Source organism: Fulvivirga imtechensis AK7 (genome assembly GCF_000331535.1).
Classification (GTDB): domain Bacteria; phylum Bacteroidota; class Bacteroidia; order Cytophagales; family Cyclobacteriaceae; genus Fulvivirga; species Fulvivirga imtechensis.
Map to the genome: position 1 here is coordinate 1 of NZ_AMZN01000024.1, position 57,671 is coordinate 57,671.

50 protein-coding genes (1 of these 50 running past the window's edge) are annotated in these 57,671 nt (G+C 41.9%); 29 read left to right on the forward strand and 21 right to left on the reverse strand.

The window, feature by feature from the left end:
* Window positions 1-69 precede the first annotated feature (69 nt).
* The 3 genes from C900_RS07045 to C900_RS07055 are packed head-to-tail and all read right to left on the reverse strand — an operon-like array spanning window position 70 to window position 4,470.
* Entirely contained in the window at window positions 70-1,380 is a 1,311-nt protein-coding gene (locus C900_RS07045) for an amidohydrolase family protein (RefSeq protein ID WP_009579019.1), read from the reverse strand.
* Window positions 1,381-1,390: 10 nt separating this feature from the next.
* On the reverse strand, window positions 1,391-2,746 hold the full coding sequence (locus C900_RS07050) for an amidohydrolase (protein WP_009579020.1): 1,356 nt from the start codon (window positions 2,744-2,746) through the stop codon (window positions 1,391-1,393).
* 17 nt (window positions 2,747-2,763) lie between these two features.
* Entirely contained in the window at window positions 2,764-4,470 is a 1,707-nt protein-coding gene (locus C900_RS07055; RefSeq protein ID WP_051052797.1) for an amidohydrolase family protein, read from the reverse strand.
* A gap of 217 nt (window positions 4,471-4,687) precedes the next feature.
* On the opposite strand from C900_RS07055, the gene C900_RS07060 reads away from it, so the two are divergent.
* The 4 genes from C900_RS07060 to C900_RS07075 all read left to right on the forward strand — a co-directional run bounded on the left by C900_RS07060 (window position 4,688) and on the right by C900_RS07075 (window position 9,201).
* Window positions 4,688-6,181, forward strand: a complete 1,494-nt coding sequence (locus C900_RS07060) for a hypothetical protein (protein ID WP_009579023.1) — start codon at window positions 4,688-4,690, stop codon at window positions 6,179-6,181.
* Window positions 6,182-6,265: 84 nt separating this feature from the next.
* Window positions 6,266-7,354 (forward strand): sensor histidine kinase, encoded by a 1,089-nt coding sequence (locus C900_RS28190; RefSeq protein WP_009579024.1) that lies wholly within the window; start codon window positions 6,266-6,268, stop codon window positions 7,352-7,354.
* Window positions 7,355-7,357: 3 nt separating this feature from the next.
* Window positions 7,358-8,416 carry a histidine kinase gene (locus C900_RS07070; protein ID WP_009579025.1) on the forward strand — a complete coding sequence of 353 codons (1,059 nt, stop codon included), beginning with the start codon at window positions 7,358-7,360 and terminating at the stop codon, window positions 8,414-8,416.
* A gap of 14 nt (window positions 8,417-8,430) precedes the next feature.
* A complete protein-coding gene (locus tag C900_RS07075) occupies window positions 8,431-9,201 on the forward strand; it encodes a LytR/AlgR family response regulator transcription factor (protein ID WP_009579026.1) in 771 nt (256 codons plus the stop codon).
* Between the two features lie 132 nt (window positions 9,202-9,333).
* On the opposite strand, the gene C900_RS07080 is transcribed toward C900_RS07075, so the two are convergent.
* Window positions 9,334-10,581 carry a hypothetical protein gene (locus C900_RS07080; protein WP_157493929.1) on the reverse strand — a complete coding sequence of 416 codons (1,248 nt, stop codon included), beginning with the start codon at window positions 10,579-10,581 and terminating at the stop codon, window positions 9,334-9,336.
* Between C900_RS07080 and C900_RS07085 the strand changes: the two genes are divergently transcribed.
* Entirely contained in the window at window positions 10,571-10,807 is a 237-nt protein-coding gene (locus C900_RS07085; RefSeq protein WP_157493930.1) for a hypothetical protein, read from the forward strand. The two genes, C900_RS07080 and C900_RS07085, sit on opposite strands and share 11 nt — an antisense overlap.
* Window positions 10,808-10,903: 96 nt before the next feature.
* Here C900_RS07085 and C900_RS07090 read toward each other — a convergent pair whose 3' ends face one another.
* From C900_RS07090 to C900_RS07110, 5 genes are all read right to left on the reverse strand, one after another.
* Window positions 10,904-11,656 carry a LytR/AlgR family response regulator transcription factor gene (locus C900_RS07090; protein ID WP_009579029.1) on the reverse strand — a complete coding sequence of 251 codons (753 nt, stop codon included), beginning with the start codon at window positions 11,654-11,656 and terminating at the stop codon, window positions 10,904-10,906.
* A gap of 179 nt (window positions 11,657-11,835) precedes the next feature.
* Window positions 11,836-12,837 (reverse strand): sensor histidine kinase, encoded by a 1,002-nt coding sequence (locus C900_RS07095; protein ID WP_051052798.1) that lies wholly within the window; start codon window positions 12,835-12,837, stop codon window positions 11,836-11,838.
* Between the two features lie 39 nt (window positions 12,838-12,876).
* Window positions 12,877-14,124 carry a hypothetical protein gene (locus C900_RS07100; RefSeq protein ID WP_009579031.1) on the reverse strand — a complete coding sequence of 416 codons (1,248 nt, stop codon included), beginning with the start codon at window positions 14,122-14,124 and terminating at the stop codon, window positions 12,877-12,879.
* A gap of 166 nt (window positions 14,125-14,290) precedes the next feature.
* Window positions 14,291-14,641, reverse strand: coding sequence for a translation initiation factor (locus C900_RS07105; protein ID WP_009579032.1), 351 nt, complete (start codon window positions 14,639-14,641; stop codon window positions 14,291-14,293).
* Window positions 14,642-14,653: 12 nt separating this feature from the next.
* Window positions 14,654-15,700, reverse strand: a complete 1,047-nt coding sequence (locus C900_RS07110; protein ID WP_040496012.1) for a PorP/SprF family type IX secretion system membrane protein — start codon at window positions 15,698-15,700, stop codon at window positions 14,654-14,656.
* A gap of 213 nt (window positions 15,701-15,913) precedes the next feature.
* Between C900_RS07110 and C900_RS07115 the strand changes: the two genes are divergently transcribed.
* The 6 genes from C900_RS07115 to C900_RS07140 all read left to right on the forward strand — a co-directional run bounded on the left by C900_RS07115 (window position 15,914) and on the right by C900_RS07140 (window position 24,698).
* Complete coding sequence (locus tag C900_RS07115; protein WP_040496014.1) at window positions 15,914-20,332, forward strand: T9SS type B sorting domain-containing protein; 4,419 nt, start codon at window positions 15,914-15,916, stop codon at window positions 20,330-20,332.
* 75 nt (window positions 20,333-20,407) lie between these two features.
* A complete protein-coding gene (locus C900_RS07120; RefSeq protein ID WP_245558406.1) occupies window positions 20,408-20,764 on the forward strand; it encodes a carboxypeptidase regulatory-like domain-containing protein in 357 nt (118 codons plus the stop codon).
* Entirely contained in the window at window positions 20,765-21,304 is a 540-nt protein-coding gene (locus C900_RS07125; protein ID WP_009579036.1) for an NUDIX hydrolase, read from the forward strand.
* A gap of 637 nt (window positions 21,305-21,941) precedes the next feature.
* Window positions 21,942-22,898, forward strand: coding sequence for an L-threonylcarbamoyladenylate synthase (locus C900_RS07130; RefSeq protein ID WP_009579038.1), 957 nt, complete (start codon window positions 21,942-21,944; stop codon window positions 22,896-22,898).
* Window positions 22,899-23,106: 208 nt separating this feature from the next.
* Window positions 23,107-24,294, forward strand: coding sequence for a phosphoglycerate kinase (locus C900_RS07135; protein WP_009579039.1), 1,188 nt, complete (start codon window positions 23,107-23,109; stop codon window positions 24,292-24,294).
* The gene (locus tag C900_RS07140) at window positions 24,294-24,698 is read left to right on the forward strand and encodes a hypothetical protein (RefSeq protein ID WP_009579040.1); all 405 of its coding nucleotides are present in this window, start codon (window positions 24,294-24,296) and stop codon (window positions 24,696-24,698) included. Before C900_RS07135 ends, C900_RS07140 begins: the two co-directional genes overlap by 1 nt.
* A 63-nt stretch (window positions 24,699-24,761) precedes the next feature.
* Here the strand turns inward: C900_RS07140 and C900_RS07145 are convergent, their stop codons facing one another.
* The 6 genes from C900_RS07145 to miaA form a co-directional block, all read right to left on the reverse strand.
* On the reverse strand, window positions 24,762-26,675 hold the full coding sequence (locus C900_RS07145; protein ID WP_009579041.1) for a RecQ family ATP-dependent DNA helicase: 1,914 nt from the start codon (window positions 26,673-26,675) through the stop codon (window positions 24,762-24,764).
* Between the two features lie 158 nt (window positions 26,676-26,833).
* Complete coding sequence (locus tag C900_RS07150) at window positions 26,834-27,706, reverse strand: substrate-binding periplasmic protein (RefSeq protein WP_009579042.1); 873 nt, start codon at window positions 27,704-27,706, stop codon at window positions 26,834-26,836.
* A gap of 110 nt (window positions 27,707-27,816) precedes the next feature.
* Window positions 27,817-28,596: an enoyl-CoA hydratase/isomerase family protein gene (locus C900_RS07155; RefSeq protein WP_009579043.1), complete on the reverse strand. Its 780-nt coding sequence runs from the start codon at window positions 28,594-28,596 to the stop codon at window positions 27,817-27,819.
* Between the two features lie 16 nt (window positions 28,597-28,612).
* Complete coding sequence (locus C900_RS07160; RefSeq protein WP_040496017.1) at window positions 28,613-30,700, reverse strand: ComEC/Rec2 family competence protein; 2,088 nt, start codon at window positions 30,698-30,700, stop codon at window positions 28,613-28,615.
* 139 nt (window positions 30,701-30,839) lie between these two features.
* Window positions 30,840-31,415 carry a thioredoxin family protein gene (locus tag C900_RS07165; protein WP_009579045.1) on the reverse strand — a complete coding sequence of 192 codons (576 nt, stop codon included), beginning with the start codon at window positions 31,413-31,415 and terminating at the stop codon, window positions 30,840-30,842.
* A gap of 65 nt (window positions 31,416-31,480) precedes the next feature.
* On the reverse strand, window positions 31,481-32,383 hold the full coding sequence (gene miaA, locus C900_RS07170; RefSeq protein WP_009579046.1) for a tRNA (adenosine(37)-N6)-dimethylallyltransferase MiaA: 903 nt from the start codon (window positions 32,381-32,383) through the stop codon (window positions 31,481-31,483).
* Between the two features lie 173 nt (window positions 32,384-32,556).
* On the opposite strand from miaA, the gene C900_RS07175 reads away from it, so the two are divergent.
* The 5 genes from C900_RS07175 to C900_RS07195 are packed head-to-tail and all read left to right on the forward strand — an operon-like array spanning window position 32,557 to window position 37,883.
* On the forward strand, window positions 32,557-34,920 hold the full coding sequence (locus C900_RS07175) for a response regulator (RefSeq protein ID WP_009579047.1): 2,364 nt from the start codon (window positions 32,557-32,559) through the stop codon (window positions 34,918-34,920).
* A 2-nt stretch (window positions 34,921-34,922) separates the two neighbouring features.
* The gene (locus C900_RS07180) at window positions 34,923-35,294 is read left to right on the forward strand and encodes a response regulator (protein ID WP_009579048.1); all 372 of its coding nucleotides are present in this window, start codon (window positions 34,923-34,925) and stop codon (window positions 35,292-35,294) included.
* On the forward strand, window positions 35,295-35,570 hold the full coding sequence (locus C900_RS07185) for a hypothetical protein (RefSeq protein WP_009579049.1): 276 nt from the start codon (window positions 35,295-35,297) through the stop codon (window positions 35,568-35,570).
* Window positions 35,567-36,328: an MBL fold metallo-hydrolase gene (locus tag C900_RS07190; RefSeq protein ID WP_009579050.1), complete on the forward strand. Its 762-nt coding sequence runs from the start codon at window positions 35,567-35,569 to the stop codon at window positions 36,326-36,328. Before C900_RS07185 ends, C900_RS07190 begins: the two co-directional genes overlap by 4 nt.
* A gap of 1 nt (window position 36,329) precedes the next feature.
* Window positions 36,330-37,883: an NFACT RNA binding domain-containing protein gene (locus C900_RS07195; protein WP_009579051.1), complete on the forward strand. Its 1,554-nt coding sequence runs from the start codon at window positions 36,330-36,332 to the stop codon at window positions 37,881-37,883.
* A 15-nt stretch (window positions 37,884-37,898) separates the two neighbouring features.
* Here the strand turns inward: C900_RS07195 and C900_RS07200 are convergent, their stop codons facing one another.
* Genes C900_RS07200 through C900_RS07210 form a run of 3 tightly spaced genes read right to left on the reverse strand, consistent with a single transcriptional unit; the run spans window position 37,899 to window position 40,031 of the window.
* Entirely contained in the window at window positions 37,899-38,153 is a 255-nt protein-coding gene (locus tag C900_RS07200; protein ID WP_040496019.1) for a hypothetical protein, read from the reverse strand.
* Between the two features lie 25 nt (window positions 38,154-38,178).
* Window positions 38,179-39,609, reverse strand: coding sequence for a pyruvate kinase (gene pyk / locus C900_RS07205; RefSeq protein ID WP_009579052.1), 1,431 nt, complete (start codon window positions 39,607-39,609; stop codon window positions 38,179-38,181).
* 2 nt (window positions 39,610-39,611) lie between these two features.
* Window positions 39,612-40,031, reverse strand: coding sequence for an IPExxxVDY family protein (locus tag C900_RS07210; RefSeq protein ID WP_009579053.1), 420 nt, complete (start codon window positions 40,029-40,031; stop codon window positions 39,612-39,614).
* Between the two features lie 151 nt (window positions 40,032-40,182).
* Between C900_RS07210 and C900_RS07215 the strand changes: the two genes are divergently transcribed.
* The 11 genes from C900_RS07215 to C900_RS07265 all read left to right on the forward strand — a co-directional run bounded on the left by C900_RS07215 (window position 40,183) and on the right by C900_RS07265 (window position 51,935).
* Window positions 40,183-40,422 (forward strand): acyl carrier protein, encoded by a 240-nt coding sequence (locus tag C900_RS07215; protein ID WP_009579054.1) that lies wholly within the window; start codon window positions 40,183-40,185, stop codon window positions 40,420-40,422.
* A 39-nt stretch (window positions 40,423-40,461) separates the two neighbouring features.
* Entirely contained in the window at window positions 40,462-41,709 is a 1,248-nt protein-coding gene (gene fabF / locus C900_RS07220; RefSeq protein WP_009579055.1) for a beta-ketoacyl-ACP synthase II, read from the forward strand.
* 6 nt (window positions 41,710-41,715) lie between these two features.
* Window positions 41,716-42,459: a ribonuclease III gene (gene rnc / locus C900_RS07225; RefSeq protein ID WP_009579056.1), complete on the forward strand. Its 744-nt coding sequence runs from the start codon at window positions 41,716-41,718 to the stop codon at window positions 42,457-42,459.
* Window positions 42,460-42,513: 54 nt separating this feature from the next.
* Window positions 42,514-44,403, forward strand: coding sequence for an NAD(+) synthase (gene nadE / locus C900_RS07230; protein ID WP_040496021.1), 1,890 nt, complete (start codon window positions 42,514-42,516; stop codon window positions 44,401-44,403).
* A gap of 60 nt (window positions 44,404-44,463) precedes the next feature.
* A complete protein-coding gene (locus tag C900_RS07235) occupies window positions 44,464-44,679 on the forward strand; it encodes a hypothetical protein (protein ID WP_009579058.1) in 216 nt (71 codons plus the stop codon).
* Complete coding sequence (locus C900_RS07240; protein WP_009579059.1) at window positions 44,663-44,989, forward strand: putative toxin-antitoxin system toxin component, PIN family; 327 nt, start codon at window positions 44,663-44,665, stop codon at window positions 44,987-44,989. Before C900_RS07235 ends, C900_RS07240 begins: the two co-directional genes overlap by 17 nt.
* Window positions 44,990-45,152: 163 nt before the next feature.
* Window positions 45,153-46,337, forward strand: coding sequence for a prolipoprotein diacylglyceryl transferase (locus tag C900_RS07245; protein WP_040496023.1), 1,185 nt, complete (start codon window positions 45,153-45,155; stop codon window positions 46,335-46,337).
* Between the two features lie 128 nt (window positions 46,338-46,465).
* Window positions 46,466-47,911, forward strand: a complete 1,446-nt coding sequence (locus C900_RS07250) for a POTRA domain-containing protein (protein WP_009579062.1) — start codon at window positions 46,466-46,468, stop codon at window positions 47,909-47,911.
* A gap of 336 nt (window positions 47,912-48,247) precedes the next feature.
* A complete protein-coding gene (locus tag C900_RS07255; protein ID WP_157493931.1) occupies window positions 48,248-49,087 on the forward strand; it encodes a PorV/PorQ family protein in 840 nt (279 codons plus the stop codon).
* The gene (locus C900_RS07260; RefSeq protein ID WP_009579065.1) at window positions 49,084-51,156 is read left to right on the forward strand and encodes a ComEA family DNA-binding protein; all 2,073 of its coding nucleotides are present in this window, start codon (window positions 49,084-49,086) and stop codon (window positions 51,154-51,156) included. The genes C900_RS07255 and C900_RS07260 overlap by 4 nt, the downstream gene beginning before the upstream one ends.
* 401 nt (window positions 51,157-51,557) lie before the next feature.
* Window positions 51,558-51,935, forward strand: a complete 378-nt coding sequence (locus tag C900_RS07265; protein ID WP_009579066.1) for a DUF3127 domain-containing protein — start codon at window positions 51,558-51,560, stop codon at window positions 51,933-51,935.
* Window positions 51,936-52,003: 68 nt separating this feature from the next.
* On the opposite strand, the gene C900_RS07270 is transcribed toward C900_RS07265, so the two are convergent.
* Window positions 52,004-52,480: an Lrp/AsnC family transcriptional regulator gene (locus C900_RS07270; RefSeq protein ID WP_009579067.1), complete on the reverse strand. Its 477-nt coding sequence runs from the start codon at window positions 52,478-52,480 to the stop codon at window positions 52,004-52,006.
* A 137-nt stretch (window positions 52,481-52,617) separates the two neighbouring features.
* Between C900_RS07270 and C900_RS07275 the strand changes: the two genes are divergently transcribed.
* On the forward strand, window positions 52,618-53,880 hold the full coding sequence (locus C900_RS07275; RefSeq protein ID WP_009579068.1) for a cystathionine gamma-synthase family protein: 1,263 nt from the start codon (window positions 52,618-52,620) through the stop codon (window positions 53,878-53,880).
* A 235-nt stretch (window positions 53,881-54,115) separates the two neighbouring features.
* Window positions 54,116-54,559, forward strand: coding sequence for a hypothetical protein (locus C900_RS07280; RefSeq protein ID WP_009579069.1), 444 nt, complete (start codon window positions 54,116-54,118; stop codon window positions 54,557-54,559).
* A 204-nt stretch (window positions 54,560-54,763) separates the two neighbouring features.
* On the opposite strand, the gene C900_RS07285 is transcribed toward C900_RS07280, so the two are convergent.
* Window positions 54,764-56,011 carry a metallophosphoesterase gene (locus C900_RS07285; RefSeq protein WP_009579070.1) on the reverse strand — a complete coding sequence of 416 codons (1,248 nt, stop codon included), beginning with the start codon at window positions 56,009-56,011 and terminating at the stop codon, window positions 54,764-54,766.
* Between the two features lie 65 nt (window positions 56,012-56,076).
* Window positions 56,077-57,671: the 3' portion of an efflux RND transporter permease subunit gene (locus C900_RS07290; protein WP_009579071.1), read on the reverse strand. It continues 1,831 nt past the right edge of the window; the window shows 1,595 of its 3,426 coding nt (coding positions 1,832-3,426); its start codon lies beyond the right edge, outside the window; it ends in the stop codon at window positions 56,077-56,079.

Genomic DNA, 57,671 nt, shown 5'->3' on the forward strand with positions numbered 1-57,671 from the left:
GTCAGAATGACTGTTAAATTAAATTTTTGACTTTTGAGACACCTCCTTTTACAATTCTTAGCTTTGCAACTACTTCTTAAGCCCAGGCTGTCTTTCCAGAAATTCATCATAGAGTCTGGTCTGACGGCTTATCAAAGGAATTTTCCAGCCTTCAATAAATACATGCTTCACCTGAGTTTTTGTTTCAAAAGGATCACCGTCAGCCACAAACAAAGTAGCGCTTTTACCCACCTCCAATGAGCCTAATTGATCTGCAACCCCAAATATTTCGGCCGGAATAATAGTAATAGCTCTGAGCGCTTGCTCTTTATCCATTCCATAAGCAGCAGCGAAGCCTGCATTGTAAGGCAGGTTTCTTACATTTTCTGCATCGGCAGTACGTATGGCTACTTTAACACCGGCTTTCTGCATGACAACAGGATTTGTATATGCACGATCATAGCGGTCGTAATCTCTGTTGGGGATATTAAGTACCGGCCCAGTAATTACCGGGATCTTAGCCTCAGCCAGCTCCTCCGCCATTCTCCATCCTTCAGAAACACCACTAAAGATCACCTTCAGGTTTTTATCTTTTACCCATTCAATGGCTGCCTTAATGTCATTAGCCGCATTCACCTCTACGAGCAGGGCTCGTTCACCTCTTACAACGGGCAGTAAAGCCTCCATTTCAGGGTAGTACTCCAGTTTCTTATCAGATTTTGTAGCATTAATAGCAGAATCCAGTTTATAGTAAGAAACAGCTTTTCTCCATACATCATTGAGTTGTTTCAATGCTTTTTCAGCATCCTTTTTGATCTCCTCATCAGATCTGCTATCCCATCGGCTTCTTTTGCCGGTTGTAGGGAAATTGAGCACAACGGCCTGAAAACCTGCATACATCTGTTCTGGGGTATAACCATGCAAATTGATCAAAGCGGCTGTTCCGGGCAACAGACCTCCTGTAGGCATGGCCAGTGAGGTAGTAACTCCGCTTACTCTGGTAACGGGTATCAAAACTGAATTAGGATTAACCGCAGTCAACGCCTGCATTTGCGGGATTACATCTCCTATTTCGTTGTAGTCACGCGTACGGGCATCCGACCCTACTTCTGTGAGTCCAAGCCGCGCTCCTCCTTCTATCATTCCGGGATAGATGTACAAGCCGTTGCAATCAACCACCTCGGCTCCTTCCGGTATAGCTACTGTGTTTCCTAATGCCGCTATTTTTCCTTCTTGAATGATCAACATTCCTTTTTCAATGGTTCCGTTGGTTACTGTAACGAGTGTAGCATTGGTTAGTGCAAATGTGCCTTCCTTTCCTTTTGCTGACTGACTTATAGCTGAACTAGCGGCGGCCAAAAGCAAAAAGAGGCAGTTAAATATATTCTTAATATTCTTCATGGTTCATGTATTAATCTCTAAACAAAAATTCGGTATTCTGCATACATCTGTCTTCACTATGGCTTACTGTCGAATGTAGCGTAACATCGATGGTCTCCCTGGCATCAGCATAGATCCTCATATCATCTTCATCCGTTTGGCGGTCAAATTCCACTACCCCATCTACTATTGTATACATGGGTATGGTATAGATGGATAAGGGATGGTTTTTAAAGATAGCTATATCTCCATCCTTGCCTTCCTCGATCGATCCTACCCTTTTTTCTATACCTAGTTGCTTTGCCGGATTAATGGTGATCATCGCCAGTGCCTGGTCATCTGAAAGTCCACCATATTTTTGTGTCTTGCCCGCTTCATGGTAGAGGTGGCGGATCAGCTCCCCGGAATCAGAGTTGATAGATGTGACCACACCGTTTTCAGTAAGTATAGCTGCATTATATGCCGTAGAATAATACACCTCAAATTTATATGCCCACCAGTCGGAAAATACTGAGGCCATTGCTCCGAACTCAGCCAGTTCCGGGGCAACTTTAAATCCTTCGTTCACATGCTGAAAGACCAGGCGTTTGATACCAAAGTCGCGGCACACCTGCATTAGCATATATATCTCATCAGCACGATAAGAGTGACAGTGAATAATGATCTCTCCGCGCAGAATGTCGGCAAGGGTTTCAAGCCGTAGGTCATACTCAGGCGCAACGCCTTTGAAGCCCTTCTTATCCTTGTTGGCCTTATATACTTCCCATGCCTTCATGTATTCCTGTGCCTCTGAGAATGAATTTCTGAAAACTGCCTCCACTCCCATCCTCGTCCTTGGTAAAATCCTGTTGCCTCCACCGTGCACCCTTGTAGGGTTTTCACCAAGTGCAAATTTAATAGTACGTGGAGCGCCCTGCATGCGTATCACGTCAGGGTCTACTGTACCATATCGGTGCTTTATTGTTTCACACTGTCCGCCAATCGCATTGGCCGAGCCATGCATGGCATGAGAAATGGTGACTCCCCCTGCCAATGCCCGGTAGATGGATACATCCATTGGATTAAGAGCATCTCCCGTCCACACTTCTGCCGTCACCGGAGAGGTGGCTTCATTTACCGCATCCAGGGCTATATGAGAGTGGGCATCGATAATGCCCGGCATCACAAACATACCGGAAGCATCAATAGTTTTACTTCCTTTGGGAGCGCTAAGGCCTTTGCCGATTTTTGATATGACACCGTCTTTTATCAGCACATCCGTATTCTCCAGTGTGCCGTTGGTGATGGTTAGTACCGTACCGTTCTTAACAAGGATTGTGCCCTTCTGCTGCGCGTTTACCGCCACAGCAAAAAGAAATAATAAGAAACCAATTGTATATTTTTTCATTTTTATTGCTGTTTAGGTTATTTATTTGGCAACCTTTCACCCTCAATAGGAAAGCTGCCATGTACACCGGCTGTCATTGATCCTTCAAAGGTATTGCCATCTACTGTTACAGAAACATCTATATTTAAAGTGTCACCCCCTACATTCATGGAAAAAGAGAATGACAACTCTTTACCATCAACAGTGATGTTGGTCAGGACATTTTCATCTCCTGAAAAGCTGCCAGTAATAGTTCCCGAATAGTTTCCTGGCTCACCGGTTATCACAATATTGCCTGTGCCAGCACCCTGAGGTGTTTCCGTGGTATAGCTCCACGTGCCTGAAACCTCTACATCTTCCTCGTCAGAGTGCTTCTTTTTTGGTTTATCCTCTAATTCGAACTTCCGGCCATCTACAAACACATACTTCACTTTAGACTCTTTATTAAAATAGGGTTTATCGCTTATCACAAGGTTGGCCAGCTTTCCATTATCGATGCTACCCATAGTAGCTGAAAGGCCCAGCAACTGAGCAGGTGAAGTAGTAAGGGCGGCAAGCGCTGCATCTTCGCTCAAGCCATTTTCGACCAACTTTGAAAGGTGGTTTTTAATATCCTTGCTCTTAGCTTCCAGCGTAGAAAACCCATGGATAATGCCTTCACTTGCAAATAAGGCTGGTTGTGTATAAAACTTTCGGATCATTTCCTCTTTTCTCAGCTCCAGCCTCTCCCTTTCGAGGTCTACTTCGGTTTTTCTCTTTTCTTTCTCCTCTACTTTTCCACTATCAGCCTTAGCTTTTTTCTCTTCTTTCAGCTCTGGCAGATCGAGTGATAGAAATACTTTAGCTCCTGAAGTTTTGATCTTATCGGTTATGTCCCACCCCTCTTTAACTTCACCGAGAATAAGGTTGAAGCCCAATTCATTTTTCAGGCTAAATACCCGCTGAATGTCCAACACCTTTTCTGCTTTGAATGCCACCGGCATCGAGCGATCGATAACCGGATAAAAGGCCTCCAGCACGCGATCTGATTTAGGTCTTTCCATTCCTGATGCATCCTGGATATAACGCTTTTGGTACGATTTAGCCTGATCAGCCTGCCTGTAAAGCTCCCTGTATTTAGCCATTACGCCCATTACAGTGTTAGGGTAAATACCCGCTGCTCCATGCAGTTGACTAAACATGGACACCGGTCCTTTATAAACCAATTCATCGGGGCTGTTACCCGCCAGCAATATGATGGCTCCCTGCCCGGGAAGCATTCTGCCGTGTGGAACCGTATGAGCTGCCGTAAAACCGATAGCTCGCATGTCGGGGATCGATTTATCAGCAGGGTCCAGCAGGTTTCTAACATCCCTGTGGGGTTCAATACCTGCAATATTATTTGGTGGATTACCTGGATCTTTTACTTTCTTATCCTGATTCTCGTCTTTAGGCTTCGGCACACCTGTATTGGAAAGACCATCTATAAAACCTGCATAAACATACAGAGAGTCAGCTTCTATGATAATAGCGTCGGCTGGGATGTTTACCGTATTGCCTACAGATTGAATAATTCCATTCCTAATGAGTATGGCTCCTTTATCTATTTTTCTTCCTGGCGCCTGGATGATGTTGGCATTCCTGATCACATAGGCTCTGCTCACCGGGGCCAACTCTTCATTCTGGCTGTATGCCGTAAATGTGGCAGTCACCATCAGAAGCATCAGTACGGTCAACCGTAAATACACTGGCATTTGTTCTTTCATTGATTCAATGGTTTTTTAATTGGACTCACTAAGTATAAGCTTTTGAGAGAATTATTCACGAATTACTACACGAACGGTTGAAAAATGTAAAAAAAACAATACATGCAATCTGCAGTTCAGTACAATCATCTTACAGTTGACTACCATCACCTACCTAAGCATGCAACAAATACCGATAATTGTACCGTAAGAGTAAGTAAACTCAAAATAAATAGTTATGAACAGGTCAGGTCAAAAACTCAAAGGTTCTAAAAGAGAAGCAAAGGCAAGAACATACATAATGTTCTTGCTGATGCTTTTCTTTTTTACAAGTACTCCAACTGTGGCTCAAAAAACTTATGTTACTACCGGTGACAAGATTATTATCACAGATGGAAAAAATGTAAGGCGACACACGCAATCTAACGGGATCAACAGCTTCAATATTGAATATAAGGGTACTATTGAAGTTACCGATGACGACAAAGACGTTAAAAGCATTTCACCTGGTGGCTATATAGAGATCAGCAAGACCACCTTTGGCAGCAGAAGGTCCATTCTTATTGAAGCCAGTTCAAATGGCCTGCGAAGGGAATATTACGAAAGCCGCAAAAAGGTTGATTATGAGCCTGAAGGCAGAAAATGGTTAGCGGAGATCCTTCCTGATGTGGTTAGGTCTACCGGAATAGCTGCTGAAAGCAGGGTAAACCGGTACTATAAACAGGGGGGTGTAGATGCCGTGCTGAATGAAGTAGGCCGATTGGAAAGTGATTATGTGAGATCCATCTATGGAAAGATCCTGCTTCAGAAAGACGGCCTTTCTTCAAATGACCTGGTGAAGGCCGCAAAAGGGCTGGCTGATAAGATCAACTCCGATTACTACCTGGCAGAAATGCTCAAAAGCAATTCTTCACAGTTTTTGAAGAATGATAAAACTGCAGAAGCTTATTTCGAAGCTGTTTCCAACATTGGAAGTGATTACTATACCGCTGCAGTACTCAAGGAAGCGCTCGACAATCACCAGGCTTCAGCCAGATCGATGACACAAATATTAAATGCCAGTAAAAACATCGGATCGGATTACTACAAAGCCACTGTCCTTAGCCAGGTGCTGGACCAGGATAACGCCAATGATCATGTAGTTGGCGAGATCATAAGCTGCACAAAAAATATCGGATCGGATTATTATCAAACACAAATTCTTAGCAAAGCAATCAGCAAAAAAGGCTTGTCAGGTTCATCGTCAAATGAACTTTTGGAAGCAGTAGCTAATGTTAGTTCAGATTATTATATGGCAACTGTATTCTCCAAACTGGTAGAAAACAAACTTGACAATGATGTAAATATTAAACTTATAGGGCTTTTAGATGACAAAATGTCTTCTGACTACTATGCAGCATCAGTACTTAGCAAAATGGTAAAGCATCAGGACCTGAACGATCAGGCGGTGGCTCGAATGGCACAGGCTATCAGCAACATGAACTCCGATAATTATGCCTCATCCATCCTCAAAAATGCCAGTGAAAGTCGCAATTTATCTAAGTCCACACTGATCTCGCTGGTGAAGGCTGCCGGAGGTATTAAGTCTGACTTCTACAAGTCCAGCGCACTACAGCACCTGGCTCCGCTAGTAAAAAATAGTGACGCTGAGGTAAAAGCAGCTTATACCGAAGCTGCCAAAAGGATCAACTCTGACACGTATTACGGCAGAGCTATGCGTGCCATTGACTGATGCCGGTAACACTGAAATTTCAATAACAACAATCTGACATGATGACTTCAAAATGATCACTAAAATGATTAGATTGAAGTTATCATGGCTATAAATTCTCACAGATTATTTTTTGGATACATGCGTAGATTTTGGCTGGGTATATTCATTTCTTCAACTGTGGGTATTCTATACTTCTTTTACTTTTTTTATAGCGAAGAAGGATACCTGCCCACCGTCACCAAAAACTATCATTATTTACTAACCAGCCTGGTAACTGCCAATATTGCAGGCCTTATGATCTACCGGTCTGATCTCGCTCTCAACAGGCTTTTACCATGGAAAGAAAATTTATCAACCAGGCTTATAGTGGGCATGCTGGTAAATGCGCTTATAGCCATTGCTATCATACTCGTGATATGTTGGATATTTCTGGGACTACAAACGGGAAGCTTTGTCTATAAAGGATTATGGACTTCCTATTATGAGCCACTCGTAAAGCTTATGGTCATCACTTTAATGGCTGTTGTATTATATTCACTGATATATTTCGCCTTGTTCTCCTACAACGAGTATGCAGTGGTGCATATTGATGCTGTCAAAAATCACAGGAGGCAGTTGGCCGTGCAGTTTGAAGCACTGAAAAGTCAACTGAGCCCTCATTATTTGTTCAACAGCCTGAACACCATCTCTTCGCTCATTTTCAAAGATCCCAACATGGCCGAAGACTTTATCAGGAGGCTAGCTCAAACCTACCAATACATTTTGGATAACAATGAAAAACAATATATCACACTACGGGAAGAGGTGGAATTTGTTAAATCATATAATTACCTGCTTAAAGTGAGATTTGAAAACAACCTGCATATCGAAATAAACCTGCCTCCGAATGTTTTGGATACCAAAATGCCTCCACTCACGCTACAGATGCTGGTGGAGAATGCTGTTAAACACAATGTAATCTCAAAAGAACAGCCACTGCATATTTACATCAGCGCCATAGATAATACAGACATCAAAGTGACCAATACAAAAACCAAGGCGCCTGCTCATGTTACTTCCTTTCATATAGGACTTGACAACATCAAAAAGAGGTACAGCTTCTTCACCAATAAGGCCATCAAAGTTGAGAATAGCAATAAATTTACTGTAAGGTTACCGGTAATAAGGGATGAATTTGCAAAAACCGCCTGAAAAATGAAAAAGATATTCATCAACCATACATTATTCAGATTGCTCGTTCCTCCATTTTACGGAGCACTGGTTTACCTGTTGATATTACTCGTTAATAATAATGTGGCCCAAATATCTGAGATCTTTACCGGGCAGGAGGTATATGTATGCATAGGGTTAAGCTATTTACTCTCCGAGACGCTAAGACTGAATGTAAAACTCGCTGAAAAACTTACTGACGATCAGACCACTGCACTCAGCAGGATCATTTTACAGACTCTTTCAGGGTTGATTTTATCTGTTATCGTAATATCGCTGACCATCTCGGCATACTTCACTTATATTTTACAGTTTAGCATTACAGAAACCCAGCTTATTATCTTCAATTCAATTTTTGCGGTGTCAAGCTTGCTTTACAATCTCCTCTACTTCAGCAATTATTATTTGTACCGTCAAAACCTCAGCAGACTGGAAACGGAAAAAATGTTGACAGAAAACCTGGAGATCGAACTGGGCCAGTTTAAGAATGAAGTAAATCCTAAACTTCTTTATGATAGCCTGGAAACATTGATCACGCTTATACATAAAAACAACGAGGAGGCCGAAGACTATATAGACCATCTTTCACTCGTATACCGCTACATTCTTAGTCATCGAAAAATTGAATTATCATCTCTTGATGAAGAAATAAAAGCGGCTAACAACATCACACATTTGTTGAATTATCAATATGACAACACCATTACCTTTAAAGCCAACATACCGCCCGATCATTTGCACCTTCCCATGGTGCCCGGCTCCCTGCCCGGTCTTGTAGAGTCAATCATCCGAAGTACTATTATCAATAAATTCAACCCACTGATCATTGAGTTGGCCATAGAGGAAACCGACGGATATCTTATATTGAGCAATAAACTTAATGACCGGCTTATTGTGGATTCTAACAGAAAAGAAGTGGTGAATAACCTGCAACGGTCTTACAGCTATTTTAGTGAAAAACCTGTGGTGCAGGTAAAGGCCTATAACATAAATTACATAAAAATTCCTATACTTGAATTAGCCGAAGAGAAACTGGCTGTTTGAAAATACTATATTTAATGAAGGTATTAATAATTGAGGATGAAGTACCTGCCGCTGAAAAGCTGGAAAGATACCTGCACAGGTATGATGAAAATATTGAGGTAGTTGATAGGATAACTTCAGTCAGTGACGCAGTGCAGTGGCTAAAAAACTATCAAGATAAGGTAGAGCTGATCTTTATGGATATACAGCTAACGGATGGCAAAAGCTTTGATATCTTCAAGGAAGTTACCATCAACAAACCGATCATTTTTATCACAGCGTTTGACGATTACGCAATTGATGCCTTTAAGGTCAATAGCATTGACTATTTACTCAAACCTATCACTTTTGCGGATCTTACTGCCGCATTGGAAAAATTAACTTCGCTTAAGCAAAATCTCGGCTCACCATCTGCTCCACCCCAGGACATCAACAGTACACTTCAGCAACTGAGCTCAAAGACCTACAAAAACCGATTTATGGTTAAGCTGGGAGAGCATATTAAGTCCATAACCACGGATAATATTGAATTTTTCTATGCAGAAGGCAGAAATGTATACCTTATTACCGGCCAAAATAGAAAGTTTATCATCGATTATAAGCTGGAGGAGTTAGAGGAGCTGCTGGACCCTGTACAATTCTTTAGGGTAAACCGTTCGTTCATTATGAACATTAATGCTATTGAAGATGTGGTAATGTATTCCAACAGCAGATTAAAAATAACCCCCTGCCTGACTTTCGACAAGGAGATTATAGTAAGCCGGGAAAAAGTTAATGCTTTTAAGGACTGGTTTAATGGACTGTAAAATAACTAAGGAGCCGTCTCAAATGCCCCAGTCATCCCGCCTGTTTCCAACTGAACGACTATCGAAATGATTTTAGGTGTTGAGACAGGCTCCTTACCACTTAACAGTACAAGGGTGGTTTTGGTGATTAATTTAATTAAAATTAACCTCTCTTACATCTTCCCAGGACACATATACCGGATCACCGCCACTTTTGAAGATCAATATGCCTGTATTCTTATCAGATACGTCCTGTCCTTCACCGATTAATACCTTTTGGCCATTCTTTAGCTCCACATCACTGAAATCATAGTTTTTAGGAGTGATCCTTTTAATGTCGCCAAAAGCAATAATGTATTCTATATCATCGCGTTTGCCTTGTAACACTTCGTAGTTACTTTCTTCATCCAGATCAAATACTATCCTGCCCTTGTGTGATTCGCCATTCCTGGTAGTAACTGTACCTTCCAGTTTTTTCTGGTGCTTAAAATCTCCGTAAGATTTCATTTTTCCCGGAGCTTTATCTTCAAAGGTGACCTTTTTAAATTCTTCCCACGGTATATCAATCCTTCCATACTTATCAGAAGTAACGATAATCCCTCTGTTCTCAGAATTCACGTCATTGCTTCCTCTGAGTTTCATATCTCTTCCTGATTTCAACACTACACGGCTGGCGTTGTAGCCCTCCCTCTCAATGGATTTGATGTTACCAAACTCTATAGAAAGATCTCCGTCAGAAGTATCACCATCCAGTTTGTCGGTGGTTAATCTTTCATCATGGTCCCACTGGACGTATCCGGCAAAAGTGCCTGCGTAGGTTTCTACAATGCCATATAACGGCTCCCCAAACTTCTTAGTGAGCCTCGGGGTGCTGCTGAACTCAATTTTTTCTATCCTGCCCCAATCAAACGAAATTTCGCCTATCTCAGCGTCTATAATTTTTACATTGGTGCCGATATCATTGTAGCCTTCGCCTTTAAACTTGAATTTATCACCATTTTGGAGGGTCACCTCTACACTGCTGCGGCCAGTAGGCTTTATTGATCTGATATTGCCAAACTGACAGACAAACTGGTGGGTATGATCATAACTGTCTGATCGGTAATAATTTATCCTGGAACTTACCCAGTGAACAAATCCGTTGTTCCAATGATGGCGCTCCTCCAGTTTCTTCCGTTGCTCCCTGGTGAGGTAGTCCAGGTTGTTGTTCTCCTCTTTGGCTACATTGAACATGTCTGTCCAGAAAACCTCTTCCTTTCCCCACCGGATGGGGCCTTCAAAAGATTTATCATCGATGGTGGTAATCTTTCCGTAGATGAAACCCTCATCTTGCGACATGCCCAAAAAAGCAACCCCGGACATGAGCAGAAAACAGAAAGTAGATTTTAAAATGCTTCTCATAGTTATTTTGAATTTTGACCTTGAAAGTTTACCTGCTCTCAGGCAGATATTTGACCTTTTTTTATACTTCAAATATGTGAGAAACAACACTATTATTAAAGAAGAAGCAGATGAGTCGGCATATCACCTGTCCGAATCGGGATATGGCTACACCGGAAAAAGTCAGGATCAATCCGTATTTTTTAAAATTGGAAGTTTTTACTGTGAAGAAGCAGGAAGTTGGTAGAAGCTAGCCAGGGAGAATCTTGGCAAATTAAAATTACCTCCTCCGATTGTCTGAAACATCATAAGTTCGACTAATAAAAGCAGCTTGGTGCGAAAATCACTGATCCAGCCAACTCTTAAACTCCGGGGTTTTATCAGCGCTGATCACTATTTCATCATCGGCCTCCGGTTTAAGGTTGATCTTGATCCTGCCTTTGAAATGAGGGTGTATCTCTCTAATGGCTTCAAATCGTACAATGTACTTTCTGTTGGCCCGGTAAAAAATTTTAGGATCCAGTTGTTGATCAATTACCTCAAGCGGTTGATCATAGGCATATTTTTTCTCATCAGTAGTCACCAGGTAGGTGAGCTTATTTTGACTGAAAAAATAAGCTACTTTATCTACGGGTACAGCCAGTATCTTATGTCCGTTGCGGATCATAAACCGCGATTTATACACTTTCCTGCTCTCCAACATTTGCAAAAGCTGATCATAGGCAACAGGTTGTTCGGTTTGGGCAACACGTTTGAATTTCCCAATGGCCAACGCCAGTTTTTCCTTCTGCACAGGTTTGAGAAGGTAATCTATGCTATTGATCTCAAAAGCCTTAATAGCATATTGATCATAAGCCGTGGTAAAGATCACAGGCTTGTTTATCTCTACCTTCTTAAAGATCTCAAAGCTTAGTCCATCCAATAATCTGATGTCACTAAATATAAGGTCGGGATGTTCATGGGTAGAAAACCAATCTACAGCTCCTTCCACAGATTTCAGTATACCTGCTATTTCTATCGCCGGATCTACCTCCTTTATAAGATTTTGAAGCTTTTCCGCTGCTAACGACTCATCTTCCAGTACCAAAATTTTCATATTCCCATGTTTATGCTATTGTAGCGCTACTTAGTGTCTGTAAGAAAACGCCAATGTCTGCATTATGCTTGTCTCAAAAATGCTCTCGTACCTCGGTACGCTCCGCTTTTTGGGACTTCATCCCGCTCTTTAGCAGGAACGTCACTCGGAGTTTTCTTACAAGCACTACTTAACCAATCTTAAAACTCTTCCATTTCTATAAGCGGAACCTCCACAGTAAAGTGGCTGGCATTTCTCATTATCTTAATTTCTCTGTCAGTAAAATACCTATACCTCCTCCTGATATTCTCCAGTCCGCTACCTGATTGCTCCTTTGGCTCCTCAGGCCTTTTGTTTAAGCTGTTACTTACGATCAAATATTCATCTGAAATAGCAATAGAAACCTCTAGGGATCTTTTTTCACTAATAATATTGTGTTTAATGGCATTTTCTATTAACATCTGTAATGTTAAAGGTGGAATGACTTTATTTTGAATATCAGCTCCTCCCTCAATCTTAAACAAGATAAGCTCTTCGAACCTTGTTTTCAACAAAGAAATGTAGCTTTGAATAAAGTTAAGCTCATCACTTAAAGGTATCAGGTCCTCGTCTTTTGATCGTAAAATTGCACGATACACCTCAGCAAAATTATCAAGAAAAGCTTTTGACTGCTCTTTCCCACGATCAATGAGCGATGACAGGATATTGAGGTTATTAAACAGAAAATGGGGATCAAGATGGTTTTTTAGTGATTCCAGTTGCGCCCGAATACTTTCCTTTTTGAATTTTTCTACATCAAGCTCCGACTTCTTCCAATGCCGCAGAAACTGAAGGCTAAAATAAATTGAATAAAAAGGTATAAAAATGACGAGGCCATAGGCATTCATAACCACGTATTGTTCCGGGGTTGGGGCATTGGCGGTAAATAGTCCTTTAAAAGTGACATAAGCAAGATTGATAATTACCAGCGAATAAATAATGCCAATCGCTAACTGCATAAAAAAGCGAAGGTTACCATACTTTAACCATGGTATATGCTTATCAAACTGATGGGTGAGGAATCCGTTTCCAAGTGCCAGGAGCAGCAGCACCACCAGTATCCATGCGGCGGTGTAATAGAAGGTTGGTTCCAGCTCCAGTTGAACCAGGTAATATGCAATTGCAGCCACTAATAACACAGCAACTGCAATAATTGAGATCATTTTCCTGTTGAGTATCACATCCACCTATTTGATCATAGGTTAATCAAAAGTAATTTCCGTTATATTTTTCCAGGGTATATGCTCGGGGTCCTTTATTCCTTTCTTGAAGATCAGCAGGCCGGCATTTCTATCTGAAATATCACGGCCCCCTCCCAGCAACAGTGTTTCCCCATTCCTTAAAGTTATCAAAGAATAGCTATAGTTTTTTGGAGTGATTTTTTTAATGTTTCGAAAAGGTATCTCATAGCCAATCTCATCATCATTACCTTCCAGTATCTCCAGCTCCCACGCCTCATCAATGTCGTAAATGATCCTGCCTTCGACTGCACCACCCTCGTATCGCTCCACACGGCCATATAATCCCATAGGTACGCCATAGCTCCCATAGCTTTCTCCACTGTTTTTAGCCTTAGTAAATTCTACTTTGTCAAAAGCCTTCCAGGGAACCGTGATCTTTCCAATGCCCTCTATCGAAACTATGATACCTCTATTACCCGAATCAACATCATTAGAACCTCTTAAATAGTACTCTCTGCCGGATAGAAGCACCACTTTGCTACCATTCTGGTACTTACTGATCTGCTTAATATCGCCAAAGGCAATAGAAACGCTACCATCAGGAGACCTGCCATCCAGCTTATCTCCGCTCAGCCGCTCATCATGATCCCACTGAATAAATCCTGTAAATTCGCCCTTACGCACAGTCCTGACAGTGCCATACAATGGCGCTCCCATATTGGCCTTCATTCGCGAGGGCGTGGGCTTAAACTCTATTTTCCTGATCCTTTTCCAATTAATGGAGATAAGGCCAAGCTCATCATCCATCACGAGCACCTCCGTGCCTATATCATTATACCCCTCACCTCCTACCTCCAGGATCACACCATTTTTTAGCTTTAGATTTACACGAGTATCTCCCTTGATCTCCAGCTCTCCGATATCTCCAAACTGGCAGGTAAACTGATGGCTGACACCCCCACGCTTATCTTCCCAAATACTGGAAAGACGCCAATCAAAATCTCCCCAGGAACTTTTCTCTGTATTCCCTCCCGAAACTATTGATTGATAGTCGTTTTTATACAGCTTCACGGCATTGAACAGGTCATTCCAAAATGCCTCCTCTTTCCCCCACCTGATCTGCCCCTGATATGAGTTGTCTATGGTGTAAACCTTACCATAGATAAATCCGGCATCTGATTGAGCGCTGCCCTTCGATGAAAGCATCAAACACAACAATAAGCTGAAAATGCCATACCCAAGTTGCTTACCACTACGCATCAGCCTCATATCCAAATCTTTAAATCAAACATAATAACTTGTTTCACAAATGGATAAAGATCAATTCATTACCCATGTTACAAAGAAATGGATAAACTTGTAGTGAGAGAAGTAAAGCACGCTCTATCAGGGTATGAGGCAACTGAAAAGGGATATATTGTTACCGAACCCGGTATCAACCACGAATTTGTTTAACACGGTACCCTTCGCTTCGAAGTATGTCCGCTACTTTAGCCCGGAAATCTCCCTGGATCAAAATTTCACCATCTTTAGCAGAGCCACCAACCCCGCATTTAGACTTAAGCATTTTGCCCAGGTCTTTTAAGTCATCCTGGCTACCTATAAAACCACTGATCAATGTTACCTGCTTGCCACCTCTCGCCTTTTTATCCAGCTCAACCCTGAGGTTTTGCTCATCAGGCGACAGAGTATCTGCTTCCTCCTCTCCCTGATAGCTATATTCAAAGTCATCATTTGTAGAGTAAACGACTCCGTCTCTGTTCTTCCACTTATTCTTTTTTGACATAAGACTAAAATTTTAAAAATCAGGACATGGTATCTGCATGATGTGCTTAGGTGGCTTTCTCGGGTCTCTGTTGTTCCAGGAGTACGAAATAGAAATTTCATGGGCACCGCCACTACCAGAGCCCAATTTTGAAATAGTATAGTCGTAGCTATACCCAATGTTCAGCAGATCTCCCTGTCCCCCTTTTTTGGTAAAACCAATTAATAATACAATCGATTCGTTGTTGTTAAACCCTTCAAGTTTCTTGAACGGAAGGCCCCGGTACCAGGTCCCGATAATGATTGGCTCCAGTGTCAGGTACAGCCCCATATCCAACTGATCAAACTCCCCTTGCGTTTTATACTGAAAGGTAGGCGTAAGGCTTCTTTCCTGTGGCCGGGCGTAAAGACCACTACCCATGGTTCCCGGTGAAAACAATAACTTTATGCCTCCGTGAAAAGACAGTTTGGTGGGTAATTCCTTAGGGTCTGCATCCTCTTCAAAAGCCTGGTTCGGGGTGTTCAAGTGATGAGCGGCCACCCCTACCCATATATTTTTTGTATAAAGTACACCTCCTGCTGACAGATCGACAAAGTTCTTACTCAGATTACCGAAAGATTCATTCGTGGGGTTGATGATCTCCCCGGTGTTCGGATCAAACTGATCACCAAATGTAAGATCGCTAAAATTAACATGCCGGTTGTAAAAGGCAGCCTGAAAACCAGGACGGAAGGTTAACCAATCCGTTATATAAAGCTGGTAAGCATACTGCAGCCCTACACTGGTAGACTTGAGTCCGGCCTGTCCCTCAGTGTCTCTCATAAGCAGCATACCCACACCACTGTTTTTACTTTCAATAAAAGTGTCGAAGAAAGCCGATATGGTCACAAAGTTAGCATCTATCGATGGCCACTGATTCCGGTAGTTCAGTCCTACCCTGGCCTGCTGTGTTGCTCCGGCAAAAGCAGGATTCAAATAAAGAGGTGCCGCATAAAACTGAGAGAACTGCGGGTCCTGTGCAGTTACCACCTCTGGCATTAGCAGCATCAATAGACAAAATGGAAGTAAAAGTCTGCGCATGAGCGTAATCCGTTTTTTGCACTAAGTAGCAAAGTAGGAAATTAAACTAAAATATTTTAACGAATCAAAAATAAAGAAAGTTAGGCTCTTAGCATAACGCCAGTTTGCTGTTATTTGTATAAATTCGTATTGAATAGTGTAAATATTTTACATGATGTTCATACAATCAGAGCTATCTTTTACAGTTATATAATAAAACTAACCGTGTAGAAAATGCCACATTTTGACCTTCGCAGAGCTTGTCTTGTTATGTTTTTGTTTGTTGGCAGTATTTTTCAGGTCTACTCGCAAAGTTACTCGGGAATAAACTGGTATTTCGGAAATAATCAGCGGGGCCTGGTATTTGTACGACCGGGCTTGCAGCCATCAGCCATAAGCACCCCATTTCCTTTAGGTGCAGGAGGCAGTGCAGTAGCCTCTGATCCTGTTTCAGGAGAAATAATATTTTACACAGACGGCAATACAGTATATGATGCCACTGACCAGGCATTGAGTACAACGTTAAACGGCAGCACAGGCCTTAATCAGGGAGTAGTCATCTGCCAAAATCCTGCTAACCCTGACCAGTATTTCATCTTCACTATCGACAGCGGTACCGGTTTACTCGAACAATCGGTTTTTGACCTTACAGTATACAGTAGCGGTTCAGCGGGGTTCCCGGCACCTGCCCGGGGAGATCTGGTAGGATTGCCTACAAATACCAACCTCCCTGCCACTCCAAGGTCGCCGGGAATGATCATTATCCCGAACGATACAAGGGATGGTTTCTACCTTATTTCCCACGAAAGTGGCGCCAGCACCAGCTATGATGTCACTACAATTGCTGCTGATGGAACCCTCAGTACTGTATCTTCCGGCAGTATTGGCACCATAGACAATGTAGCCAACTTTTCCTACAATGCAGCCACCAGTCAAGTATCGGTATCCCCGGTTAATCCCGGGCAGCCGGTCGAAATTCTGAGTATCGATCCGGCAACAGGAGCTCTTTCCTTTGTGACAGATATCCCTGGAACAGAGTTGAGCAGCCTCGCAAATGAAAATATTTATGACACCGAATGGTCTAACAACGGAGATTTCCTGTACATATCCGGCAACTTTGGAGATGCACAGGATTCTGTGGTCCAGGCAGATATGACGCAGGTGCCGCCCACATTGACCTATCTACAAACCAGGAATGTAGTAAGAAGCTATGGCCTGCAAATGGCCCCCGACAGTACTATATATCATTTGTATGAAAATGTTGCAGGAGAATTCAGGCTGGGAAGGATCAACGACCCTGATTCGGTAGCCTCACAAGTACTTTATGATCCGGCTCCACTCGGTATTCAAAACTATGCAGGAAGGCAATTTCCAGCATTCCTCCCCAGGATCAATCAAAACCTAACTGTTGACTTTACCCATTCAGGAGAGTGCCAAAATGCCCCTACCCTGTTTTACCCGGATATCCAGCCTGGTGCAGACAGTGTAAGGTGGGATTTCGGAGATGGGAATTCTTCCAATCAATTGGCACCAATATATACTTATGCAGAAGCCAACACCTTTGATGTCAGGCTTACCGCTTTTCTAAATGGTGATTCAGCTTTCGTGGTGCATCCTGTGACGATCACACAGTTTGAGCTGCAGATCTCTGTACAGTCCGATACCACTTTCTGTAGAGAAGATTTTCCACCTCCTTACGGAAGCACAGGTACTGCAAGTGTAGTTGCTCAGATCTCTGGCAACGCTACAAGTGTGGTTTGGTCGAATGGCCAAACAGGAAACACTTTAAGACCGGATTCTTCCGGTTACTATTATGTAATTGCAACTGATGCCTCAGGATGCTCCGCCTATGCGGGGGTAACTGTAAATACTTATGGTTTACAGGAGCAAAGAGCAAATGTGTGGTATTTTGGTAATAATGCAGGAATAGATTTCAACCCACTGGCCCAAGGTGGGTCTCCGGTAAATATCCCCCTGGGTGACCCTGATATATACAATGGCGGCAATCAAATGCAGGCTCCCGAGGGATGCGCTATTTATTGCGACCGCAATGGACAGCCTTTGTTTTATTCAGATGGTGTGGACGTTTATGACCGGGAAGGCAACCAACTTACAGGTACCGATCCGGCAGATAAAATAGGTGGTGATCAAACTGCCACCCAATCAGTGATGATCGTACCTTTCCCAAATGATGAAACATTGTTTTACATTTTCACAACAGAGGAAGTGTATGGCACCGGCACCTATGACCTCAAATATGCTGTTTTCGATCTTAAGGATGAATCAAGTGGCACAAAAGGTGCGTTGGTGAGAACAGCGGCAGGCAATCTCTCCACCACCCTTTGCTCGGGAGTAACCGAAAGAATAACAGGAAATAATAACTGGGTAATTGTACATGAGTATGGCAACAACAATTTCAAGGCATTTCCTTTATTTACCACCGGAATAGGAGCTCCGGTGATATCTAATGTTGGTTCAGTACACGATTCCGACAGAGAAAGCGAAGGTTATATGAAACTCGGACCAAATAGCATGTTGGCAGTAGCATATTCCGTATCAGACAGCGAAAATTTTGTAGAGCTTTTCGACTTTGTGGATAGTACCGGAGCAGTGAATCTTATAACACAATTGAATTTCAATGATCCTACTCCAAATACTATTCCGAATGGCCCCACTCCTCCCTCCAATGTTCAGGGCCAGGTCTATGGTGTGGAATTTAGCCCGGATGGCCGAAATCTGTTTTCCACTTTTCAAAGCGCCTCGGAAAGTCATATTTATTGGTGGAGGGTGGATACTACCACCACTACAGCAACCACAACTACGCCTGAGTTTATAAGAAATTCTACCAGGTATGTAGGCGCTGATCAGGACCTTCTGGGTGCGCTTCAAACCGGGCCAGACGGACAAATTTACATAGCCCAAAATGGTATACAAGCTTTAGCTACAATCAGCAACCCTAATGTGGATACCACGGGCACTCCGGATATTACCGGAAGCTTCGGTTTAGCGCCGGGAACCACCAGCAGGTTGGGGCTGCCCAATTTTATACAAAACATTGGTAGTCCATTACAAGGCGCCAGTTTACAAGTAACCAATGGTTGCGAGGGAGAATCTCTGACATTCCAAATAATAAATGCTCAGAATCTTGAAGATTATTATTTGAATATATTTAGTGAAAATGATCTGGTAAATCCGGTAAGAGGTCCTATTCATCTTACTCAAGACAATCCCAGCTTCACCTTTACTTTAAACCAAGCCGGCAATTACGTAGCTACTGTAGTAATTGACCCGCAATGCTCTGGATTTAGTAATACCACTATGCCTCCCCAGACCTTTGTGATCAATCCCTTGCCAAACTTTGATTTGTCAGTGATTAACCAGCCTTCAGCGTGTATGGCTAACGACGGTGTTATTGCAGTTAATTTCACCTCATCGGCAGATATGATGTACACAGTAACCGGCCCAGTGTCATATCCCGCTGCCAGTGTTACCGGACCAGGCACAGTGAATGTCACCGGTTTGTCAGCAGGATTCTACACAGTAAGAACAAGTTTTGTAGCCACCGGATGTAGTAATGTCAGAACCATCGTATTAAACGATCCTGTGCCTTATACTGCCAATGATCAACAGATCAACAGCACATGTAGCGAGGTAGATGGTGAGTTAGCACCCATTACCTTCACTGGTCCCGCCCCGGCAACGTATAGCTGGACACTGAGAACACAAGAAACAAATATCACTGTTGCATCGGGAACAGAAGCGGACCTTCCTTTTAGCCCTGTCGCCACAGGTAACTATTATGTGGAAATAAGAGATACTGATGGGTGTATTACATCGGCTAACGTAATTGCCTCTCCTCCACCTCCGATTGATCTGGCACTACCCACAGAGTTTGCAGTTTGTGATGAAACGGTGGCGAGAGTACCTTATTTTACATCCAGCAACCAATTAGTGGCTACCAATCCTTCTATGCAGATTGAAGGAGACAGCATCATACTGGTAACTCAACCCGGTACTTATACGGTTACTGCTTTTGGTGATGGAATAAACACATGTGATCGTCAGGAAACGCTTACCGTATCTTTTGGGAATTCTGACCCTATTCCATTTGACTCACGATTTGGCATATGCCCGCAACTGGATGAAACTGTAACTATATTTGTACCTGGCTTCGTCAATGTTGAGTTCTTCGATGAAGACGGCAATCCCCTGCAAGATGGTAATGGATATGAAATATATGCAGATAGTATCAAGGTATTTGTAACGGGAAAGGTCAATGTAAGGATGACAAATGCCTTTGGCTGTATAACTGAAGGGGATTTCGATGTAGTGGAAGACTGCAAAGCCAGAATAAACGCTCCAAACGCTTTTACGCCAAACGGGGATGGGCGAAATGACTTCTTCACTGTCTTTCCCATACTGGTTTCTGCCGAGGACTTCCAGATCTTTATCTTCAACCGGTGGGGTGAAATGATATTCCAGTCAACCGATCTGGCCAGTTTCCTGGAAACCGGTTGGAACGGAGGCTATAACAATGACCCCAACAGACCACTGCCTGGAGGAACCTATGCATACAGGATTAACTTCAGAAGTGTGATTCCCGAACGTAGCAACTTACAGGAAACTCGCGGAGGGATAACTTTGATACGCTAAAGTTGTTCATTAAATTCACACGTGAATGGCAGCCTTTTTGCAGGAGGCAGCTTAAACGAGAAAAATTTATTGACCATGAAAAATCTTAAATACCCATTATTAGCAATAGGAATTGCATGTTTGTTTGCTTTCAGCAGTGTCCAGTTGATGAAAACCTCACTTACAATTACAGTCAGAAATGAACTGGGCAATATTGAAGAAGGTGTTGGCGTTCAACTTTTCCCTACAGAAGAAGACTACCGGAATGAAACCAATCCTGCCACTGAAATAGAATATTCAGATAAAAAAGGCAAAGTAAGGTTTAAGGATCTGGAGGCAAAGGTATACTTTGTAAATGCTGTAAAAGGTGACAAAAACAATATAGGCGCGGGCGTGCAAACAGACACCCTGCAAGAAGGAAAAGTCAACAAGGTGACGATCATTATTGAATAAATGCATCGACAGAAAATATTAGAGCAACTACAATCCTACAGCCCTGAACTTGAAGCAGAAAAGCAATTCAGGGCTTCATTTTTGGCTTTTATCGAGGTAAACTCCACCTGTTTCGAACGTTCACTTCAAGAGGGGCACATTACCGGATCGGCATGGATTATTAATCATGAAAGAGATAAAGCACTACTTACTCATCATTTCAAACTTGATCGCTGGCTGCAGTTAGGCGGACATGCCGATGGTGATCCTGACATCATCAGGGTAGCTACAAAAGAAGCAACGGAAGAATCCGGTCTTTCATCTATTGAACTGGTCAGTGATCAGATCTTTGATATTGACATTCATACTATTCCAGCCAGAAAAGCCGAGCCCGAGCATCTGCATTATGATGTGAGATTCCTTTTTAAGGCTGATGAACAAGAACCGCTGGTAGTCAACAGAGAGTCAAAAGAGCTTGCGTGGCTGTATAAAAACGAGCTCTGGAAACTTTCCAACAACAATGAAAGCATCTTGAGAATGGCGGAGAAATCATTGAAATGATACTCATCTAATGACTTAGAGTCATCTGATGAGTAGGTTACAAACCCTGCTCGGGCGTGTTTGTAACGCGTTCGTCTACTTCTCCTGCTGTAATTGGTGTTTTCTAACAACAACTACACCTGAGGTAATGAAATGAAAGGATCCTGCGGTGCAGCAGGATCCTTATCAACCTTAAAATTAACTGTAATAACACTAAAAAACCATGAAAGATGAGTAGTTAAGTCATCATCCAAAGTGATTCAAAGGCGAATCATATTTATAACAACTTCAGGCAGTTATGGTTTTGTGTTTTTTAATATTATTATTAAATGTATCGCACCACCACAATTTTACGCTATAGAATAGTGGTGGCACTAAACCCGGCAGCATGATGCAAATATCAACGTGCTGCAACCAAAAGAAGCCCAAAACTTACTACCACGAGCCAAAACATATAAGGTACAAGCACAGGAATAATGATTATAGACTTTGCCATTAAAGCCCATAGGACAATAAGTATAATAGAAATTATCTTTAAGGTAGATCTGGTTTTATTGCTCATGATAGATAGGAGTTGGTTGTCAGGTAAATATATAAAGTTAATGTAATTGATGCCATAACTGTTAAAATTAATACTTTTGCAGATCGATTTATCACCATGGCAACCATTGGCACTGACGTACAGGCGGCAAAATCTTATTTGGAACAGGGGGACCTCGTAGCTATTCCTACGGAAACAGTTTACGGACTGGCAGGAAATGCCTATAAGCCTGAGGCCATCGCTAAAATATTTGAGGCAAAAAACCGACCTGCTTTTGACCCGCTTATTGTACATACCCATTCGCTGGCTGAGGTTCAAAAAATAGTACGGGATCTACCCGAAAAAGCGCTGATACTGGCAGAGCGCTTTTGGCCCGGTCCACTTACATTACTACTACCCAAGCAACCCATAATTCCTGATCTCGCTACATCCGGTATGGATACCGTAGCTGTGAGAATACCTCAACAACCATTAACTCTGGAGTTGCTAAGATCTATTGACTTCCCCCTGGTAGCCCCCAGCGCTAATCCATTCGGATATGTCAGTCCTACCACTGCGCAACATGTGGAAGACCAGTTGGGACAAAAAATCCCGTATATTCTCGATGGCGGCAACTGCTCCGTAGGAATCGAATCTACTATTGTCGGTTTTGATGGAAATGATGCTATTATTCACAGACTGGGTGGCACCAGTCGGGAAAAAATAGAAAGTGCTATCGGAAGGGTAAAACTCATGCCCAACTCCTCTTCCAATCCGAAAGCCCCCGGCATGTTAAAAAGTCATTACTCCCCGGGAAAAAAAGTCGTTTTAGGCAATATTCAGGAGCATCTAAAAAATTATGCCGACCAAAGTGTAGGCATTTTAGCCTTTGATAAAGCCATACCCGGAGTTCCCACAAGTAATCAAATCATTCTTGCCGAAGATAGCAATTTAGCCACTGCTGCTAAAAATTTATTTTCAGCGCTCCGCATCATGGACAAGATGGACGTGGACGTCATCCTCGCTGAACGTGTCCCCGAACACGGTTTGGGTTTAGCTATAAATGACAGGTTGACAAGAGCAGCAGCAAAATAACTTCCTTTTTCAGAAAATCTTCATCTCATAAGTCCCGCACCAGAAGCACTTTCTCGATGAAGTTCAAACGATTACGGACTGCATTCACTTGACTATCAACCGCTTTTAAGGCATAAAAAAGCCAATCAGAGCCTCAAAAAACAATCTTTGCCATTAAGCAGTTTAAGATATTATTTTAGATATTTACGCCTCGAAAAAACAAGAGCTTATGAGAACAATTGATGACATTAACTTCAAAAATAAGAGAGCATTGATCAGGGTAGATTTTAATGTGCCCTTAAACAATAAATACGAAATTACTGATGATACCAGGATCAGGGCCGCTGTTCCTACTATCAAAAAAATCCTTAACGATGGTGGCTCTGTAGTGTTAATGTCTCATCTGGGCAGGCCCAAAACAGGTCCCGAGGAAAAATTCTCTTTAAAGCATCTGGTAAAGGACCTTTCAGGCCGCTTTAACACCGAGGTGAAATTTGCCGGTGACTGCATCGGTAATGAAGCCGAAGCTATGTCATCCAACCTAAAAAGCGGTGAGATACTGCTTTTGGAAAACCTGAGATTTCACCCAGAAGAAACAAAAGGTGACGAGGCTTTTGCCAAAAAACTTGCCGCTCACGGCGATATTTATGTAAATGACGCATTCGGGACAGCCCACCGGGCGCATGCTTCCACCAGCATCGTTGCTCAATTCTTTGACGAAAAAGTATGCGGTTATGTGATGGCTGCCGAGCTTGAAAATGCACAAAAGGTGCTCGACAGTGCTACCAGCCCCTACACTGCTATTATGGGAGGCGCCAAAATATCTGACAAAATATTGATCATAGAAAAGCTGCTCGACAAGGTGGACAACCTGATCATCGGTGGTGGCATGTCTTATACCTTCTTCAAAGCCATGGGAGGCAAAATTGGCGCTTCGTTGGTAGAAGAGGATAAGCTGGATCTGGCTAAAGAACTGATACAAAAAGCCAAAGAAAAGAATGTTAATTTGGAATTGCCATTCGACTCAGTAATTGCCGATAAGTTCGACAATAATGCAAAAACAAATGTAGTGCAAAATGGAGCTATACCTGATGGCTGGATGGGCCTCGATATCGGGCCCCAGGCGCGTGAGGTGTTTGCTAAGATCATAAGAGACTCAAAAACCATCCTTTGGAATGGTCCGATGGGTGTATTTGAAATGAGCAACTTCGCGAAAGGTACTGTCAGCATTGCAGAGGCGGTGGTAGAAGCTACAGAACGGGGTGCTTTTTCACTTATCGGTGGCGGTGACTCGGCATCAGCAGTGAACAACCTGGGCTATGGTGACAGGGTATCTTATGTTTCAACAGGCGGTGGCGCTCTATTGGAGTATATGGAAGGTAAAGAATTACCGGGCGTAGCAGCTTTGGAAGATTAATGGCACTCTCTCATGAAGAAAAGCTAAGCCACCTGCTGGATCTGATGAATCTGGCGAAGGCAGACGAGCAAATATCAAAGATAGAGACCATCTACATCCTTAAGGTGGCAGAAAGACTCGGTATTGATCAGCTTGAGTTGGCGAGACTCGAGGCTTTGGGAATAGAGAAAAGATCTATTCCCAAGGCTGAGCATCACATTATCCCCCTCTTCCACCGGTCATTAATATTAATGGGTATCGACACCAGAATAAATGATGAAGAAATTGGTTTTTGTAAAAACCTGGGGCTGCAGATGGGTCTGAACTTATATGCGATTAATGATATTATTCAATTAGCCCTTAACGGCTATGAGTTCATGGATCCACAGCAGATCAACGACATTTTCAAAAAGTATTACAACTAGTTAACTCATTCTAACAACTCAACGTATAAGGGAGCTGTATATTAAATTGCTCAAACCAGACTTTTACTGACTTATAACCAACACCAATCTCCACTGATCATCATACGATACCTCCCCTGCATCCACCATTTCGCGCATTACCTCCAAAAAAGCATCTCTGTTTTTGGGGTTGATATTGTCCATTAATTCCTCCATAGTCAATGGTTGCTCCCCTAACAGGTGCCTGGCCTGCAAATGGTATTGATCGATATCGTGATCTTTTTTGTTATGCTTCAGGCTTACGCATACATCGCAAATACCACAGCTATCATAACTGGTTTCCCCGAAGTAGTCAAGGATCAACCTCGTTCTGCAGGCTTTTTCATGAGTGACATAGGCAATAATAGCCTCCATTTTTTGTTTCGCATTGCTTTCCCGCTGTGCCAGCCGCACCTTGTTTAGCGCCAGGTTATTGGCATCCTGCCGGGGAACAGTAAAAACGACCTGCGGCTTTTCCTTTTTTCGATCATAGTTTACAATTCCATATTCTCCTAGCTTTTCCAGTGCTTTCACAATCTCTGTTTCTGTAGTTTCCAACATCTTTGCCAACTGCGCTTCCGAAACCTTAACAAAATTATTGAACAGCTCCCCACCATAAACCCGTAGTAGCATTTTAATAAAATAATCAAACTTTGCATTGGCTATCTGAAACTCATACAGCGCTTTATTATCTACTGCCATATGAAGTTGTGAGGGATTATAGAAGCTTTCGTTAAACTGGATCAGCTCTTCTTCCTCTAATTTTTTCAATGCATAATATACTTCAATATGATCTAGTTTATAATTGTCAGAAAAATCCTGTATCTCAAAATCAAAGCTTTGGCCCATACCGCTTCCCACCGCCATTTTGTAATAATTGGCCATACATTGGTACACTTTCTTCATATAATTAATTGAAGGGTATTGTTGCTGCACGCGGTTCCTGAGATCATCGATATCCACGCTTTCATATATTACTACCGCAAAAGCCTTTCTCTCATCCCGTCCTGCTCTCCCCGCCTCCTGGTAATACGATTCCAGGTCCTGAGGAAGGTCCATGTGCACCACCAGTCTCACATCGGGCTTATCGATGCCCATACCAAAAGCATTGGTAGCCACCATTATCCGCCTCTTATTCCTGATCCAGTTTTCCTGTTTTGCCACACGATCTTCATGAGGCAGACCAGCGTGGTAAAAGTCCGCTGAAAAGCCATTTTTCAATAGCAAAGCAGCAATTTCTTTGGTAGATTTTCTGGTACGGGTGTAAATAATAGCTGAGCCAGGAACATTTCTTACGATTTCGAGTAGCTTTTTTTCTTTGCCCTCAACCTTGCGAACAGCGTAAGACAAGTTATCACGGGCAAAACTCTTCTGAAAAACATTTTTTTTAACGAACAGTAGCTTGTCCTGAATATCGTCCCTCACTTCAGGTGTGGCAGTGGCCGTCAACGCCACCACATTCACATCCGGTATCAACTCCCGAACGTCAGAAATGCGCAAATAAGAAGGCCGGAAGTCATAGCCCCATTGAGAGATACAATGTGCTTCATCTACAGCCAAAAGCGCCACTTGCATCTTTTTCAGCCTTTCCAGGAATATATCCGTTTGCAGTCGTTCAGGGGAAACATACAGAAATTTCACTCCGCCATAAATGCAATTGTCCAGTTTTATATCGATCTCCTTTTTGCTCATACCGGAGAAAACGGCCTCTGCTTTGATGCCCCTTTTTGTAAGCTGCTCCACCTGATCTTTCATCAATGCTATGAGAGGTGTCACAACAATACAAATGCCCTCTCTGGCCATAGCCGGCACTTGAAAACATATGGATTTACCACCACCTGTAGGCAAGAGCGCCAAAACATCCTCTCCAGCCAGCACAGCATCTATAATCTCCTCCTGTACAGGACGAAAGGCCGTGTAACCCCAGTATCGGTTCAGTATGGATAAGGTTTGTTTCACACTTTTCTCTCTGATCCAAATTAAACAAATAACGACATCTTAATATTAAGACATTTGCAATAAAAACAGTGATCTCTTAAGTTTAGCCTGTGATTTTTTTCAGCGGCCATAAAAAAAGGCCACCAGATAGGCAGCCTTCAATCATGTAACTTAGCTCCTTAGCGTTTTGTTTGAAGCAACTTTACCCCAGTATCTCCCAAATGTTTAGATAGTATTTTCTTGTACGCCATAGAGTTGGTATACCCACCATCAGCGGCAAAAAATTCTTCCATTAAGGGCTGCCAGTCGCTGTTCATTGGCATTATGAATCCAAATTGCTCTGACGACTGGTCGCCAACCGGGTGTCTTTTCAGGGGTTGCCTTCTTTGTACCGCATCCAGATAAAAAGCGAGATCCAGGTACGAGAAAGATTTGGGGTCGGAAAGCACCTTTTCCAATGTTTCAGGGCTGGATGACGCATACGCTACTTTCATATCAGGGTAATATTTACTCTTGAGGTCTGCCAATCTCTTATCGTTAAGTGTACCTTTCGCAGTATAAGCGGTAAGACCTGCAAAAGTCTTCGATATTTCATTCAAACTATTTAGCGTAGGCACGCTATTTTGTGTTACCAGTATTGCAAAATTAGTAATGAATGGCGGGCTGAATTTAATCTCTTTTTTTCGGGCAGGCGTAATCGTAATATTTCCTAATCCGAACACTCCACCCTGACTGCCTTTCACGTTGTTATACATTCCACCAAAGCTACTCCCATCGCCTACAAACTGAACCGAGAGCTTTACTCCTTTTTTCTCACCCACGTAACTCACAAAATCTCTCATGATATCCACACAAATCCCTGTCAGATTACCGGCATTGTCTTTATAAACAAATCCGGGAGTCTCTACATAGGCTAAGGATATCATTCCTGATCCTGAACTGCCAGCCTTTTGCCATGTATCACCACTGTATTGCGCATGCAATGGCGAGCATAAGAAGCCCAGAAAAACGGCACTTACACCAAAAAAAAATGTTAATACTTTTGTTTTCATATCGCTGATTATTGATTTACAACCCCTAATAAAACACTATCTTCCGCTTTAACCTATCAAATAACCGGCCAAAACAATCAAAATTTGTTTTTGTTATAAAAAACACTGAATTATTTCCATTTTATTTCTTCTTTGTTAAGGAAAGCTGCTATTCCTTTTTTACAATCTTCACTGGCACGTGCTTCGGCATTCATCTCTGCTGCATATTGCAATCCATCTTCAACCGACATGGATTGCACCTTCGCTATCATTTGCTTTGTAAAAGCCATGGACTGACCACTATTATTGGTAATCAGTTTATTAGCGAAGTCCTCAACATGTTGCTCCAGGTCTTCCTGTGCTACTACCTGATTCACCAAGCCATATTCCCTCGCTGCCTCGGCAGTAACAAGCTCACCTGTTAACAACAGCTCCTTAGACCTCATCTCCCCTATTTTTCGAAGCAGAAATACCTTGACTATCGCAGGAATAAATCCTATTCTCACTTCAGTATAGCCAAATTTCGCCTCCGGCACAGTAACGGCAAAATCACACACTGTTGCTAACCCGCACCCTCCGGCTATCGCATGCCCCTGCACCTGGGCTATCACGACTTTATTCAAAGTATATATCTGGTAAAAAAGCTCTTTCAGGTGATTGGAATCCTCCAGGTTCTCTTCGTAGGTATTGCTTTGCAACTGCTGGAGATATGCAAGGTCTGCACCCGCACAAAAAGCCTTTCCATTGGCTCTGAGTATGATAACCTTGACATTTTTATCTTCAGAAGCCTTAGAAAAAGCCGCTTTGAGATCAGATACCACTTCGTAACTCAGCGCATTTCTTTTGTCAGGACGGTTTAAAGTAATATAGCCCTTCATATCAACCACGCTGTATTCCACGTATTTCATCATTAATCTATTTATATTTTTAGTATGTTATTTCCAAAGCTCCTTCATGATATATGGAGTAATATTTCAACCCATCAGCCTCGATCTCTTTTTTAAATTTATTGGCCTGATAGTATGATAGCGTTCCGTCAAGAATGAGCAGGTCAAAAATAAAATTATTCTTTATCCATTCTAAATCTTTATTGAATTCCCGGCATATCAATATATAATCTACGGTAACTGGTGCTGTAAATAACTGATCTTGGACCTCATTATTGAGGATGATCAGTTTTGTTCCCCGCCAGGAAGCCATGGTTACTCCGTTAAATGTATTTATAAATGACACTTCGCCAGGCCGTACGGGAGTGCTTTCCCTGATGTTTGAAGACAGGCGATTAGGCATAATATGAAACCTGATCTTCCCGGAGTCTTCCAATAACACACTGTCTCCATAAAAAAAGGCATGTCCATCAGCCATAAAATCTATAGCCGTATGGTGGCTAATCCGGTATATGCTGATCTTATCTTGCTGTGCGAGGTGTTGGCTGGCTATTCGAAATGAGCTGAAGCATAATACCAACAGGAAGGCTATATAAACAAACCTCATATGTTTTACTCGAAAGAATATGAACAGCATGATAATGATCAACAGGATCAGCCAGGTTTCAAGTACAGAAGTGTGGACTCCTGTGACCTGGGAGAAAGGGATCCTTTCGATCCAAAACACCACCTCATTGACCAGGTATATGCACCACTCCAGGAGCTTTCCTAACCAACCGGCTAATACTCCTATCCAACTGAATATGATCACCAGCAACCCCAAACAGAGGATGACGAATGCACCAGGAATAACCACGAGATTAGAAAGGAAGAAAAAGGTGGGAAACTGATGGAAATAGAGTAGACCTAATGGAAAAGTAGCCAGTTGTGCGGCAAATGCCACGGCTGTAATAGCCCATATTTTGTCTACCAACCAATTGTTTGGTACGTACAGGCCGTAAAGCCTTGGCTGGATATAAACAATCCCTAATACTGCCAGAAAAGACAATTGAAAGCCCACTGACATAATTAAATATGGGTCAAATAATAAAAGGGCAAACGCTGAAGCGGCAAGTGTATTATAGATATTAGTATCTCTGTTGGCAGCATCAGCAACGGCTATAAAGCTGAACATCGTAACAGCCCGAAGTACTGAAGGCGAAAAACCTGTGATCAGCGCATAGGACCAAAGCACCAAAATACTTATCAGCGCAAAGGCCCACCGGCCACTTTTAGAACGTTTGATCCTACCCATCAGTAGCGCTATCATACCGTAAACGATCCCTACATGTAAACCTGATACTGCTAAAACATGCATAGCTCCCGATGCCGCATAAGCATGCTGAATTTCATTATCCAACCCATCTTTCACTCCCAGCACAAGAGCAAGGGCTATATTCAGTTCTCTGGGAGAGCTAATTCGGGCACTCAATTGGTGAGTTGCCCATTTTCTTGCTACAAAAGCATAGCTCAGCAGTTTATTAGGTGGATCATGTTTTATGAGTTGATAAGCGGCTGAATCCAGGAACTGCTGGTGATAGATGTTTTTAAAACTTAAAAACCGTTTGTAGTCAAACTCCTCAGGATTTTGCGGAGGAGTAAGCAATTGAGGAGCACCTTTGACAAGTATTTTATCTCCGTATTTTAAATCAGATCCTTTATTCAAATAAAGATAAATTTTTCCCAGCCCCTCGCTCCACTGATCGTTAGCTCTGTAGCTCAATATCTCCGCCTGGTATCGTGCTGTTTTTGTTCGCTGTTCCCCTGGCCTGGTGACCACTGCTACATAATGACTGATGCCCTTCTGGTGAAGGATGTGGTTGAGATCATTGGCCTCGGTAGACAACGTCAAGTGAAAATACCCCAAGGCAAAGAGGGTGACAAACCCCAGGCCTGACAAAAGCAAGTTGAGAGAAAAAAACCGCTTTCTAAACCACCAATTACATCCGATATAGCTCAGCAAAAGTAAAATGATGCCGTAGACTACGATGCGCTGACTCATATACTCACCCAGATAGATAGCGGATAGTATACCTGCAATAAAACACCCTGTGATCCTAAGAAACGCGTACGGAATCCACTGAAGCATGCCACAAGATAGTAAATCCTGCTTAGTGGTATAGTGTATAAAAAGAAAAAGCGCCGGATTCTACCCCGCGCTATTAGTTAGTGTCTCTAAAGTCACTTAGAGTTTTCTTACAAGCAGTAGTTATCAGAATTTGGAAAACCTATTGGCTGATCTTAGATTCAAAATTCTGTTCCCACTCCTGCCAGGCTGTAGTCTTAAAGTGATCACCTCCAATATACTTAACTATTTTCTCAAATTGATCGGGCTTCTGATATCCAGCCAGCGGCTGGATCATATTGAAATCTTCATCCAGAAATACAACTGAAGGATAGCTTAGCTTGTTGTTAAGAAGCGCTGCCGCCAACTCATGATACCCTCTTTTCCCTGATGGCACAAATTTAAAGGTACGATCACGAAAGGTGATCTCTTCCTCTTGCTCGGCATCAAATTTTACAGGGTAGAAATTTTCGTTCAGATATTTGGCGATCTCTGGTTCGCTAAACGTGTTTTTGTCCATTACCTTGCACCAGCCACACCAGTCGGTATATACATCAATAAATATTTTTTTCTTCTCCACTTTGGATTTCTCGACAGCCTCTTCAAAAGTCATCCAGTTTACGGTTCCCGCTGCTCCCTTTCTTACCTGCGGACCGGAATTTTTAAGCATAAATGCTGAACTGCCAAGGAAAACTACAACCAGCGACAGGAACAAGATCAATAATACATTCTTTTTCATAGCTTTGGGTCTATACGGCTAAAACACCCCTTAAGTTAAAATAATTTCATTATTAATACCAGCAATCAATCATTTGTCACCGATTTGATGTAGGAAAACACATCGTCATAATCATCCGGATGAAACCATTTTATCTCTTCATCCTTACCGAACCATGTCAACTGACGTTTGGCATATCTTCGTGTATTTCTCTTCAATAACCGTACCGCTTCCTCCCGATCGTATTTTCCCTCCATGTAGTCAAAGATCTCTTTATACCCTACTGTTTGCAGCGCATAATGGTTTCGATATTGATACAATTTCCGGGCTTCGTCAAACAACCCTTGTTCGATCATAACATCCATTCTGGCATTAATCCTTTCGTAAAGCTCTTTTCTGGGCCGATTTAAACCAATCTTTATAGTCTTGAAATCTCTTCTTCGAGGTTTCTGAGATCTCAATTCAGAATATTTCTTACCTGTACCTATACATACCTCAAGAGCGCGGGTAACGCGCTGAGGATTCTTAAGATCCACCTCATCGTAATACTCGGGATCCAGCATTTTCAGCTCTTCAGTAAGCGCCTCCAGTCCGACTTCGGCTAGTCTTTGGTTCAACTGCATGCGTATTTCTTCGTCAACTTCCGGTATATCAGCCATGCCCTCTGTAATCGCTTTCAGGTAAAGCCCTGATCCCCCGGTAATTATCAGCTTATCTCTCGATATAAAAAGTCTTTCAATCTTTTCTAAAGCTTCCCTCTCATAATCTCCCGCATTGAATGGTTCGTGTATGGAATGTGAATCAATAAAATGATGCGTTACCAATGCCAGTTCCTCCTGAGTGGGCTTGGCAGTACCAATATGCATCTCACGAAATACCTGCCGTGAGTCAGCAGATATAATTTCGGTATCCAATTGCTGCGCCAGGTGTAGACATAGGGCTGTTTTACCGACAGCAGTAGGACCAACAACAGCAATCAGATATTTCATGTATAATTTAGTATTGAGATGTTAGTATTGAGTATTGAGACTGAATATCGCTGTTTCATGGCCTTCCAGACCATGACAACCAAGACTCAGACAAAATAGTGTTTAAATCGCGACTTGACCAAAAGTCAGGTCAGTGAATTTTGATTGGCGATAATTTGTTATCTTCACAATACATGAAGGACCGTTTAATAAATTCCAACGACTTAGAGGGAACGATAAGTGAGCTAAAGGAAAAGCTACGCGATGAGAAGGGGAAAAACTCTTTTATCAATGCCATTCTGGAAGGCGGAACACTTATCATTTGGGCTGTTGACACTCATCTGGAGTTAATCTCTTTCAATCAAAACTATTTTAACTTCTTTCTTCACAAAAATCCAAAATCAAGAGTAGGCTACGAAAAGAATGGTGAAATAAAGACTGCCAGTTCGGCCAAATTCTGGCAGCAGAAATATAAAATAGCGCTTACTGGCCGTACGCACAATTTTGAGATCCGTATGGAAGTTGGTGATAACGAGGTATGGAAGGAAGTATTTCTCAATCCTATCTATGATACTGACGGGGAAATAACTGGTGTGTCAGGGCTTGCATATGATATTACAGAAAAGATGTATTCCAGGCTTGCCCTTATAAAGAGTGAGGAAAAGTTCAGGAACATATTCGAGTCATTTCAGGACCTGTACTTCAGGTGTGATTTTAATGGTAAACTCACCATGCTCAGCCCATCAGTAAGAGACATTATGGGCTATTCTGAAAAGGAGCTTTTAGGAAAGAATATCACTAATTTCTACCTCTACAACATCCAAACTAAATTTCTTCTGCGCCAATTGGCGAAGCTGAAGCGAGTCAGAAACTTTGAAGCAGGGATTGTACATAAGTCTGGCGAGATAATTCCATGTATATGTAACGTAAGAATAATACAGGATGATAAAGGTAAGTTGATGCATGTAGAAGGTGTAGCACGCGACATAACCGAATTAAAGAGAACAAACGAAGAACTTCAGCGCTCTAAAGACCTGGCGGAAAAGTCCTTAAAAATAAAGGAGCGATTTTTGGCTAACATGAGCCATGAGATCAGAACCCCATTAAATGGTATAATGGGTATGCTTCATCTGCTGGATGAGACCAAACTTGATGACCATCAAAAAAAACATGTCCGTGCCTTAAAGAGCTCTTCGGATATACTGCTTAATATACTCAATGACCTCCTGGACCTGTCTAAAATAGAAGCAGGAAAAATGGAGTTGAAAAACAGTGAAGTCAGCACCGGGGAAGTGTTTGAAAAGCTTGCGCTACTCTACAAACAGCAGGCCCAAGACAACGATATCCGGCTTATCTTCAAAACGAAGAAGGGAGTACCTCAATACATTCTTATTGATGAAACAAAGCTCATACAGGTCTACTCAAACCTGATCTCAAATGCAATAAAGTTCACTCCATCAGGTGGGACTGTTACTGCTGGTATAATGCTAGATGAGCGTTTTGATGAAAAGGTTGTATTGAAAGGTTATGTAAAAGACACGGGCATCGGCATTTCAAACACAGATAAGGACAAGCTGTTCACCAGTTTCACCCAGCTTGACAGCTCCAACAGCAAAAGTTACAAGGGGACCGGTTTGGGACTGTATATTTCTAAAAAAATAGTAAAACTCTTTAATGGAAGGATAGGGGTAAAATCAGAGGAAAACAAGGGTAGTAAATTCTGGTTTACTTTTGAAACCAAGCCTGTTGCTAAAGCCGAGAAAAAAGCTGAATCAGCTAAAGAGGGCGTCACTTTAAGTCACTCCCCCCACGTGCTAATTGTAGACGACAACAAAGTGAACCTGGATCTGGCTTCGGAGATGCTAAAAAATGCCGGCTGCCGCGTGGCCATTGCTTCCAGTGGTCAGCAGGCTATTGACCTTTCCGTGAGCACCTGTTACGATCTGATATTAATGGATATACAAATGCCGGACATGGACGGCATTGAAACTGCCACACACATCCGAAAAAGATGCAAGGAGGCTACTCCCCCTATTATTGCCATGACTGCATACTCCATGCATGGCGATGATCAGAAATTTCTGCAAGCCGGCATGGATGATTATATTGCAAAACCGATAAAACCTACTGTTCTTATTGAAAAAGTTGAACAATGGACCGGGCATGATTGGCATGAACAAAAGCACCACGAAAAAGAAATCAGCACAGCGCATCATACAATTAATGAAGATACGTTAAATTTACTGATTAAGTATGCGGGGGAAGAAGCCGTAGCTGAGGCATTGGGAGAATTTAATGAGGAATGTGAAATGCAAATAAAAAATTGCACCGAGCTTTTCCCGGAGAAAAAATTTAAAGAAATTTTAGATATATTGCATACTTTAAAAGGTAATGCCAGTACATTGGGAATCGAAAAGTTGGCTTTTAAAGCCGAAACAATGGAAAGCGATATAAAAGAACAAAAATATTGTAACTTTGAAAGGGATCTTGATATTTTGGTATCGCTTTACAGGTCCTATATTAAAGAAGCAAAAAGGTTTGATAAACTTAAACTTTAAGAATGGTGAAAAAGATCTTACTTGCAGATGACAGTCCGGTGATCCAAACTTTGTCAAAGAAAATATTTCAAGGACAAGGCTATGAAATAAAAGGGATTAAAACGGGCACGAAGGTATTGGAAGAAATAGAAAAGAATGATTACGATGTGGTAATCCTTGATATCATTCTTCCTGGTGCGGATGGTATGGAACTGGCAAGAGAAATCAGAGGTTTTAAAGACAAAAAGAAAGCTGATATACCTATTATTGCCATTTCAGGTAATTACAAAAACTATTCTAAATCGGATTTTGATGAGGTAGGAATTAACGAATACCTTATCAAACCATTGGACTATGATGCACTGGTAAATGCAGTGAAAAAGCATACGCAGTAAATGGCCGTAAAATATTCAAAGCACTTTTTAAATAAGCTTGAAGACCTAATAGCCGAAACAGATTACATCCTCAGGTACGAACGGGGAAATTTTAAATCTGGCTGGTGCATACTGAATGACAATAAAATCATTATAGTGAATAAATATTTCGCTACGGATGGAAAGATCAACTGTCTGCTGGATATTATCAAGACTGTTGATATCAACAAAAGCCAACTAAGCGAAAAAAATAAGAAACTTTATTTAGAACTGGCACAAACCGAGCTCGAGCTTTGAAAATAACCTTCCTCGGAACCGGAACTTCACAGGGAGTGCCTGTTATTGCATGTCACTGCGATGTGTGTCGGTCTCTCGACTTCAGAGATAAAAGACTTCGCACTTCCGTTCACCTGGAAGTAGACACCAAAGGCTTTGTCATTGATACAGGGCCTGACTTCCGACAACAAGTACTGCGCGAACGGATACAAAGGCTCAATGCCATTATTTTTACTCATGAGCACAAAGATCACACAGCCGGGCTTGATGATATCCGTGCGTTTAACTTCAGGCAGAAGCGAGATATGCCAATCTACGGACGACAGAAAGTCATAGACCAGTTGAAACAGGAGTTTAGCTATGCTTTCTCAGAGAAAAAATATCCCGGTGTGCCCCAGATAGAAACACATATAATTGATGGACAGCCTTTTTCTGTAGATGGTGTGACTTTTACACCTATTGAAGTCTTACACCTCAAACTTCCTGTATACGGCTTCAGGATCAACAATTTCACATATATCACTGATGCTAATTACATCAGCGAGTCGGAGAAAGAAAAAATAAAAGGAAGCAAGGTATTGGTATTAAATGCCCTTCAACAAGAACCTCACGTATCCCATTTTAACCTGGAGGAAGCCATTGCACTTGCACAGGAAGTTAATGCCGAAGAAACTTATTTTACGCACTTAAGCCACAGGATGGGTAAGCATAAAGATATCGCAGAAAAATTACCCGAAGGAATTAACCTTGCTTATGACGGACTGGTTTTAGAGATATAATATGCATAATAACTATTATTTTCTCAAACACCTGAGTGCTTCTCTGGATAACAAAATCAGAGGCTTTGAACTTCTGGAGTGCTTCTCTCAAAATAAAAATGAGTTGGTATTAGGGCTTGGTCATGGTACTTCGGAGTTTTACATCAAAGCCTACCTCGCCCCTTCCTTCTGTTGCCTGTTCTTCCCTGACGATTTCAGCAGAGCCAGAAAAAACAGTGTTGACCTCTTTAAAGGTCTTTATAAAAAGAAGGTAGAGCGCGTGCATCAGTTCAAAAATGAGCGTTGCTTCTCTATTGTCTTCGAGGATAATATGCAGTTGCTTTTCAAAATGCATGGCAACCGATCCAACATAGTGCTTTTTAAAGGTGATGAGATAGAAGAAGTATTTAAAAAAAATCTCAGGAAAGACTTTGAATTAAACATCAAGGAACTGGACCGGGAGATCAATCAGAGTTATGAAGCCTTCAAAAGGGAAGATGGGGATCTCAAAAAGCTGTTCCCTACTTTTGGCAAAATAATTAAAGCTTATCTCAAAGAAAATGGGATTGATAGCAAAAACACGGAAGAAAGCTGGCCGCTTGTACAGCATATTCTGGAGAGATTAGCAAAAAATGATTTTTATATCACAGAAAGTGAAGGCCAGTTGAACCTTAGTCTTTTGAAATTTGGAAATATTCTTGAGCACTATAACGATCCCCTCGTAGCCATCAATGCATTCTACATACGCTACATTAGTGAGACCACATTAAATACTTTAAAACGTGAAGCACTATCAGAAATTCATAAACAACTGAAGCAGGGTGAAAGTTATATAGAAAAGACTACAAAAAAACTGCAAGACATTGAAAAGCAGCAAGGGTATAATCTTTTGGCGGATGTATTAATGGCTAATTTACACCGTGTGCCTGCCAAAGCAAAAGAGGTAACCCTTGAAAACTTTTATGACAATAACCTCCCTGTAACCATCCGGTTAAAACAGGACCTGTCGCCTCAAAAAAATGCGGAAGTATACTACCGAAAAGCCAAAAACCAGTCGCTGGAAACGGAGGCTTTAAAGAAAAACCTTGCCCGAAAAGAAGCATCACTGGACGCACTGCGAAAAAGGAAAGGCATGATAGAAGAAGCAGACGACTTCCGTTCTCTCAAGAACCTGCTTAAAAAAGATCAGCCAGAGGCTTCAACAAAGGACAAAGCACTCAAGCCCTACCATTCGTTTAACTATGGCGGGTTCGACATATGGGTGGGCAAAAATGCCAAGAGCAACGACAGAATGCTACAGCAGTATGCTCATAAAGAAGATCTCTGGCTTCACGCCAAGGATGTAAGCGGATCACACGTATTAATAAAGTATAAGGCTGGAAAAAATTTCCCTAAAGATGTTATAGAAAAAGCCGCAAGCCTGGCCGGATGGTATTCAAAAAGGAAGTCGGATAGCCTATGCCCTGTCATTGTCACCCCCAGGAAATTTGTAAGAAAGCGCAAAGGCGACCCTCCAGGGGCAGTGGTGGTGGATAAAGAGATGGAAGTGCTTTTGGCAGTACCGGAAAGAGATTGAGCTGTTGTTCAGTTCTCAGTTCCTGGTTCGCCGTTCTGAATGATATTCAGATTCCTCGTCTATCATTCTAAAAAGCATGTAGCTAATAGCAGCGGATACCAAAATTACGACTAAAATAGCAATTAACGTTGGCCAATTAAAGGTCCTTTCGTTAATCGCTACTTTATAAAGCCAATATGTTAATCCCACAATACCGCCAACAGCCCCACCTCCAGTCAAGACAATAAAATAAGAATTAATAGTATTGCCTATTTTATTTTGCTGACTCATTTAAAATTCCGTTTCATTTTTTTAATCATTCCACCACATTCAGCTTTACAGTATTGGTCCGCCCACGTGCATGGATCGGCATACTGGCTGTTGTTATAAAAGCATCTCCGGGGTTGATATGACCTCTTTCTTTCAGAATCTGCTCAATATCTGCAAACGTATCATCCGTAGACACCTCTTTATCATAGTAATAACCACGGACACCCCAAATAAGATTGATGGTATTCAACAAAGGCCTGTTACTGGTGAAAATAAAAATATTAGCTTTTGGCCTGTGCGATGAAAGCTTGAAAGCGGTATATCCCGACTGCGTCATACCGATGATGGCTTTAGCTCTCGAAGCTTTAGCCAATCTACAGGCAGCAAGCACCAGTGTGTTATTATAAAACAAAGGATCACCTTGTTCCGGAAGGTCGTGTTTGAAATAAACATCGGCTTCTCTTTCTACACTGGTTATCGTTTTTACCATACTGCGAATTACCTGAACAGGAAATGCGCCCGCTGCCGTTTCTGCTGATAACATCAATGCATCTGCTCCGTCCATCACAGCATTGGCAACGTCATTAGTCTCTGCTCTTGTTGGCCTTGGGTTCTCGATCATGCTCTCCATCATCTGAGTGGCTATGATCACAGGCTTGGCAAGCTTATTACACTTTCTCACGATCATTTTTTGCGCCATAGGCACTTCTTCCATAAATATCTCCACCCCAAGGTCGCCCCTGGCTACCATTACCGCATCAGTAGCCTCTATGATGCCGTCAATATTTCGTATGGCTTCCGGCTTTTCAACTTTCGCCACTATTTTACTTTGCCTTCCGGCATCCGTAATCCTTTTGCGCAGGTTATGAATGTCATCTGCCGTACGTACAAAAGACAAAGCTATCCATTCTACCTCGTGCTTTAAACCAAACTCCAGATCCTTTATATCCTTATCCGTCAGAGATGGAGCCGATACCTTGGTATAAGGCATATTGATACCCTTGCGAGATTTTAATTTTCCACCGTGTACCACTTCAGTGATCACCTCTGTAGCGTTGATCTCTTTTACCTTTAACTCAATCTTACCATCATCAATCAAGACCATATCGCCAACACCAACATCTTTGGGAAGATCCTGGTAAACCGTACTCGCACGCTCTGAATTCCCGACAACCTCTTCGGTAGTTATAGTAAAGATCTGTCCGGCCTTTAGTTTGGCGCCACTCTCTACTTCACCTACCCTGATCTTAGGGCCCTGTAAGTCTTGTAACAGACAAACATGGGTATCCATTTCATCATTAAGCTCCCGCACATACTGAACAACCTTTTCATGGTCGGCATGTGTACCATGAGAAAAGTTCAGTCTGAAGATATCAACACCTTCTTTTATTAGTTTGCGGAGCATCTCCTTTTCATTAGAAGCGGGTCCTACCGTGGCAATAATTTTCGTCTTATTGAATTTAATTTTCTGGTCCATAATCAAGTTAAAAAGTTGTCCTTTGACTTCAGTTTTTCTACTTCAATGGCGGCAATATATTCAATCCACGGGACTTCTTTTAATTCTTTTAAAATTTCTTCTTTTGCAAACGATTGCGAGTGCCGGTCTATTTTCACTATGTAATCAAAGTGGTTCAATTCGGGTACCAAATGTGTGTTTTCACCTTCTATGGATTTATTCTTAAACAGGTGGAAATAGCTGGTCTCCGGATCAAATAAATAGTTGATAAAATTTGCCTTTCCATTGTTCCTCATCTCAAGGATAAAATCCTCCTGTTTTACCAACCTTATATCGAGCTTTTTGTTAATAGCCCAGGCAAGTTTATATGACTTTACTGACGCTATTACTCCGAGCAAATCAAACTCATATTCATGATCAATTATCAGGCGCGTCTTTTTCATATTATCAAAGTTCTTGAAAATTAAGAGGATAGTGCGTGTTTTTTAGGGAATTTTTGCCATCTTAGGTATGACAATAACTTTAGATAAATTGTTTGACATTAATACATTTAATGCATTTCTTTGCAGATATTTTAACTAAATCATTACAAATATGTCTGAAATAGCACAAAAAGTTAAATCAATCATCATTGATAAGTTAGGAGTTGAAGAGTCAGAGGTTACCCCTGAAGCAAGTTTCACTAACGATTTAGGAGCAGATTCTTTAGATACTGTTGAATTAATTATGGAATTCGAAAAAGAATTCAACATTTCAATTCCTGATGATCAGGCAGAAAATATATCTACTGTTGGCCAGGCCATCTCTTACTTAGAAGAAAACGTAAAAAATTAAATAAAGACAAACCCCCTTTATCCATTCTAAACTTCTTTTATGACATTAAGGAGAGTAGTAGTAACAGGCATAGGTGCGCTCACCCCCATAGGTAATTCTGCCCCCGATTATTGGGCGGGATTAAAAAATGGTGTAAGTGGAGCTGCACGAATTACCAGATTTGACCCAGAGAAATTCCGAACACAATTCGCATGCGAAGTAAAGAACTTTAATGCCGAAGATCATTTTGACAGAAAAGAGGCCCGAAAAATGGACCCCTTTACCCAATATGCTTTGGTAGTTGCTGAAGAGGCCATGAAAGACTCAAAGTTAGATCTGAATGCCATTAACTTAGATAAAGCAGGGGTGATTTGGGGCTCAGGTATTGGTGGGCTAATGACATTTCAGGAAGAAGTAAGGAGCTATGTCAATAATGACAGTACTCCGCGGTTTAATCCGTTCTTTATTCCTAAAATGATTGCCGATATCAGCTCCGGATACATATCCATAAAATATGGATTCCGTGGACCTAATTTTGTTACTGTTTCAGCATGTGCCTCATCTACCAATGCATTGATAGATGCACTTAACTATATCCGCTTAGGCCACATGGATGTTGCCATATCGGGAGGCAGTGAAGCTGCAGTAACAGAAGCAGGAATGGGAGGGTTTAATGCCATGAAGGCACTTTCAGAGCGGAATGACTCTCCTGAGACCGCATCAAGACCTTTTGACAAGGATCGCGATGGATTTGTGCTGGGAGAAGGTGCAAGTGCCCTTATACTGGAAGAATATGAGCATGCCAAGGCCCGAGGGGCCAAGATCTATGCCGAGATAATAGGTGGGGGTATGTCAGCAGATGCTCATCATATTACCGCGCCTCATCCAGAAGGTTTAGGGGCTACTAATGTGATGCTCAACGCACTTGCCGATGCTAAGATAAAACCTGAAGAGGTTGATTATATCAACGTACATGGCACTTCAACGCCACTTGGAGATATTAGCGAAACATTGGCCATTAAAAAGGTGTTTGGTGACCATGCATATAACCTCAATATTAGCTCTACCAAATCGATGACCGGGCATTTGCTTGGTGCTGCCGGGGCTATAGAGGCTGTAGCTTGTGTAATGGCTCTGGAACATGGTGTAATACCTCCAACCATCAACCATTTCACCGATGATGACCAACTGGATAACAAGTTGAACCTGACGTTTAACAAAGCGCAGGAGAGAAAGATCAATGTTGCGCTAAGCAATACATTCGGGTTTGGGGGACACAATACCTCAATTATTTTTAGAAAAATCTAAGTTACTGTGCATCGTGCTGTAAAGCGCTTACTCAATATTTTTGAAAAAAAATCCGAGAGAGATAAAAGGCTTATTACCGCAATTAAAACAATTGTTGGTAGTAAGCCTTTAAACTTAGATCTGTACAGGCTTGCCATCAAACATAGCTCTATTGCCAAAGCTAACAGCCGCGGCTTGAAGGAATCTAACGAACGCCTGGAGTATCTGGGAGATGCCATACTGGGAGCGGTTGTGGCCGACTACCTGTTTAAAACTTTTCCCTTCAAGGAAGAAGGCTTTCTTACTGACATTCGCTCCAGGATCGTCAACAGAGAGTCGCTCAATACTATTGGTAAAAGGATAGGGCTTAACCAGGTAGTAGAATATGATCAGCGAAAAAAAGGAAAACTCTCCCACAAATCGCTCTATGGCGATACACTTGAAGCATTGGTAGGAGCCGTATACCTAGACAAAGGCTACAGGTTTTGCAAAAACTTCATTCTTGAGAAACTCCTCATCCCCTACCTTAACATAGAGGAAGTAATAAAGTCGAATCCTAACTACAAGAGCAAGATCATCGAGTGGGCTCAAAAAGAGAACCAGGAGGTGCGTTTTGAGATCATCAGCGTTAAAAACGAGAAACACCACCGGGAATTTACTGCGCAGGTATTTGTAAATGATCAACCCCTGGGCAAAGGGTTCGGGCATAGCAAGAAAAAAGCCGAACAGGATGCTGCCCAAAAGTCATGCGAACTATTGGACTTAGAGTAAAGATTCCGATATTCGCTCCTGATTACTGTTTTCAACGAAAAAATACCAACACAGGTGTCTAAACTACGATTAGCAGGAGCCACATTAAATCAAACGCCACTAGATTGGGAAAACAATGTTAAAAATATTATCGAAGCCATTAACAAGGCCAATGATAAACGTGTAGACGTACTCTGCCTGCCCGAGCTATGTATTACAGGATATGGCTGTGAAGATGTCTTCCTCAGCCAGTGGATCTACGAAAAATCGTTGAAACTCCTATTGGAGATTGTTCCGCTATGCCAGAGCATCACCGTTGCCATCGGACTCCCGATACAATTTAAGGGATATTTTTACAATGTCACCTGTGTAGTCAAAGACCAGAATATCCTGGGCATCTATGCAAAACAGAACATGGCCAGAGACGGTGTTCATTACGAGCCAAGGTGGTTTACTCCATGGAAATTAGGAGTGGTGGACACCATCGACATTGAAGGAAAAGAATATAAGATCGGTGATGTAATTTTCGATATTGATGGAGTAAAGACTGGTTTTGAGATCTGTGAAGATGCCTGGTGTAAAACACGCCCAGCTTGTCGGTTGTATGAGCAGAAGGTACAGTTGATCCTAAACCCAAGTGCAAGTCACTTTGCATTTGACAAAACGGTAGCACGGGAAAAGCTGGTGGTTGAAAGTAGCAAAAATTTTCACTGTACCTATGTATATGCCAACCTTTTGGGCAACGAAGCCGGAAGAATGATCTACGATGGGGAAATACTCATTGCCAGGTATGGCCAGTTGATACTACGTAATGATTGGCTGTCGTTTGATAATGTACAGTTACAATACGCAGATATTGACTTTAGTAAGGAAAATGAAAACTATCCTGCACCTGAAGAATTTGTCCGCGACAAAAACACCGAGTTTGTGAAAGCTTCATCTCTGGCATTATTCGACTACCTGAGAAAAAGCCGAAGCAAAGGCTTTGTTTTATCTCTAAGCGGAGGTGCTGATTCGTCCTCAATAGCCATATTGGTAGCTGAGATGGTGAAGCGTGCGGTAGATCACTTGGGAGTCGAGGTTTTTTTAGTGAAATCAGGATTAAATACGCTAGAAATACCTCCCTCGTCCGGCAAAGAAGAAGCGATTAAATTTATTGTTTCTCAACTCCTTACCTGTGCATATCAAGGTACGGTGAATAGTTCTGATGCCACATACCAGTCTGCGAAAAGCCTTGCCGAGAATATAGGCGCCACCTTCTATTCCTGGCAAATTGATGAAGAAGTAACTTCATATACCCGAAAGATCGAGAATATCCTTGCCCGTAAGCTGTCCTGGGAACGAGATGACATAGCTTTGCAAAATATCCAGGCAAGATCCAGGTCTCCTATTATCTGGATGCTGGCTAATATAAAAAACGCCTTGTTGCTTACTACTTCCAATAGAAGTGAGGCCGATGTGGGCTATGCCACTATGGACGGAGATACTAGCGGAAGCATAGCGCCTATTGCTGCTGTAGATAAATATTTCATCATCAACTGGCTAAAATGGGCCGAGACAAATTTAGGATACAAAAGTCTAAGCAAAGTCAATAACCTGCAGCCGAGCGCAGAGCTAAGACCTCTTACCTCAGAGCAGACTGACGAGGATGATTTGATGCCATACAAGGTCATTGTTGAAATAGAAAAATTGGCCATCCGTGACCATATGTCGCCCATTGAAGTTTTTAAAGAGCTAAGGAAACAGAAACTCGAAAGTGACGATTTGTTGAAGGTCCACATTTCCAAATTCTTCCGATTGTGGAGCCGAAACCAATGGAAACGCGAAAGGACCGCTCCTGCTTTCCACTTGGATGATTTCAATGTGGACCCCCGGACCTGGTGCAGATTTCCCATTTTGTCCAGTGGGTTTGAGGAGGAATTGAGGGAGCTGAAAAGCATTGGTTGTAGGAGCAGTTTATTCTGATATGTAATACGGATACACCTTCTTTGGAACTGATTTCTGAAATTTTCGTTAATTTAGGATATGGACACCATAATAATTAATATTATAAACCCTAAAGTCCGAAAGCTTCTTGAAGACTTAGAGGCTCTCAATCTGATTTCCATAGCTCGTGACGACAAAAGCTTCAAGGCCCTTGTGACAAAACTGAGAAATAAGGACAATCCGAAACCTACATTCGATGAAATAACAAAAGAAGTCGAAAAAGTGAGAGCCAAAGGCTATGGCAAAGAAGGTTAGGAGAATCATCATTGATACAAACATCTGGATCAGTTTTTTAATAACGAAAGATTTTTCACAGCTTGACAAGGATATATTCTCAGGTCGTTCCATTCTGATCATTAGCCAAAAGTTACTCGATGAGTTTTTAGAAGTTATTGGGCGCCCTAAATTCAAAAAGTATTTCACTAAGGATGATATAATTAGTGTATTGTCTTTTATAGATGATCATGCTGATTTTTTCCAGGTATCCAGTACGATTGATGTCTGTCGTGATAAAAAAGATAATTTTTTACTCTCACTTGCCGTAGATAGCCAAGCTGATTTTTAAATTACCGGTGATAATGATCTTTTGGATCTGAATGAGATCGGCAACACGAAAATCATAACAGTAAAAGATTACATCACTAATCATAGGTACCTTCCATTCCAAAACACCTTCCTTTAACACCAACTTTAATTGCCAATTATAACGAGATAGTTATATTTGTTGCATGTCAATCTTAAGCTATATCATCTGGAACACTGATCCGGAGTTTTTTACCATTCCAATACTCGATCGTCCTGTGCGTTATTACGGTTTGTTATTCGCTCTAGCCTTTCTTATCACACAACAGATCATGTTTTATATCTACCGCAAAGAGGGTAAGCCTGAGCGTGATGTAGAAACATTGACGATATATATGGTTATAGCCACCATACTGGGGGCGCGGTTGGGGCACGTGCTCTTTTATGAACCTGAAAAATATCTTGCTAACCCTATCGACATTCTGAAGATCTGGGAAGGCGGATTAGCCAGCCATGGGGCAGCATTCGGAATTCTTTTCGCACTTTGGGTATATGTTAATTATTATATAAAAATAAATCTAAACCCATTTTCAAAGCCAAAGAAACGGTTTGCGTTTAAAAAACATAAGAGGGAGCACCAGAGTTATCTCCAGGTTGTAGATCGCATTGTGATAGTGGTGGCGCTTGCCGGGTGTCTGATCCGATTGGGCAATTTCATGAATTCGGAGATATACGGAATTCCTACTCAGTCAGAATATGGGGTGGTTTTTGTAAACAATGCCACCGAAGCATTTGCCGGCTACTCCAGCCCTATTGATGAAATAGACTATAAAAAAGATGGAGGCCGTGCCCTTTCAGAGCAAGGCTATGTTCCCATTGAATTAGCAGTAAAATTCAAGAATGAGCCTGAAATACTAAATGAACAGAGCATAACTCAATACCTGACCGGTAAGTTTAAAAATGTTATCACAGACTACGCTTATGTGAGTGCCCATATTTACCACCCCGAAAACCAGGAGTTGGACTACAAGCTTTCTCAAAACCCGGATGGCAGCTATACCGCTATTGTAAAAGTATATGGCATTGCCAGGCATCCTACTCAGTTGTATGAGGCGGCTACATCGTTCCTGATTTTTGTTTTATTGTTATTACTATGGCTCAAGTATAAGAATGAAACACCTCAGGGGCTTTTACTTGGCTTATTTCTGATCCTGCTATTTGGTTTGCGCTTTGTACACGAACTTTTTAAGGAGAATCAAGTGGCCTTTGAAGATGAAATGACCTACAATATGGGGCAGATCCTGAGTATCCCGTTGATCATTGCCGGTGTATTGATCCTCTACAGAGCCATATCAAAAGGCAGGTATAAAGAAAAAGAGCAGAACAGTTAAATGTGTGGCACTTTCTTACACCATAAATGGTTATTTTGCCTAAGGTCTGTTTTATCAAATAACTATTTTTTATTTTAGGCCTATATTGGGACCATACCCTAAGCTGACAAATTGGTGTAGGAGAAACAATGCTGGCATTCCTGTTTTCATTTTTATTAACATTTCAAGGTTATTCACCCACAGCGGGAGAGTTGTACGCCTCTTCCTCTAACGATTCGGTCTTGTCTACCGTCATTGACTCTGTAAGGGGGCGATATATACAAATAGACAATATATTTATTATTGGCAACAAAGTAACCCGTGAAAACATCATTCTTAGGGAAATGAGTGTTACTAACGGTGAATTTTATTATGAAGAAGACCTTTCGGAAATATTAAAAATTGACAGGAGAAAGATCCTGAATACCCGCCTGTTCAACACAGTAGAAGTGACTACCTTGGAACTTTCTGAAAGTAAAGTAGATGTGGTGGTCAGGGTAACTGAAAGGTGGTATACTTTCCCATCGCCCATTTTTGATCTCGTAGATAGAAATTTCAACGATTGGTGGCAGAATCAGGGGCGTGACCTAAGCAGGGTCAATTATGGCATCAGACTGTACAGGAATAATATGCGTGGACGAAATGAAACGCTGAGGCTACAGATCCAACTCGGCTACACGAAGCAATTTGATATTGCTTACAAGATCCCTTATATCGATCGCGCTCAGAGACACGGATTATCAGTTGGATTTTTATATGCAGAAAATAAAAACATTGCCATCGAAACGGTGGAGCATAAGAGAAATTTTCTAGACTCTGAAAGCCTGCTCAGACTACAGCGGGTCTATCAGTTGGGCTACCAGTTCAGAAATTCATTTTATACCACACATAGCGTATTGTTGGGGTTTCATGATAACAAAATCAGTGACACCGTAGCCATTGCCAACCCCGAATATTATTTGGATGGGCAAACAACACAACGTTTTTTCAGCATTATCTATGAAGTTGACATCGATAAAAGAGACATCAATTCTTACCCTCTGCACGGACATAAAACCAATTTCTTCCTGCGGAAGTATGGCTTAGGCATATATGAAGATATTGATCAATTCGATGCAGGTATTAACCATGCACGATACCTGGACTTAAAGCGTAACTTCTACCTGGCCAACTATACATCGGTTTATGTTAGCGGGCCTGATGAACAGCCTTATGCCAATCGCAGAGGACTGGGCTATAGGAAAGATTTTATTCGGGGATATGAGCTTTATGTGGTGGAAGGGCAAACCTTCTATCTTAATCGTACCACATTTAAAAAACGACTTTTCGATACTAAAATGCGTCTGGGCTTAATGCCTATAGAAGAATTCAGGAACATGCCGCTGGCTATATACCTAAAAACTTATTTTGATGTAGGTTATGCTCAGAATTTTGATAATTATGGTGAAAACATCAGACTATCAGATAGATTTTTGTTTGGGACGGGCGCAGGTCTGGACATTGTCACTTATTACGACACGGTATTGCGTCTGGAATATTCCATCAACAGGGAAAAAGAAACGGGGTTCTTCCTTCATTTGAAGAAGGAGTTTTAATAACTCAATAGCCAACTTCCTGTTTTCTCCTTTTCCACCCATTCCCCATCTTTAAAACCCCCAGCATATTCCAAACGCCCTTTATCGGTATATAATTTCCCCTACCTCCTTACCGAGCTCATGCCACCCTTCCTGAACTGACATGCCGGTCTCATTGTAAACATTCCACTCACCATGCGGCCAGCCATTTTATAATATATCGCATGCTTGAGCCGGTACATTGACGTTTGCTTGGAGACTCGAAGCAGACCAATAGCATCGTAATCTTGATTAAGGATAAAAAATAAACCATTTTATTATGTTTCATTTAATTCTTTTTATAAATTGCCTACTTCATTGACTTTTAGATCAAATCTACTGTTGAAATACTTCTTTATCACAATTCTCTCCGCAATTACCATTCATTGCTTTTCTCAAAACGGCTTACAACAGATTGGTGCCCGGGCTGCAGGCATGGGCTATGCATCCACTACCACTGAAGACAGTTGGTCAATATTTAATAACCCGGGTGGACTGGGCAGTATCAACGATGCTACTGCTGTCTTTGCCTTTGAAAACAAATTTAACATAACCGGATTAAATAGTATGGCAGCCGGGGTGGTCAACTCATTTTCCATTGGAACTGTTGGCGTCTCAGCTTTTCGATTTGGTGACGACCTTTACAACGAACAAGCCGGCTCGCTTTCCTTCGGAAACAGATTCGGAATAGCGAGCTTGGGATTCAGAGCTAATTATTTACAATATAATATTGAAGGATTTGGAAGCAAAAGCTTATTGACCATTGATTTCGGAGGTATTGCGGAGATCACCAACCAACTATTTTTCGGAGCATACATCAGAAACATTAATCAGGCGCAAGTATCCGAACTGGCCGATGAACGGGTAGCCACCACCCTCAATGCGGGTCTTTCATACCGACCAATAGAAAAAGTGATGCTATGTGCAGAAGCAGAAAAAGATATAGACCATAAGGCCTTTTTCAGAGCGGGATTGGAATATCAATTCTTAAAAAAGCTAGCGGCACGCACAGGCATAAAAACCGCTCCTTTCACCAACTATTTTGGTCTTGGGTTTAAATTGAGCAAAGTAGAAATTGATTACTCCCTCTCAATGCACCCGGTACTTGGCCTCAGCCACCAGGCAGCTATAGCGTATCGGCTAAAAAGAACAGAATGAAATTCACGATCATACTCTCCTTGTGCCTTCTCCTTCACATCAGCCTACATGGTCAGCGCACTGCGGACTATACACATCTTCAGGACCTTGTAGATGATATTTATGCCATTCAGGACACGGATCTTAACTATGAAGAATTGTATGAATCGCTGCTATTGTATTACTCTTCACCCATAGATCTAAATTCGGTTTCGGCAGAAGAGCTGAAAGCGCTCTATATTTTATCCGATCAGCAGGTCAACAGTTTCATGAACTACAGACAACAATACGGCAAATTATTATCACTCTATGAACTTCAAGCCATTCCCACCTTTGATCTCAGCACTATTTATAAACTTACTCCATTTGTGCGTGTGGCAGAAAGTGGTATAAATACCCATAACCGTCCATTACTTAAAAGAATATGGCAAGAGCCGAACAACTATTTACTACTGCGCTACGAACGTACACTTGAGGATAAAAAGGGTTATCAAAAACATGAAGACCGGAGTTACTATAAAGGAAACCCGGACAAACTGTACACAAGGTTCAGAACAAGCCACATCAATGACTTTAGTATTGGAATAACTGCTGAAAAGGATGCGGGAGAAAGGCTAACTTATGATAAGAATAGCCATACTTATGGCGCTGACTTCTATAGTTTCCACTTTCAGTTGAAAAATAAAGGTGAGTTAAAAAACCTGGTAATTGGCGACTATCAAATTCAGTCGGGTCAAAGCCTTCTTTTAGCAGCAGGCTTCAACGTAGGTAAAGGAGCTGAAACCATTACTACCCTCAGGCGTGCAAATACAGGTATTCGTCCCTATTCATCCGTTGTAGAAGGCGGTTTCTTTAGGGGAGCGGCTGCAACAGTCGCATTGAACAGCAGGTTTCAGGTTACCTCTTATTACTCAAGGCTGCGGGAAGATGCCCGCCTTCAATCTGACACAGCCGTGTCCGGAGCTGATTTCATATCATCCATACATACAACGGGTTATCATCGTACAGAAACAGAATTGGCCGACAAAGATCAAATTGTGCAGCAAAGCTTTGGCGGAATTTTCCTATATACCAATGAGTCAGGTAACCTTCAGATAGGCGCCACCCTTATTGGTGACCACCTGAGCCGGCCCCTGATACGTCCCGACAAACCCTACAACCGCTTCAGGTTTGCCGGAACGGAAAATTATAATACAGGACTGTTCTACAGCTATGGGTGGAGAAATTTTAGCTTTTTTGGAGAAATGGCAAGATCAAAAAGTGGTGGCATTGGTGCTGTTACAGGATTTGTATCCAGTCTGACTCCAAAACTGGAAGCTGCTGTACTCATTCGCAGCTACGACAGAGATTTTCATAGCTTGCATGGAGCTGCATTTGCCGAGTCTGCAGGGCAAAACCAAAACGAAATGGGCTGGTATTGGGGAATAAAATATAAGCCATCAAGGAAATACTCCTTTACAGCATACTTTGATCAGTTCAAGTTTCCGTGGCTTAAATATCGCGTAGATGCGCCATCAGCGGGTTATGAGTACTTAATGAGAGCAAATTATACTCCCAAACGATCTGTTTTGCTTTACGCCCAATATCGTGGTGAATCGAAAGGGATCAACCCGGCCAGTGAGGATCAGTTACAAGTGAGGACCCCATTCAATGGTCTTAAACGTAGCTATCTTGCGAACCTGAGGCTTCTGGCCGATAAAAAAATATCATTACAATCAAGGGTACAGTGGAGCAGTTATGATTTCCTTGAGCAAAGAACACATGGATTCCTTATCCTTCAGGATCTTAACCTGGACCTGAAAAGGTTGAGGATAAGCACTCGTTTTGCACTTTTTGACACTGATAATTATGAAAACAAACAGTATGCTTATGAGCGAGATGTGTTATATGCATTTTCACTACCACCTTATTCCGGAAGAGGAACTCGACAATACCTCTTACTGCAGTATAGAGTAACTGCTCACATAGATGTATGGGCTAAATACGCCAGAACACACTACAGGGATAGAGAAACCATAGGCACAGGCCTTGAGGAAATTGCCGGAAGTGTTAAAACAGACGTAAAGCTCCAAGCCAGGATCAGGTTCTAAAGAATTTTTCTCACAGACTATTTGTATAGTGAAGTAGTGTTTGTAAAATAACAAAAGTAAATATTAAGCTAAAGAACGATAGATATGCATGCAGTAGATATGATCGACTCCTCGGTATTATTGGCCATTGTAGTGGGTGCCATTTTGTTTGTAGTTATTTTCACTGCCATATTCAGAAAAAGGCGCTAGAATTATATAAACTTGGAACACTCTGTTACCTTTGCTATTTAGTGTCTCTAAGAAAACGCCAATGTCTGCGCTAGCTCGTTCCAAAAATGCTTACGTACCCCAGTACACTCCGCTTTTTGGCACTTCACAAGCCTTGACCTGAACGTTTTCTTAAAGCCACTTAGAGTTTTCTTACAACCATTATTTAAATTAGTATTACAAAAAATTGAACAATGAACGTTAAGGGTAAAATATTAGAAATTTCAGACACGCAGCAGGTGTCAAACAGTTTTAAGAAAAGAGAATTTGTACTGGAGTATGCAGAAAACCCTCAATATCCTGAGTATTTAAAGTTTGAATTGATCCAGGATAAATGTTCTGTTTTAGATAGTTATAAGGCAAATGACGAAGTGGATGTATACTTTAACCTGAAGGGAAGAAAATGGACCGACCCCAAAGGCGAAGTAAAATATTTCAACTCGCTCCAGGCCTGGAAAATTGAAGGAGCCGGCAATGCCCAATCTGCACCACCACCTTCAACAGATAATGGTATGGATCAAATGGAAGAACCAGGATGGGTCAGCGAAGGCGATGATGATCTGCCTTTTTAAATCTGGCACACCGACTAACTAACTACAATGGTTCGTGTCCCCACGAACCATTTTTTTAATTTTCTCAATTACAACACCAAAGCCGTAGTATCCTTCAGCACAGACATGGCAAAAGAACTCTGCACCGTAGCAATATTCTTGATCACCGAAAGCTTCTTCACGGCAAACTCCTGGTAGGCATTCATATCTTTCACCACTACCTTTAGCATATAATCATACTCCCCGGCCAGGTGGTAGCACTCCAGCACTTCCGGGATCTTTACTGTCTGCTCTTCAAACAACTTCAGGTTATCAAGCGTATGTTTCTCCAGCTTTACCATACAAATGGCAATCAGCTCCCGCTCTACTTTATTGTTGTCCAACAGGGTCACGTACTTCCTGATTATTCCGGTTTTTTCAAGTCTTTTAATACGCTCATATACAGGGGTGACCGTTAGCCCAAGCTCTGCTGCCAGCTCCTTATGTTTCATCTTGGCATCATGCTGTAGCAGGTTCAGGAGCTTAAAGTCGATCTTATCCAGTTTTAAAAAAGATAAATGTTCCATAACGACATGTTGTTAAGACACAATTTAGACAAAAAACAATGCATTAACATTAAAAATAGTAAAATTTTCTATAGATATGGATATTAATAGAACAAATAACTAATATCGATAAAACGCTAAACAAAACAATTAAAGTAATGAAACTCTCACCTGAAAGCCTGATGATGTCATACGGTTACAAACCCGAGCTATCAGTAGGCGCTATAAAATGTCCGATATTCCAAACCTCCACATTTGTTTTCAAAAGTGCGGAGGAAGGAAAGCATTTCTTTGAGGTAGCCTATGGACTGAAAGAGAAACAGCCGGACGAAGAACTGGGGTTGATCTACAGCCGATTAAACAATCCCGATCTGGAAATACTGGAAGACCGGTTAACACTTTGGGATAAAGCCGAAGATGCCGCAGTTTTTGAAAGCGGCATGTCTGCCATTAGTACTACATTGCTGGAATTCCTGAAACCGGAAGACCTGATCTTGTATACAACTCCTGTTTATGGTGGTACGGATCACTTTATCTCGAAAATACTGCCCTCTTATGGTATCCACACATTGGGTATCACCCCTTATGACACCAAAGAAGAAGTATTGAAACAACTAAAACAACATAAATACGGAGACAATCTGGCCTTTATTTACCTGGAGACTCCGGCCAATCCTACAAACGCCCTGGTTGACATTGGTATGTTTAGAGAAATAGCCGATGAATGCCGTGAAAATGGAAAAGAGATCTATATTGGAGTAGATAATACATACATGGGTCCCATATGGCAGCATCCGTTGGAACATGGTGCTGACTTAGTACTTTATTCCGCAACTAAATATATTGGGGGACATAGTGATGTTATTGCGGGTGCATGCCTGGGGTCAAAAGAACTGATAGGAAGGGTAAAGGTGCTTCGCACTTTTCTCGGCTGCATGGCTGGCCCCTGGACAGGGTGGCTATTGATGCGAAGCCTGGAGACTTTAAAAGTTCGCATGGAACAACAGGCATTTAACGCTGCCAAGGTAGCTGACTTCTTAAACAACCATCCCCTGGTGGAAAAGGTGTATTATCTCGGTAATCTCGGCCCTGAACATGGCAGGCAATACGACATCTACAAAAAGCAATGCAAAAGTGATGGCGCCATGGTTTCTTTTGACATAAAAGGAGGAGAAAAGGAAGCTTTTAAATTTCTGAATAGTATGAAGCTGATCAAGCTGGCAGTAAGCCTGGGCAGTACGGAAAGCCTTGCGGAACACCCCGCCAGCATGACCCACTCAGATGTAGAGCCTGAACTTCGTGAGAGAATGTCTATTACAGACAAAATGATACGTCTGTCCGTTGGCGTGGAAAACTATAAAGACATCATCTGGGATATCGAACAGGCATTGGAGCAGGTAGATGCTTTGGTAGTCCGCTAAGTGTCTTACCTACTCCCACTGAATTTATCCCCGGCCTATAATCAGACCGGGGATAAATTTAAACTGTAATAATGGGCTCATTTTCCTGCACAAAACATTACCTTCCTTACACACCTGATTTTAATTTTTCCAAAAGCTTTGAATGTTTGGGTTGTACTTCTATCTTAAATTTTTATTCGTTTATAGTTACCTGACGATTTAAAGAAGTATCACTTCAAAAGCTTTTTAGAAAATTATGAAAATAGTATTGTTCATCACCTGCCTGTTATTTTTTTCAGGGGTCAACGAAAAAAACAGAACCATAGAGTACAATGGCCAGGCTGTTAAAACCACATTTGATGTGCCACAAACATTTTATGGTACTTATTCGGGTAATAAAAAAGGATATCTCACCCTCAAAGCGGATGGAACTGGCACTTATAACTACGATGTTTTTGGCTTTGCCCCTGACGGCTGTAAAAAAGGCATTATTGAAATCGAATGGGGATTCCTGCTGGATGACAATAATAAAATTGTGAGTTTCGAGAGGGAATACGGACGCTCTTATCCAATTCTTATGGAAAGTACCAGCCCGACTTCTTTTCAGGGATGTCGCAAGCGGGTGATGTTGGATTTCATTATGGAGTATAAGAATGGCAAGTTGGGTGTATCTTCTTCGGATGATTGGATGAAGGAGTAATGTCAATATTACTTAATGGTACTTGGGGGCACGTACCATGGGAAGGAGTACGTGGGTTAGGTAGCAATGGGTGGTAGGTGGTACGTGAGGACACGTACCACGGGAAGGGGTAGCAATGGGTGGTACGTGAGGACACGTACCATGGGAAGGTGAGTGGTACGTGTGGACACGTACCATGGGTAAGAAAAAAACATAGCCTGTTTACTACGCTTTTTTTAATGTTATCAATGTTATTTCGGGAGGCATGCCTATTCTGCCGGGGTAACCTATATAGCCAAAGCCTCTGTTTACGTACAGATGTTGCTTTCCTTCAGTGTACATACCAGCCCATTGCTTGTATGCATATTGCGAAGGGCTCCATTTGAAATCACCGATCTCAATACCGAACTGGAAGCCGTGTGTATGCCCGGCAAACATCAGATCAATATCCGGGTAGTTTGGCCTCACCTGGGCATCCCAGTGGCTCGGGTCATGCGACAACAGAAGCTTAACCGGGGCTTCTTCAGTACCCTTATATGCTTCGTCCATCTTACCGTATTTAGGAAACCTTCCGGTACCCCAGTTTTCTATTCCCAGCACTGCTATTTGCTCTCCATCCACTTTTAACATTCTGTTTTCGTTCATCAGCAGATCGTATCCCATTAACCTGTGAGCCTCCTTCAGGTCCACAAAATTTTGATTTTTGGCCTGTACAGATGGCCATGAGCGATATTCGCCATAATCATGATTACCGGTCGTGGAGTAAACTCCAAGCGGAGCATTGACTTTCTTAAAGATATCAATATACTCCTTCACCTCTTCCGTCTCATTGTTCACGAGATCTCCGGTAAAAAACACTACATCAGGCTTTTCCTTCATCAGCATCTCCACTCCGCCTTTTACAGCAGTCTTATTAAAAAAACTGCCTGAATGGATGTCGGAGAGTTGGCCTATCTGAATGCCATCAAATGCCTTAGGTAAATTTGGTAAGTAAATCGTCTTTCTTCTTATTCGATAATCGTGAGCCCCGGAAATAATACCCCAACTCATCGACAGCAAAGGCACTGTACCGGCTATAATAGCAGTTTTCACTAAAAAATCTGATCTTGAAATCCCCTTACCTACCTCGGAGGACGGCTGTGGATTTTGAAATAAAGATGCGATCCATTTTCCAAGTCGGATCAGGTCATCGGCAAAAAGAAAGAGTATGGCAAAGACTTTTGAGAAATAATTAATAAAAATGCCTGTGAAAATAAGGCTTCTGGACTGTCCTCTGAACCACTCCGGGTCACCGAAATTGTAAAGAAGAATAACACCAAAGGTAATAGCTGTTATTCCCCAATAGGTATACTTTACGCTGTTGCGTAAAACGGCAGAGCTACCCTTAGTGAGAAGACCAATGCCCTGATACACATACCAATCTACAAATACCAACACTGCGAGCAGTGCCAAAATCACTAATATTTTATTCATACCAGTCTAAAAACCCCGGAAACGTCATAAACGTTCCGGGGAATTACATGAGAAAAAAATCCCAATCAACTTACTCCTAATTTCCTATTGATCTTAGCAAAGAATTGATACATGATCGGCACAATTACAAGTGTCAGGAATGTGGCAAACGTAAGACCGAAAATGATTGTCCAGGACATAGGTCCCCAGAACACAACGTTGTCTCCTCCAAGATAAAAGTCTGAATCGTAGCTGGAGAAAAACTTTATAAAGTCGAAGTTAATCCCAACAGCTAGTGGAATCAGGCCAAGAATGGTAGTGATTGCTGTTAGCAACACTGGTCTGAGCCTGGTTTTTCCGGCTTCGGCTATCGCTTCATTAACATGTTTAAAGTCCAACTTCTCCACACCAAATTGAGCCTGCTTTCTACCCCTGATCAACTCAATGAAATCGATCAGTACTATGGCATTATTTACCACAACTCCTGCCAGCGAAATAATACCGATCATCGTCATGATAACCACAAACTCCATATTGAAGACAAAGAGTCCCAGGATAACACCTACTGTACTTAACACCACCGAAGACATGATGATAAACGGTGTGGTAATTTTGTTAAACTGAGCCACAATGATCAGAAATATAATAAAGATTGCCAGGATCAAAGCCTGCTGCAGGAAAGCCATTTCCTCAGCCTGCTTCTCCTGCTCCCCTCCAAACTTGTAGCTGTAACCTACCGGCATTTCAAAATCCTGAAGTAATTCCTTAATATCCTCATTTATGGCAGTGGGGTTGTACCCTCCTATTACGTTGGAGTACAATGTTATTACCCTGTCCAGGTCCTTCCTTTTCACAGAACCAAAGGTAGTGCTATATTCAACATCTGCAACTGCGGACACAGGGATCTGGATCATTTTACCGGTTACCTGATTTCGGAAGGTAACCTGCTTATTTCTCAAAGCTTCCAGATCATACCTGTACTCATCCTGAAGCCTCAGTTGTATTTCGTAGTCATCTTCTCCCTGCTTAAATTTGGATATTTCCTTCCCAAAAAGTGAGGTCCTTATTTCACTTGCGATCATATTGGTAGAAAGACCAAACCTCCTGGCTTTTTCTCTGTCAATATTGACCAGTAGCTCAGGCTTGCCTGTCTCAAGATCAGTTTGCAAGTTTTCGATACCGGCAATGCCCGCCTCATTGATGTAATTTCTCATCCTATCTACAAGATCAATCAGCGTAGCTAAATCTTCACCGGAAACTTCAACACTGACCGGCTTACCCACAGGGGGCCCCGCAGCGTCTTTATCAACCGATATCGATACACCAGGATATCCCTTGATGGCACTTCTGATCTTTTCCATTACCTCAGTAGTATTGATACCGTTGCGATCTTTGAATTCTACGAAATTTACAGTAATACGCGCTTTGTTAGGCGTATCAGTCTGTCCGAAAGAAGACGGGTCATTCGGATCGGCAGTATCCTGTCCTACTTTTGCAATCATCGATTCTACTATCTCATTGTAAGGTTCTATCACCTGGAGCACTTTTTGCTCGATCTGCATTGAAAATTCATTGGTCTTTTCAATATCAGTACCAATAGGAAATTCGATAAAGACATTCACATACTTCGGCATATTCTCCGGAAAGAACAGCACTTTCGGAGGCCTGACTGTATTTAAGA

Coding starts and splice junctions, on each gene's coding strand:
- C900_RS07045 (WP_009579019.1), bottom strand. CDS start 1,380: ATGAAGAATATTAAGAATATATTTAACTGCCTCTTTTTGCTTTTGGCC.
- C900_RS07140 (WP_009579040.1), top strand. CDS start 24,294: ATGGCACTCTCTCATGAAGAAAAGCTAAGCCACCTGCTGGATCTGATG.
- C900_RS07060 (WP_009579023.1), top strand. CDS start 4,688: ATGAACAGGTCAGGTCAAAAACTCAAAGGTTCTAAAAGAGAAGCAAAG.
- C900_RS07085 (WP_157493930.1), top strand. CDS start 10,571: ATGCTTCTCATAGTTATTTTGAATTTTGACCTTGAAAGTTTACCTGCT.
- C900_RS07100 (WP_009579031.1), bottom strand. CDS start 14,124: ATGAGGCTGATGCGTAGTGGTAAGCAACTTGGGTATGGCATTTTCAGC.
- C900_RS07155 (WP_009579043.1), bottom strand. CDS start 28,596: ATGATGAAATACGTGGAATACAGCGTGGTTGATATGAAGGGCTATATT.
- C900_RS07280 (WP_009579069.1), top strand. CDS start 54,116: ATGAAAATAGTATTGTTCATCACCTGCCTGTTATTTTTTTCAGGGGTC.
- C900_RS07050 (WP_009579020.1), bottom strand. CDS start 2,746: ATGAAAAAATATACAATTGGTTTCTTATTATTTCTTTTTGCTGTGGCG.
- C900_RS07135 (WP_009579039.1), top strand. CDS start 23,107: ATGAGAACAATTGATGACATTAACTTCAAAAATAAGAGAGCATTGATC.
- C900_RS07120 (WP_245558406.1), top strand. CDS start 20,408: ATGAAAAATCTTAAATACCCATTATTAGCAATAGGAATTGCATGTTTG.
- C900_RS07090 (WP_009579029.1), bottom strand. CDS start 11,656: ATGAAAATTTTGGTACTGGAAGATGAGTCGTTAGCAGCGGAAAAGCTT.
- C900_RS07235 (WP_009579058.1), top strand. CDS start 44,464: ATGGACACCATAATAATTAATATTATAAACCCTAAAGTCCGAAAGCTT.
- C900_RS07105 (WP_009579032.1), bottom strand. CDS start 14,641: ATGTCAAAAAAGAATAAGTGGAAGAACAGAGACGGAGTCGTTTACTCT.
- C900_RS07175 (WP_009579047.1), top strand. CDS start 32,557: ATGAAGGACCGTTTAATAAATTCCAACGACTTAGAGGGAACGATAAGT.
- C900_RS07275 (WP_009579068.1), top strand. CDS start 52,618: ATGAAACTCTCACCTGAAAGCCTGATGATGTCATACGGTTACAAACCC.
- C900_RS07165 (WP_009579045.1), bottom strand. CDS start 31,415: ATGAAAAAGAATGTATTATTGATCTTGTTCCTGTCGCTGGTTGTAGTT.
- C900_RS07245 (WP_040496023.1), top strand. CDS start 45,153: ATGTCAATCTTAAGCTATATCATCTGGAACACTGATCCGGAGTTTTTT.
- C900_RS07075 (WP_009579026.1), top strand. CDS start 8,431: ATGAAGGTATTAATAATTGAGGATGAAGTACCTGCCGCTGAAAAGCTG.
- C900_RS07265 (WP_009579066.1), top strand. CDS start 51,558: ATGAACGTTAAGGGTAAAATATTAGAAATTTCAGACACGCAGCAGGTG.
- C900_RS07250 (WP_009579062.1), top strand. CDS start 46,466: ATGCTGGCATTCCTGTTTTCATTTTTATTAACATTTCAAGGTTATTCA.
- C900_RS07070 (WP_009579025.1), top strand. CDS start 7,358: ATGAAAAAGATATTCATCAACCATACATTATTCAGATTGCTCGTTCCT.
- C900_RS07260 (WP_009579065.1), top strand. CDS start 49,084: ATGAAATTCACGATCATACTCTCCTTGTGCCTTCTCCTTCACATCAGC.
- C900_RS07080 (WP_157493929.1), bottom strand. CDS start 10,581: ATGAGAAGCATTTTAAAATCTACTTTCTGTTTTCTGCTCATGTCCGGG.
- C900_RS07110 (WP_040496012.1), bottom strand. CDS start 15,700: ATGCGCAGACTTTTACTTCCATTTTGTCTATTGATGCTGCTAATGCCA.
- C900_RS07195 (WP_009579051.1), top strand. CDS start 36,330: ATGCATAATAACTATTATTTTCTCAAACACCTGAGTGCTTCTCTGGAT.
- fabF (WP_009579055.1), top strand. CDS start 40,462: ATGACATTAAGGAGAGTAGTAGTAACAGGCATAGGTGCGCTCACCCCC.
- C900_RS07200 (WP_040496019.1), bottom strand. CDS start 38,153: ATGAGTCAGCAAAATAAAATAGGCAATACTATTAATTCTTATTTTATT.
- C900_RS07160 (WP_040496017.1), bottom strand. CDS start 30,700: ATGCTTCAGTGGATTCCGTACGCGTTTCTTAGGATCACAGGGTGTTTT.
- C900_RS07150 (WP_009579042.1), bottom strand. CDS start 27,706: ATGAAAACAAAAGTATTAACATTTTTTTTTGGTGTAAGTGCCGTTTTT.
- C900_RS07130 (WP_009579038.1), top strand. CDS start 21,942: ATGGCAACCATTGGCACTGACGTACAGGCGGCAAAATCTTATTTGGAA.
- C900_RS07210 (WP_009579053.1), bottom strand. CDS start 40,031: ATGAAAAAGACGCGCCTGATAATTGATCATGAATATGAGTTTGATTTG.
- C900_RS07215 (WP_009579054.1), top strand. CDS start 40,183: ATGTCTGAAATAGCACAAAAAGTTAAATCAATCATCATTGATAAGTTA.
- C900_RS07095 (WP_051052798.1), bottom strand. CDS start 12,837: ATGATCTCAATTATTGCAGTTGCTGTGTTATTAGTGGCTGCAATTGCA.
- C900_RS07180 (WP_009579048.1), top strand. CDS start 34,923: ATGGTGAAAAAGATCTTACTTGCAGATGACAGTCCGGTGATCCAAACT.
- C900_RS28190 (WP_009579024.1), top strand. CDS start 6,266: ATGGCTATAAATTCTCACAGATTATTTTTTGGATACATGCGTAGATTT.
- pyk (WP_009579052.1), bottom strand. CDS start 39,609: ATGGACCAGAAAATTAAATTCAATAAGACGAAAATTATTGCCACGGTA.
- C900_RS07270 (WP_009579067.1), bottom strand. CDS start 52,480: ATGGAACATTTATCTTTTTTAAAACTGGATAAGATCGACTTTAAGCTC.
- C900_RS07240 (WP_009579059.1), top strand. CDS start 44,663: ATGGCAAAGAAGGTTAGGAGAATCATCATTGATACAAACATCTGGATC.
- C900_RS07055 (WP_051052797.1), bottom strand. CDS start 4,470: ATGAAAGAACAAATGCCAGTGTATTTACGGTTGACCGTACTGATGCTT.
- miaA (WP_009579046.1), bottom strand. CDS start 32,383: ATGAAATATCTGATTGCTGTTGTTGGTCCTACTGCTGTCGGTAAAACA.
- C900_RS07285 (WP_009579070.1), bottom strand. CDS start 56,011: ATGAATAAAATATTAGTGATTTTGGCACTGCTCGCAGTGTTGGTATTT.
- C900_RS07185 (WP_009579049.1), top strand. CDS start 35,295: ATGGCCGTAAAATATTCAAAGCACTTTTTAAATAAGCTTGAAGACCTA.
- C900_RS07125 (WP_009579036.1), top strand. CDS start 20,765: ATGCATCGACAGAAAATATTAGAGCAACTACAATCCTACAGCCCTGAA.
- C900_RS07115 (WP_040496014.1), top strand. CDS start 15,914: ATGCCACATTTTGACCTTCGCAGAGCTTGTCTTGTTATGTTTTTGTTT.